This window comes from Nitrobacter winogradskyi (assembly GCF_006539545.1).
Lineage (GTDB): Bacteria > Pseudomonadota > Alphaproteobacteria > Rhizobiales > Xanthobacteraceae > Nitrobacter > Nitrobacter winogradskyi_A.
Genome location: NZ_BJNF01000041.1, coordinates 1 through 57,671, shown reverse-complemented (window position 1 = coordinate 57,671; position 57,671 = coordinate 1). Strand labels below are relative to the sequence as shown.

The window sequence follows — 57,671 nt, the reverse complement described above, 5'->3', positions numbered from 1 at the left end:
TTCAACTTGAGGCTGCGATGCTTCGCGGGGCTGCTTGACCGGCCCGGTTGTTCCTGCAATGAGGCTCCCGCGCTTGCTGTGAGAGACGGAGCGTCCGCGCGATGATGTCTCTTTCATCTTTCGCGATTAAGAGCCATTCGGCTCAGTATCCGTTTCCAACCGGCATCGCGTGGTCGCAACGCCCCGCATCGGGATCATTCATGGCGCGTGACCAGATCGATATGACGCTGCTGCAATCGCGCGACGAGCTCGTGACCTGGCTGGAAGCCGGTGTAAAGCCCGCATCCGAGTTCCGCATCGGCACCGAGCACGAGAAGACGCCGTTCACGCTTGGGGGCCACGACCCCGTACCTTACGAGGGACCGCGTGGTATCGGCGCCTTGCTCGAAGGGATGCAACTGCTTCTTGGTTGGGACCCGATCATGGAGCAGGGCAACATCATCGGCCTCCATGACGTTACCGGGGGTGGCGCGATTTCGCTCGAGCCGGGAGGCCAGTTCGAGCTGTCGGGCGCGCCGGTCGAGACGGTGCATCAGACTCAATCCGAACTTGCGGCGCATCTGGCGCAGGTCAAGGAGGTCGCGACGCCGCTCGGGATCGGATTTCTCGGCCTCGGCATGACCCCCTCCTGGTCTCTCGCGCAGATCCCGATGATGCCGAAGGGCCGCTACAGGATCATGAACGACTACATGCCGAAGGTCGGCCGCTACGGCCTCGACATGATGTTTCGGACCTGCACCGTGCAGACTAACCTGGATTTCTCGTCCGAAAGCGACATGGTCAAGAAGCTGCGGGTGTCGGTCGCGTTGCAGCCGGTTGCGACGGCGCTGTTCGCAAATTCTCCCTTCACCGAAGGCCAGCCGAACGGCTTCCTGTCGTACCGTTCGGAAATCTGGCGCGACACGGATAACGCCCGCGCCGGAATGATTCCCTGGGCGTTCGAGGACGGCATGGGTTTCGAACGCTGGGTCGATTACGCGCTCGACGTTCCCATGTATTTCGTCAAGCGCGGCGAAAATTATATCGACGTATCCGGCTCCTCGTTTCGTGATTTTTTTGACGGCAGGAACAAGGCCATCCCCGGCGAGCGGCCGACCCTTTCAGACTGGGCCAATCATCTGTCGACAATTTTTCCCGAGGTACGGCTCAAGCGGTATCTGGAGATGCGCGGCGCCGATGGCGTGCCTTGGGGGCGTCTGCCGGCGCTTTCGGCGTTCTGGGTCGGATTGCTCTATGACGACGCCAGCCTCGACGGGGCGTGGGAAATCGCGAAGCGCTGGAATGCGCAGGAACGTCAGGCGTTGCGCGATGATGTCTCGCGGTTGGGCTTCAAGGCCCGGATCAAGAATCGCTACCTGTTTGAAATCGCCAAGGAATGCCTGCTGCTGGCGCATGGGGGATTGCGCCGGCGCGGCCGTATCGACCGCCACGGCCGCGATGAGTCGCGGCATCTGGAGCCGCTTGATCAAATCCTGGATTCAGGCCGCTGTCCGGCCGAGGAGATGCTGGAGAAGTTCAACGGCGCGTGGGGTGGTTCGGTGGAACCCGCGTATAGCGAATATGCCTTCTAGAGCATCGGACCCGAAAGTGGGAGCCGGTTTCGGGATAAATCCGATGCTCGATCAATTAACTGGAGCGGCGGCGCTGATTCCATTTGACCGGCCGCCGCTCTAGGGTCTTTCACCGCTTCATGGAAACAGTGAAAGACTCTATCTTTATGTTTTGACGCGTTTTCTTCACGCGAACCGGATTCCACTTCGCTCGAAAACGCTACAGAGCCTTTCCGCTTCTGACTGAATCAGAAGCGAGGCTCGAGATTGGTATTCTGAGGCGCTTTCTTCATGCGGGCGGGTCTCCGTCCCGAGTTCAAGCCCCACGACGTGTTTCGCTCAGGAGCGCTACAGAGAAGATCCGCATCACGGCTTCGCGGCGGAACGGCTGACGATGATGCATCCGTTGCTTCGCGGGTTCGAAGCGATCGGCTCCGCCGAATCGAGGTATCATCGGGTCAGCGGGTTGTTTCGCGGCGATTGTTCATCCAACGTACATTGAGGGCGCGATTTAATGACTCCTATCCGCGCACGTCCTCGTTGGGGATGCGCTGCTTTGCGGCAGGTGATGAAAGTTCATGCACTGAAGGTAAGCCTGGTTCTGTTGGCCGTGCTGTTGTGGAGCTCCGTTCCGGCGGTGCGTCCGGCCAGTGCTCAGGTCAATTTCGACCGGCCCGGCGCCGACTATCTGCGGGTGCCGCTGCGGTCGGGCGATCCCGTCGATTGCGGCCTGGCATGTGAACGCGACCGACGCTGCCGCGCTTGGAGCTTCAGCTATCCGAATGAACGGTCGGAAACCGCGGTATGCTGGCTCAAGAACGCGTTGCCTCCGCGGATCGCAAACCGGTGCTGCGTGTCCGGTGTCCGCGGCGCGGGCGTGATCGAGCGACGGATCGGCCCGGTGGAAACCTCCACCGATCGCTCAGGCGGCGACTATCGCAACTTCGAGATCAGGAAAGACGAGAGAGCCGACGCCGATCAGGTTTGCAGGCATGCCTGCGATGCCGATAGCAAGTGCCGGGCCTGGACCTATGTGCGGTCGGGATACGCCGGCAAAGCCGCGCGATGTTTCCTGAAAAAGGAAATCAAGCCGCCGCATCGCAGACCCGGCTTCACCTCCGGTGTCGTCCGATAGCTGTCGCGAACGCTACCACGTTTTCGAATGAAGGTGAGGCGTCGCCGGCTCACACGTCCACATTGGCGCTGAGCGAGTTGTCCTGAATGAACTCGCGGCGCGGCTCGACCACGTCGCCCATCAGCTTGGTGAAGATGTCGTCGGCCTCGTCGACCTCCTTGATCTTTACTTGCAGCAGCGAACGCTCGCTGACGTCGAGCGTGGTCTCCCAGAGCTGGCCCGGGTTCATCTCGCCGAGGCCTTTGTAGCGTTGCAGCGCGACGCCCTTGCGCCCGGCGTCGGTCACCGCCTCGAACAGACTGACCGGACCATGGATCGCGGTTTCGGTATCCCTGCGTCGCAGCAGGCCGGGGCGCGGATAGGCTTCCTGCAGCCTGCCAGCATATTCATCGAGCTTGCGCGCATCGGCCGAGCCGAGCAGCGCGTCGTCGATCATGGCGACGTCCTTGACGCCGCGTACGGTGCGCTCGAAGAAAAAGCCCTGGCCCTCGACAAAGCGTCCAGCCCAGCCGCGCTCGACCTCGTCGGCCAGCGCATCCAGTCGCCTGGCGATGTAATCGGCGGCGGCGCTTGCCGTCGCCAGATTTTCGGTGATCCTCGGATTCATCACGCCGGCGATCGCCGCCTGCTCGATCACGCCGCGGTTGTAGCGGCTATGCAGATTCTGCAGCACGTTCCGGATCACGCGGGCGTCATCCACCAGCGCCAGCAGGTCGCGGCCGCCGCGGTCTTCGCCGGTGGCGAGCTTGTACACGCAGTCGTCGAGCCCGGTCTCGATCAGGTAATCTTCCAGGGCGCGCTCGTCCTTCAGATACCGCTCGGATTTGCCGCGGGTCACCTTGTAGAGCGGCGGCTGAGCGATATAGAGATGGCCGGCCTCGATCAGTGCCGGCATCTGGCGGAAGAAGAAGGTCAGGAGCAACGTGCGGATATGCGCGCCGTCGACGTCGGCGTCCGTCATCACGATGATCTTGTGATAGCGCAGCTTCGAGAGGTCGAAATCCTCGCGGCCGATTCCGGTGCCGAGCGCGGTGATCAGCGTGCCGATCTGCTCGGACGACAGCATCTTGTCGAAGCGCGCGCGCTCGACGTTCAGGATCTTGCCGCGGAGTGGCAGGACGGCCTGGAATTCACGGTTGCGGCCCTGCTTGGCGCTTCCGCCGGCCGAGTCTCCCTCGACGATGAACAGTTCTGATTTTGCCGGATCGCGTTCCTGGCAGTCGGCGAGCTTGCCGGGGAGCGAGGCGACATCGAGCGCGCCCTTGCGCCGTGTCAGTTCGCGCGCCTTCCGCGCGGCCTCGCGCGCCGCCGCGGCCTCGACCACCTTGCCGACGATGAGTTTCGCCTCGGTCGGATGCTCCTCGAACCAGGCGGCGAGCGCCTCGTTGATGACGTTCTCGACCACGGGGCGCACTTCCGACGACACCAGCTTGTCCTTGGTCTGCGACGAGAATTTCGGATCCGGCACTTTCACCGAAAGCACCGCGGTCAATCCCTCGCGGCAGTCGTCGCCGGTCAGCGCGATCCTCTCCTTCTTGGCCATGGCGTCGGCATAGCCGTTGACCTGCCGGGTCAACGCGCCGCGAAAACCGGCGAGATGGGTGCCGCCGTCGCGCTGCGGAATGTTGTTGGTGAAGCACAGGACATTCTCGTGGTAGCTGTCGTTCCACCACAGCGCGGCCTCGACGCTGATGTCGTTCATCTCGGCGCGGACCATGATCGGATCCGCCACCATCGCCTTTTTGTTGCGGTCGAGATACTTGACGAATTCGACCACGCCGCCTTCGTACATCATCTGCTCGCGCCGCTCGACGGCGTGACGCATGTCCGAGAGCAGAATGTTGACCCCGGAGTTCAGGAATGCGAGTTCGCGCAGCCGATGCTCCAGCGTGGCGAAATCATACTCGATGTTGGTGAAGGTCTCGGTCGAGGCGAGAAAGGTGACTTCGGTGCCGCGCCTGCCGTTGGCGTCGCCGACGACTTTCAACGGCGCCACCGCGTCGCCGTTGGCGAATTCGATCAGGTGCTCCTTGTCCTTGCGCCAGATGCGCAGGGTCAGCTTGCTGGAGAGCGCGTTGACGACGGAGACGCCGACGCCGTGCAGTCCGCCGGAGACCTTGTAGGAATTCTGATCGAACTTTCCGCCGGCGTGCAGCTGCGTCATGATGACTTCAGCCGCCGAGACGCCTTCGCCCTTGTGGATGTCGACGGGAATGCCGCGGCCGTCGTCGCGTACCGTGACTGAATTGTCGGCGTTGAGGATGACCTCGACGGCGGTGGCGTGTCCCGCCAGCGCCTCGTCGATGGCGTTGTCGACGACTTCATAGACCATGTGGTGGAGACCGGAGCCGTCATCGGTGTCGCCGATATACATGCCGGGCCGCTTGCGCACGGCGTCGAGGCCTTTGAGAACCCTGATCGATTCCGCGCCATATTCGACGGCCGCGGCAGATGGGGTATCGGCAATTTGCTGCCGGGCAGGTTCGTTCATGAAAGGCCTTCAGAGGGTGTCCCGGGACAACCGCGGTCGATGCGGCTGAGATGTCTATTTCTGCCACGAAAGCGGCACCACGCCTAGCGCAAAGTTGTGCTACGTAAGGTGTTGAATAAATAGGATTTTTATGGAGTTTTTCAAGGACGAAAACAGGCGATTCGCGAAGCGTCCCATATCGCGATTCGCAACCATCGGAGCCGTCGCCTCGGGACGAAAGCTGCGGGATTTTCCCGCTCGTGTCCCGCCGGGTTTCGACCCGCCTCACGAAGGAGGCGCGCGGGTGATCCGGCCCGAATCCACCTTGAAGGTTTCGCTGCCGGCACTGAGGTTGGCGAAGGCGGCCGGGTCGGCGCCGCTCATCCAGACCTGGGCGCCCAGACCGGCAAGCTCCCGGAACAACGCGCCGCGGCGGTCGGGATCGAGGTGAGCCACGACTTCGTCGAGTAGCAGCAGCGGGACGATGCCCGTCATCTCGGCCACGAGCCGGGCGTGGGCCAGCACGAGGCCGATCAGGAGCGCCTTCTGCTCGCCTGTGGAGGCCTCCTTCGCCGGCATGTTCTTCGGCGCATAGATCACTTCGAGATCGGTGAGATGCGGGCCTTCGAGCGTGCGGCCGGCGGCGGCGTCGCGAGGGCGGCTGGCGCGCAGGATTTCGCGGTAGCGATCCTCCACCACCGTGGCCGGCTCGGTCAGCAGCGCGTTCTCCATCCAGCCGTCGAGATGGATGCTTGCCGCAGGAAACGAGGAGGCCTCGCCGCGCGCCTCCAGCGCGGCCATAAGGCGCGTCACGGTCTGCGCGCGCATCGCCGCGACCGCGACCGCAAGCTCGGCGGTTTCACGCTCAACGGCCTCGCACCAGAGGTCGTCGTGGTGACGCATCTCCAGCAGGCGGTTGCGCGAGCGTAGGCTGCGCTCCAGCGCCGAGACGCGGCCGGAGTGGTCACTGTCGATCGCGAGCACCAGACGGTCGAGGAAACGCCGCCTGTCAGACGCCGGCCCGGTGAACAGGCCGTCCATCGAGGGCGTCAGCCAGACCATGCGCAGATGGTCGCCGAACGCGGCTGCCGATGCGACGGGCTCGCGGTCGATCCGGCAGCGCCGGCTGCTTGGAGCTGCTTCATTGTCCGGCGCGTCGATGCCGGTGCCGAGCGTCGCAAGGCCGAGCGCGCCTTGCATCTCGGCCGACACCGCCCAGGAGCCGTCTCCCGTGTTGTCCGCGATGTCGTCGCGTGTTGCGCGACGCAGTCCGCGTCCCGGCGACAGCAGCGAAATGGCTTCGAGGCAATTCGTCTTGCCGGCGCCGTTCGGTCCGACCAGCACGATCATGTTGCTGCGCGTCTCGAACGTCGCGGCGCGGTAGTTGCGGAAGTGGGTGAGGCTCAGGCGGCGGATGCGGGAGGGGATCATGACGCCGAGCAATATTTCCCTCTCCTGCCAGGGGAGAGAGCGAAACCGGAGACTTGGCGATCCGAGAAATTCCTCACACCCGCATCGGCATCAGGACGTAGAGCGCGCCCCTCGAATCTCTGTCGTGCACCAGCGTTGGCGATCCGGGATCGGCGAGCTTCAGCACTGCGGCTTCGCCCTCGATCTGCGCGGCGATGTCCAGGAGATAGCGTGAGTTGAATCCGATATCGAGTGCGTCGGAGGCGTATTCGACTTCAAGTTCCTCGGTGGCGCTGCCGGAATCGGGATTGGTCACGGACAGAACCAGCTTGCCCGCTGACAGCGCCAGCTTCACGGCGCGGCCACGCTCGCTGGAAATCGTCGAGACGCGATCGACCGCGGCCTCGAAATCCTTCTTGTCGACGACCAGTTCCTTGTCGTTGTTCTGCGGGATCACGCGGCCGTAGTCCGGGAAGGTGCCGTCGATCAGCTTGGAGGTCAGCACGATGTTGCCGAGAGTAAAGCGGATCTTGCCCTGCGACAGTTCGATTCCGATCTCCGCCTCGCTATCCTCGATCAACCGCTGCACCTCGCCGACCGTCTTGCGCGGAATGATGATTCCGGGCATTCCCTCAGCGCCCTTCGGCAAAGCGAGATCGAGTTGCGCAAGGCGATGACCGTCGGTCGCGACGCCGCGCAGCGTCGCGTTATTTGCGGTGCCCGCGCCGTGCAGGTAGATGCCGTTGAGATAATAGCGGGTCTCTTCGGTCGAGATCGCGAACTGGGTGCGATCGATCAGCCGCTTCAGGTCTGCCGCAGCCAACGTGAAAGCATGCGTCATCTCGCCGGCCGCAAGGTCAGGGAAATCATTCTCCGGCAGCGTCTGCAGGGTGAAGCGGGAGCGTCCGGCGCGGATGGTCAGAACCGAGCGGTCGCCGTCGCCTTCCAGCACGATCTGCGCGCCATCGGGCAGCTTGCGGATGATGTCGTAGAACATGTGCGCTGGAACCGTGGTCGAGCCGACCGTGCCGGTTTCCGCCGCCAGCGTTTCCGTCACCTCCAGATCGAGATCGGTCGCCTTCAGCGACAGTTTGGCGTTCTCGGCGCGGACCAGCACGTTTCCCAGGATCGGAATCGTGTTCCGCCGTTCGACAACGCGATGGACGTGGCCGAGCGATTTCAGCAGTTGCGCGCGTTCGACGGTGACCTTCATTGCAAATCCGTCCGATCCAAGTTCAGGTCGTGTGCTGAAAATGCCGCGAGAACTCGCGGCACCAAGACCTCGGAGTTTAAGCGAGACCTCGAAGCTCAAGGCTGATTTCGCTTAAATCCGGCGGGGCCGTAAGGTGACGCGGAAGTCCCTCCTGCGCAAGCCCCTGCGGTTCGCCCCGGCCCGGCTTTTTCCGGAAGGATTCTTCCCGAGTCTATTCCTGCAACTGGCGTTTCAGCAGTTCGACTTCGTCGGAGAGCGTCGCGTCCTTCGACACCAGCGCCTCGATCTTGCGCACGGCGTGCAGCACGGTGGTATGATCCCGGCCCCCGAACCGGCGGCCGATCTCGGGCAGGGAACGCAACGTCAGCGTTTTAGCCAGATACATCGCGACCTGCCGCGGCCGCACCACGTTGGCGGTGCGGCGCGAGGAAAGAAGGTCCGAGCGGCTTACATTGTACTGCCGCGCAACGACTCGCTGGATGTCCTCGATCTTGATGCGCCGGGGTTCCTGCGGACGGACCAGGTCACGGACCTCGCGCTCGGCCATTTCGAGCGTGACCGGCTGGGCGTTGAGCTTGCTGTGCGCCAGAAGCCGGTTGATCGCGCCTTCGAGGTCGCGCCCGTTATGCGTGATCGCTTTCGCGAGGTAATCAAGGACCGGCTCCGGCACGTCGAAACTGGCGTGATGGACTCGGGCGGCTTCAACCCGCGACCGCAGGATCCCGAGCCGAAGCTCCTCGCCGAGCGATCCCATTTCGACCACGAGCCCGCCGGCGAGCCGTGACCGCACGCGATCGTCGAGGCTTTCCAGGTCGGACGGCGGCCGGTCGGCGGCAATGACGACCTGGCGGCCGGCATCGATGAGCGCATTCAGGGTGTGGCAGAATTCAGCCTGGGTCGATTTGCCTTGCAGGAACTGCAGGTCGTCGATGACCAGAACGTCGATGCCGCGGAGCGCTTCCTTGAAAGCGAGCGCCGTCTGCGTCTTCAGCGCGGCGACGAAGCCATACATGAACTTCTCCGCCGTCAGATAGAGTACCCTGCGTTCCGTGCCTGCATTCCCCGCCCATGTGACGGCTTGCAGCAGATGCGTTTTGCCAAGGCCCACGCCGGCGTGAATGTAGAGCGGGTTGAACATCACGCTGTCGCCGCGCCGGCCTTCGGCGACCTGGCGCGCCGCCGCGTGGGCCAGCGTATTGGAGCGGCCGGTGACGAAACTTTGAAACGTCAGCCTCGGGTCGAGAGGCGAACCGCCGAGTGCGTCATGGTTGGCGGACGCCGGAGCGGTCGCAACCGTTTTCAACTCAACGCCGTCCCGGCCCTCGCTGCGTTCGGGGCGGCGCGCATCGGTCGCGGGCGCTTCCCGGACGGGCGCGGCGCAGCGCATGGCCGAGCGCACGGTGAGATCGATCCGGTGCACGTCCGGCAGTTCGGCCTGCCAGCAAGACAGCACGCGCTCTGCGTAGTGCGCCTGGATCCAGCTTTTCAGAAAGCGGGTCGGGACCGACAGGCGAACGCTCTCGCCATGCACGCTTTCAAGATCCATTCTCGCAAACCAGCTTGAATAGATGTCCTCTCCCACGGTCGATCGCAATCGACCCTTCACCCGCGACCAGCGCTCCTGTTCCGTGTCTGACATGTCTTGTGACGACTTTTCTGGTTAAAGGTTGTTGCGATGCGACTGCTCTGTTGAAGATCAAGCGTTCGCCGTGATCCCTCCGTGCGCCCGTTCAGTCATGACCCATCGTTCGGCTGAGTACCGTAAGCGATTCGGAGGACTGAAAACAAAGCGAAGACGGGGTCAGTGGCGGCTCGATGATCCGGCCGCGGATTGCATGACAGCGCGCAAGAATGTCGTCGTGTTCGAGAAAACGTCGGTGAGATAATTCCATGAATGAAATCTGGTGGTGTTCTTATTCGACATAAATCCCCTCCTCGCTGCGACGAACCGCGCCGAGATGTCCTCTCACATCAATTTCAAATTCAGTCTGCAAACCCGACGCCGAAGTCGCCGGATCGCTACGCCCGCACTCTAACTCACCAGGTCAACTTGCCCGTTCTTTTCGGGGAAGATGGGGCATGGCCGAAGCGTGTCTCTTGCTGGCAACGTTTGAGGTCAACGTTGCAGGCAAGAAATTTCGGCATGAAACATCCGTTCTCATGTTGCTATGAGTTGTCATTCGCCATCACATGGAAAGCTTCACTAACGTGAATATCGCCGCCGATATGCACGTCCACTCAAGATTATCTCATCAGAATTATCTGAAGAGCCGCGAGTGCCGCGAGCCCCTAGAGAAATACACCACGCTCCAATTCTCGCAACGGCTTTCGCGTCGCGGCTGCGTCGCGCAAATCGAATGAGAGCACGGGACATGCTCGACTTCCGGCGCGCCCAATCAGCAACGGTTTGAATCTGCGCGTGGATTCGATGTCTTTCGTGCGGTGTTACAAATTCGCCGCGCTGTCTAAAATACTTTAAGAAAGGATAAACGAGGGCGAAACGCGAGGTCGTTTTGAAAGTGCTTCCTCACGCTATGGAGATAAGTGGTTAGCTAGGCGTATTTTTTTCTGGCTGTTTTTGCGGGTAGCCTTTGCCGGCTGCGCGCTCACCGGAGTGTCCCCGCGAAATTTATGGATATATACGTACATATATATCGAAGGAGAAAGAGCGATAGGCTCGCTTCGGAAAGGAAGAAGGCTGCCGCGCGTAGCTGGATAGCTGTTGCTTCAGGTCCAAACGATCGGATCGGGGGCGTTCCGTTTTCGTATCGCGTCGTCGCGCTGTTGAACGTGGAGCGAACGGCCGTGGCGATCGATGGCGTGATGCTGTCATCAGACGGCGCGCCGTGAGCTGCTGAAGTGTCCTGTTACCATTCCAGGGCATGATCCGATCAAGTTGATCGGACCATGCTCTATTGTCTGGTTGGTTCTTCGTGCGGCGAACAGGTCATCCCCTTCGTCGCGAAGTACTCCATCTGGCGGGCGCCGGATTCGGGTCTGGCCGCGCAAAAAATAAAGGCCCGGCGTTCGGCCGGGCCTTCTGAAAATGCCGACGCAAAGCGTCCTGATCAGCTCATTTCGCGAGCTTGGCGATTCGGTGCGTCAGCCGGGAAACCTTGCGGCTCGCATTATTCTTATGAATGATGTTCTGCTGGCCGGCTCGCATCAATTCCGGCTCCGCGCGCTTCATCGCCTGGATCGCGGCGTCACGATCGCCCTTCGCGATCGCTTCCTCGACGATCCGGACCGTGCCGCGCATCAGGGTGCGCCGCGATCTGTTGACGGCGGTCCGGCGGGCAATCTTGCGTGTCGCTTTCTTGGCGGAGGTCGTATTGGCCATGGTCTCAACGAATCCTTCGGCGGTGCCCGCCACGAGATACCAGCCGGTGGCTGGTCGTTCGATTGCGCGGATGGGCCTGAATGTGTTTTCCTGTGTTCCTGAAAATGCCGTCCCCGGAGTTCACGGCCTCGCGAGGGGTCTTTTTCAAAGAACAGCGGCGGCGGGATCGTCCCGCCGCCATTGGCGGTCTTATAGAGCCCCTGTTTTCGAGCGTCAATGTCTCCCCATGGGCGGAAGCGGCGAAAAAGGGTCTTCTCGAAACCCTCGAAAGAGACGCTGGCGAGATTGAATTTCGTGGCTTCGAGGGATAAGGGGCGATCTGCGACCGTCGGGAAATAAGGAGCGGGTGAGGCCATGATCCGTGCGATTCTTCGTTTCATCGGGCTGCTGCTGCTGGCCGGCGGTTTCATTTTTCTGATCTATGACGGCGCCCGGTCAATCGCTGATCAGGCCGTGCGGCTGACCAAACTCGGCGAGTTCTGGAACGATGTTCATCAGTCGAGCCAGCACGCGGTCCGGACCCAGATCGAAGCCTTGGCTCCCTGGATGTGGGACCTCGTCAAGCTGGTTTTGAATCAGCCAGCCTTCGCGGTGCTCGGCGTCGCGGGCCTTCTTTTGATGCTGCTGTTCCGGCCGCGACCGCCGCTGATCGGCTACGCGCGGGATTGAGCGGCTGGAGCCTGAGTATCGACCCCGCGTGGATACCCTCTGTTAACCATAGCCGCTGCGGAACCGTGCGATCTCGCTTCGCGACGATAGCCGCTATCGCCACATCCAGTTCCGACCCCAGTCAGCCTTCCAGCCCACGAGGCGTCCTCTGCGGAATTGCAGGTAGAGGCGATCCTTGCGGTTGAAGAGGTTGCTGCCGCCGTACTTTAGCAGCGCCAGGAATACCTCGTTGCCGGGTGAGCCTCCCATGTAGTTCAGGGGCTCGCCAAGCGCATTCGCGGCGGTCATCGGATCCATGCCGAAAGCCAGCGGAACGTGGTTTGAGAGCGTTTCGGTAAAAGGCGGCGAGTATGCCGGCTGCGCGCGTCCGGGGGGAACCCAGGCCGCGAAAAACGCAACAAGGCATGTCAACCAAAGGCATGTCAACCAAGAGACTGATATCCGCTGTTTCATGATGCCGCCTGGCCGGTACGACGGAATGAAGATCGTCTGGAATTTCTGACGACCCAGAATAACGTCTTTGATTGCGAAAAGCGTCTGTTTGAGAGAAGCGCCGAGGGCGGATTTAACACATTCGCGCTGTTCCTCCACGTCTCCGCGAGGGTGGCCAGGTGACCATAGGCCCTCGCCCCGAGTAGCCAGCGGGCCGGATCCCGGAGAATCCCTGGCCGACGCAGCCTGTGCCGTTGACTGTCGGAGATCGGCTTACGCAAGCGTTAACACTACCTCTTAATCTTCGCGAATCTACTTATCCGTTAAAGTTCCCAAAGCGCCGAACTGACACCCATGAGGACCAATGACGCCCACAACCGGATCGCGCAAAAGGCGCCGTTTGCTTCTCGCGTCCGACCGGATCGACCGCAGCAGAGATCTGTGGGCTATTCTGCAATGTGTAGCCGACGTTGATACCACCGGACTCTCCGGGATTCCGGAGAGTCCGGCGGGTCGATTTGCGGGTATCGTCGTCGATATCAATCTGCGCTCGCTTGAAAGCGTGATGCAGGTGCGCAGCAAGCTGTGCGCCGAAGCCTATCGATCGATGCCGCGGCTGTTCGTTCTTGCTGATACGTTTCACCACGCGTCGATGCAGGCGGGGGCGCTCGACGCCACCGATACCATCTTGCGCCCGTTGGACGCGCAAGCCGTTCTGCAGCGTGTCCGCGCCGCATTTCCGGACGACGACGGCAGCACAGCGAACGCCAACGCTCTGAATCGGGGTATTGCCGCGGCGCATGCCGTACTGGTGAAGATATTCGAGAGTCTTCCGGCCGGCGTTCCGCTCTCCTTCAGCGATGTCATGGAGGCGGAGCAGGAAATTCTGACGGCGATCAAGCTCGCTTCGTTGCGTGACTGGCTGGCCACCGTCGGGCGACACCATACTCATACCTATCGTCACTGCCTGTTCGTGACCGGCTTCGCCGCCGCCTTCGCGCAGCATCTCGGAATGCGAGAGGACGACCAGCGCCGGCTTGCGCGCGCCGCCTTGCTTCATGATGTGGGGAAGGCCTTCGTTCCCGTCGCCATCCTCGATAAACCAGGCAGGCTCGACGACGAGGAGAAGGATGAAATTCGCCGGCATGCGCGACTGGGTTACGACGCCCTCGTGAGGCAGGGCGGCTTTCCGTCCGAGATGCTCGACGTTGTTCTGCACCATCATGAGATGCTCGATGGCTCGGGCTATCCGGATGGCCTGCGTGGCGATCAGATCAGTGACATCGTGCGCCTCACCACGATCGTGGACATTCATGCCGCGCTGGTCGAGAAGCGAGCCTATCGTCTTCCCTTAACGCACGCCAAATCCTTTGCGACCATGGAGGAAATGGGCGGCAAGATCGATCAGCATTTGCTGCAGGCGTTTCGTCCGGTGGCGTTGGGATGCTGAACCTGGCCCAAAGCGCATCCTTCCATTCGAAGACCATCGGACACCGGGATCAACAGGGCGTGTGGTCGCGGGAATAAGCCTCGCGCTAATTCAACCTTGCACGGAGAAAACCGTTTCAGGTCGAGCTGGCGTCAGTCGACGGTCTGGCCGCTTTAGAGACAATCTAGATCGCTATCATTGCAAGCCTTTTTAGGCTCGGCTACGCCCTAGCCCTACTTTGGCAGATTTATTCGTGCCGTTGCATTTCGCGGAGGCGATCACGCGATCAATCTCCGCCAGCGCGATCTCCGGCTTGGACCGCGCCCCGCCATGCTCGATTGGAACACCGGCACGTTTCAAACGCGCCGGATCGCTCGTCCAACTCTCGGGCAAAAACAGCCGCAGCGCTACCATGACAGGCACTTCGCCGCGGGCAAGTGTCAGCGACACCAACGTTTGACAATTGGCCGTCTTGCCAAGGGTCGATGCATACTGCGGAGCGACGCCAACCGAACGATCACCCTTCTTCGGCAGCGATGTGTCGTCGATGACCAGCACTGCGTCGTTGCCGCCGACCAGCCGATCGGCCTGAACGAGCAACTCCGCTTCCAACGGCGCCGCGTCCCAGACGCCATCGGCGATAAAATGGTGCATCTGGTCATAGTCCGTGACCATCCGCATCTGTCACCCAACAAGCTGATCGATCGGATTCACGAACAACGTCCGGAAATCGAGGTGACCGGCCTGAACTACCGGCCGAACGCTTATGACAGCGTTCGCGTCTATGTCCGCGCACGCATCGATCCCGCGACCGGAAGTAAATATCGGCTCGACTATAGCGATGCTTTCGTGGACCCCTATGACGGGCGCGTGCTCGGTGATCGGATGTGGGGCGCGGCCCGGTTCGATCGCGTTCACATCATGCCTTTCCTCTACAAGCTGCACTATTCCCTGCACATTCCGGAGAATGTCGGCATCATTCTGCTGGGCATCATCGCCTTGATGTGGATGTTCGATTGCTTCGTCGGTTTCTATCTCACGCTGCCGATGAAGGCGGCAGCTCCGAAGGTCGCGAAAGGCAAGCAGAAGAACTGGTGGGAACGCTGGAAGCCCGCCTGGCAGATCAAGTATCAGGCACGCTTCACCCGCATCAATCTCGACATTCATCGCGCGAGCGGACTGTGGTTCTGGATCGTGATCTTCATCCTGGCCATGACGAGCGTCAGCCTCAACCTCGGTGAGGAGATCGTCAGGCCCGTCGTCCGGATCTTCGCGCAGATGGACGATGCGGAGTGGCTGCCGCCGACGACACAGCCGCCGCGTTCCGATGCGCCGCCAAGGATCACTTACGCAACCGCGGTCTCGCACGCGCTTGGCGCGTTGCCGGAGGAGAGCAGGGATCTCACGGTCGCGTATCTGTCCTACGTGAAAGATCGCAACGTCTATTGGGTGGCGTTGAAGCCTCCGGGGCGGGAGAACGCCTTCCTTCGGCTCGAACACACGCAGGTCTTCGTCGATGGAGATACTGGCGATATTCGCCGCATGCGGAGCTACGAGGCTGGAAAGGCCGGAGACAAATTCATGGACTGGCAGTTTCCGCTGCATACCGGCCAAATTCTCGGGCTTCCCGGGCGGGTCCTTATTTGCCTCGCCGGTGTCTTGGTTCTGGTGCTGAGTATCACCGGTGTCATTGTCTGGTGGAGGAAGCTGCAGGCGCGGCGCGCCTAGAGTTGGGCGCATCCGCTGTCCTGCGTTTGCGGGATGATTGAGGCGACGACCGTTGGCCGCAAAAGCGGCGGCGCCGGGTGCTCTTGTGGACTGCGGGGCGTGAGGCTTGCCCGGCGCGAAATCGCCTCCCCGGCGAGACCTGCCGGTCCCAAGTTTAGAACCGATCTATATTATTGAGATTGCAACCGTTTTGCCGTCTCACTATAGGTGCCTCACCACCGCGACGATGAGACCCAAAGCGCGCCTAACGCGTATCCCAAGCGGCGTCATGTCATGACCGAAGCCATTATCCATCCCATTGGACAACTGATCGAAAGCCATTATTTCGAGTTGCGGTCGTTCGCCCGCCGCAAGCTCCGTAACGCCACGCTCGCGGAGGACGTGGTTCAGGAAGCGTGCCTGCGGGTGGCGAGCGCGCGGAACGAGGAGATCGCGAACCCTCGCGCCTTCCTCTACCGCGTGGTCAGCAATCTCGTCATTGACCACCAACGCAAGGCCCAGCGCCACGAGCTGGTTGCCGAATGGTCTGTCGATGAGGTGGAGATCATTGACGAGTCGGCGGACGCTGAACGTCAGCTGGTCGCCAGACAGCGGCTCGCATTGCTGTCCAAAGCCATCGCCGAGCTTCCGCCGCGCTGCCGCGAATGCTTCGTTCTCCGGCGCTTCGACGGCCTCGACTACGATGAAATCGCTCGGCATATGGGCATCAGCCGCAACATGGTCTCCAAGCATCTTCGGCTGGCGATCGCTCATTGCGCCCGGCGCGTGCGGGAAGGCGATTGATTTTTTTGCGATCCGGACCTCCTGTTCTTTTGAATTTCGTCGTCATACAGGCAAGAGTGCGGCTCGACCGCAACCCTCATCCTGCGAGTCGCGCGAGGATGCTGAACCCGGCCATGGAACACGGCGACAAGACATCGATCCTGGATGAAGCTGCCGAATGGTACATCAGGCGCGACGGTGGAATGCTGTCGGCGACTGAGCGGGCTGAATTCGAGCGATGGATCAGCGATCCCGTGAACCGGGCCGCCTACGCGGAAATCGATGCGACATGGCGTGAGGTGGCGGTGCTTCCACGCCCGGCCATCGCATCCGCGCACCTATCATCATCGAGGCGCTCGCTATGGCGCGGCATCCGTCAGCAGGCGCTGGCGGCGGCGGCCGCCGTCCTTGTGATTTTTGGCGCGGGATATAGCCTCGACCTGCCGATGCGCTTGCAGGCCGACGCCTATACCGGGACCGGAGAAACCAGGACGGTTACACTTTCCGATGGCTCAAGCGCCGTGCTCAACACAGCGAGCGCGATCGCGATCGATTATTCCCCCGGCGTGAGGCGCATCCGCCTGCTTCGCGGCGAGGCGTTGTTCACGGTGGCCAAGGATGCGTCGCGGCCGTTTCTCGTTGATGCCGACGCTGGCGAGGCGCGGGCGCTGGGAACGGCCTTTGCGGTGCGGCGGGAGGACGAGGGTGTTTCCGTCACCGTGCTGGAGAGCCGCGTCGGCGTGTCATACCTTGCCGGACGGTCCCCCGTGGTCGAACTGTCGCCCGGTGAGACCGTGCGTTATTCGAGCGCTGGCGTGGGGGCGGTCCGATCGGTCGATGCGGGCGCGGAAACGGCGTGGCAGCGCGGCAAGCTGATTTTCGTCGATAAGCCGCTGGGTGAGGTGATCGCCGAACTCAATCGCTATCACTCCGGTCGTATTCAGATCACTGACAGCTCAATCAGCAGTCATCCCGTGAGCGGCGTGTTCGACATGCGCAATCCCGTCGGCGTGCTCGACGCCATCGAGGGAACGCTCGGCCTGCATTCAACGCGGCTGACGAATCTCCTGATCCTCCTGCACCGCTAGAGCGTTTTCGAGCGAAGTGGATACCGGTTCGCGTAAAGAAAACGCGACCAGACAATAACTTCCAGAGCATGATCCCGACCCGAAGGGCCGCGCCAGCGCAAAGTGGGTACCGGTTTTCGGGAAAGATCATGCTCGAATGAAGAATAACGTCAGAGTCCAGGTCAGCCTTTTCTGAATTCGGACTGTGACGCGATTTTATTTTCGTCCGCGACATCCCCGTTTGGCGCCGCCCGGCGTCACACCAATGAAGACCCTGTCTGCGGAAGCCTCGAACGGCGAGCGCGGCGCGGGAGCTTGAGGGGTATATCGGGGGCGCGGGATGCGATCGAAGATCAATAATAATGGACAAGGCACGAGCTGGAAGAGGTTGGCGGCGGTCCTGAGTGCAACAACAGCGCTCTCAACACTGCTGATGCCGATTCAAGTGAACGCGCAATCCGCGTCCCAGGCGACAGCCGTGGCTTCATCCGCGCGAAGCTATGCGATTCCAGCCGGCCCGCTGGCTAACGCGCTCAATCGTTTTGCTGATATATCGCAGCTTCAGCTGCTTTACAGCGGGGAAACGACACGCGGCTTGCGTACCCGCGGACTCAACGGCACCTACACGTCGCAGCAGGCGCTGGCGCAACTTCTCGGCGGCACCGGACTCACGTTTCGATTCTCGGGCGGTTCGAACGTCACGATCGAGCGGCCGGGCGCGCCCGTGGCGGTCGGCGGAGTGCCGGCCGACGCAATCTCGCTCGATACCATCGACGTGGAGGGAGCATCGTCGAGCGATCCCGGCCGGACCGAGGGCACGGGCGTCTATACGCCGAGCGTGACAGCGACCGCCACGGGGCTTCAACTCAGCCCACGCGAAACGCCGCAGTCGGTCAGCGTCATCACGCGTCAGCACGTCGAGGATTTCAACCTGAGATCGGTCAGCGAGGTCATCGATCATACGCCGGGCCTCAGCACCGTGAATGCCGGAGGTGAACGAACCATGTTCTATGCCCGTGGTTTCATGGTTCGGAATTTCCGGTATGACGGGGTGCCGATCTCTTTTCAGAACTTTGCCGGCGCCAACGCCACCACCGAGCAGCGAACGGACATGGCGATGTACGATCGGGTGGAAGTTCTGAAGGGAGCGTCGGGCCTTTTGACAGGCGTCGGCGACCCCGGCGCGACGATCAACATGATCCGCAAGAAACCGACCCGCGCGTTTCAGGGCTACACGACGCTCAACGCTGGTTCCTGGAACGACTATCGCGGTGAACTCGACATTAGCGGTGCGCTGAACGAGAGTGGGACCGTGCGTGGCCGCTTCGTCACCGCACATCAGGATAATGAATCGTACCTCGATCATTATCACCGTAAAAGCTCGCTGTTTTACGGGATCGTCGAGGCCGATCTGACGCCGGATACGTTGTTCACTGTCGGCGCGGACTATCAGCGCAGTCTTCCGAGAGGAACGGCCCACGGCGTGATCCTCATGTTCAACCGCCTCGGCGAATTCAACGAAATGCCGCGGTCGTTCAATCCCGCGACGAACTGGAGCACCTGGGAGGCGTACACCTACAACAGCTTCGCCAAGCTCGAACACCGGTTCGACAACGAATGGAGGGTCAAGCTGCAACTCAACCATCAGATTGGCGGTTACGACGCCACGGTCGGCTGCGCCTGTGGCGGCTTTCCTGACCCGCTGAACGGCTCAGGCGTGACGATGTGGCGGAACGTGTGGACCAGCAAGGCTGAAACAACAGCGGCCAATGTTTATGCGAGCGGACCGCTCTGGCTGTTCGATCGCAAGCACGAACTTGTTCTCGGCGGCAGCACATCAAGACAAAACCGGGTGCGTGTAAATCACAACGCGGCTGACTCGAACGTCAATGTGCCCGACTATTATAACTGGACCGGCAACTTTCCCAAGCCGGGGTGGATACCGTTCCTGCCGGACGATCCCAACAAAGAGATTTTTGAAGAGAACTCATTCTACGCGATGACGCGGCTTCAGGCACATGACAGGCTGAAGGTGTTACTGGGCGCGCGCATCACAAACTATGAAGCGCGACAACGCGTCTTTGGAGTCAGCACCCATCTGAAAAAGTCGGGTCAGGTAATCCCGTATTACGGCGCCATCTTCGATATCACCGATGTTCTTTCCGCCTATGCCAGCTACACCGGAATTTTCCAGCCCCAGGCAGCACTGAATGAGCAGGGCACGACGCTCCCGCCGATCGAAGGCATAAATACGGAGGTCGGTCTCAAGGCCGCCTTTCTCGACGGACGCATCAACGCCAGCGCCGCATACTTTCAAGTCAAGCAGGACAACTACGCGGTCCCGACCGGTGGTCTCACGCCAAACGGAACACCGGCCTACCGTCCGGCGGACGGCGTGGTCACCAAGGGTTTTGAACTGGAAATTTCGGGTCAACTCTCGCCGCGGTGGCAGCTTCAGGCCGGGTTCACCCACAACATCTCGATGCTGAATAATGAGAGGGTTTCCGCGTTCACTCCGGCGAACCAGTTCACGTTCTACAGCACCTACAAGCTCGACGGCGCGCTCGATGGTTTGATGGTAGGCGGCGGTACGCGCTGGGTGGATACGACCTCGGATAAAGTCACGCACCCGATTGATGGCTCGATATGGCATACCGCGCCGAGCTATTGGGTCGTGGATGCGATGGCGAGCTACAAGTTCAACGATAAGTTGTCAGCCACGCTCAACATCAGGAACCTGCTCGATAACAAATACTATACGTTCTATGGCTGGTACAATGGCTACTCATGGGGCGCGCCGCGCAGCGTGCTGCTCAGCATGACATACAGGTTCTGACGGGCGCTCAATTACGGTTGGATTCGCGTGATCTCCATCGACCAGGGCACAGAGTGATGGACCAGCCAGCGCGCGTTCATCGGTATGCATGTTAACCCTGACTGGGCTGTCAGCCCTTTCGCCGCTCACCCGGCGCAAGTCCCATCTGGCCGGCATGCCCATTCGGCGCGCAAAAGGATGCTGAACCTGCGGTAAATCACCGCGAGACAGCTCTCACTGGCGATGAGCACGGTATATTGCCAGGGAAATCCCGGTGCCGCACCTCCTCTCTCCCCTCGGTTGTCTCTTGCAAAAACTGGTGCGCCGCCTATGAGAAGGGGCCCGGAGAGATGGCCGAGTGGCTTAAGGCGCACGCTTGGAAAGCGTGTGTGCGGGAAACCGTACCGTGGGTTCGAATCCCACTCTCTCCGCCACTTCAGTCCCTGAGTGGGGCACTGAATTTACGCCACTTCCCGCCACCAGCGTCTGTAGCAGCCGGGCTTGATCCCATGATGCGAACCTCGCCTGCGGCGACTTGAGCCGACCGGCCGGGGCTGTCAGCAGGCCGCGATAAAGTTGTGCATTCAACACGCAACGCCGCGCGGCGGAATATGTTCGCCGGCGGCGCTGGCTGATACGCACTGGGCGCTGAAATTCCCAGCGATAATGAGTTGCTCGAGCCCAGCCAAAGGTTCAAACCTACTTTCGTCCTTCTTCATCAGGCCGCAGGTCCGTCATTCTCGACGCGAGCCCGAATTGATCGCTGCGCGCGCTGCTTGCGCAACTGGCTGAGACAGCCGGGAAAGCTGTGCTGCGGTCATAGGCGGTGCCTTTCCTGATCCTAGAGCCTTTCCGCTTCTGATTGAATCAGAAGCGGGGCTCTATGATTTTGTTTTGACGCGTTTTCTTCGCGGGAACCGGATCCAATTCGCTCGAAAACGCTCTCTCAGCAGCGCAACGTCGTGCTCTTCGGCGGCACCGGCACAGGCAAAACCTACCTGGCCATCGCAATCGCCAGAAGCTGCATCCGATCCGGTGCCCGCGGTCGCTTTTACAACGTGGTCGACCTCGTCGATCGCCTCGAGATCGAGACCCGTAACGGACGTCAGGGCCGGCTTGCCGAACATCTGACCCGGATGGACTTCATCGTGCTGGACGAACTCGGATATCTACCCTTTGCCCAATCCGGCGGCCAACTTCTGTTTCCATCTCGTCAGTCGGCTCTATGAGCGCGCTTCCGTCATCGTCACAACCAATCTCGCTTTCGGAGAATGGCCCAGCGTATTCGGCGACGCCAAGATGACCACCGCGCTGCTCAATCGGTTGACCCATCACTGCGACATCGTCGAAACCGGCAACGACAGCTGGCGATTCAAAAGCCGCGACGGCGATCACGCCAGCCGCGCTCGTCCCGTCTCCGCAATCCCGGCCAGCTCCGACGAGACAAGCGCTACCCTCAAACCACGCCGCGCGAAGGGGTCAAAAGTTGGACGCCGATACGGGGTCAAAGTTCGGTGCCGATTGACAGGAATTGTTCTGCGATGGCTCTTTAGATGTGTCCCGAAGTATATTCCGATGTGCGATGCGACGGAGTTGAGGGCCAAGAGGTGTGCCACGTCGCCGTTCTAATTTCGGGAGCTCAATACTGAACGAACCTTCCGTAATTCATCGGCAAGACGCTCTAAGGACCCCGAACACGGTGGTCTCTAGAATTTGACGGACGCAAATAAACGAATGTTGCGTCCGGGCTGCAGAACCTCGTCCTTCTTGTAAGATTGATGAAAACGAATGCTGTCGTTCAGCAGGTTCTCTCCCCTCAGGCCGATCGTCAGTTCCGTCGGGAATGTCGGAGTAGGCAGTTTCGCCATATAGCTCACCTCCGCGTTGAGCAGATTGTATCCGGGGGTGGGAGTCTCGAATGCGCCCAGATTGTTCTGGGCAAACGCGTGCAGGAGATTGATGCGCGCGCTCCAGCTCGGATCGCGGTAGAACAGTCCGCCGCCGAGGCGATAGGGCGGTATCTTGGGCACGTAGCTGCCATCCGCGAATGTGGCGCGGACGATATCGTATTGCGCCTCCACGCCCCATATTCCATCCCACAGACGCGCCACGTCATGTTCGAGCTGGAATTCGCCTCCCATGAAGGTGGCGTCACGCTGCGAATAGATGATCTGATCGAAGCTTGCGCCCGGCGCGCCACACGTTGCAAAACTGTCGTTGCACATCAGCCCTGTAAAATTCTTGTAGATGAAGTTTTGGTATTTTGTGTAGTAGGCGGAGATTTCGAACCGCGTATCGCCGCGTCCGCGCTTCAATCCGATTTCCAGCGTGTCGGCCTTTTCCAGCGTCATCGTCGGGTCGCCGATTTCGAATGTTCGCGGTGTGTCGTGGGGGCCCTTGTAGAAAAGTTCGACAGGGTCCGGAGCTCGCTCGACATGCTGCGCCGTGACGCGCGCAACCATGCCATACGGCAGGTCGTACAGCAGTCCGGCGCTTGCGCTGACAGGCAGGAAGCTGCGATTGACCGCGAAGAGGCTTGGCTGGTCGGGGGGTGGAAGATACGACGATGGAAAGCTTGCACCGGTGCCGGCGATGGCGATGCGTTCCATTCGAACGGCGCCTTGCATGCGCAAGGCGGGCATAAGCTGCAGTTCCTCGAAGATGAACGCCGCGAGGTTCTCCGCGCGCGCCGGGGACAGTAATTCCTCTTGCGCACCTTTAACGGAGAGTCGGCGGCGTCCCCATTGCAAGCCCGCCGCGCCCGTCAGTTCTCCGAATGCCGTACTGAACGGCAGATGCGACACCTCCACGCGTGATTCGAGTTCTCTGTTCCGGAACGTAGAGCCGATATTGGTCGCCGCGCCCAGACCGTCGATCTCGTCGTGCTTGTAGTCGGTAAACCCGAGCCAGTAACGAAGTGTATCGATCCCGCTTTCGCCGAGCCGCCATTCGCCCCGGCTGCTCCATTTCGATTGGAGCAGATCGATATGATTTTTCTCGCGGGCAGAATCGATGCCCGGAATAAAGTATGTCGTGGCCGTGCTTTGGTAGGACACGCCGATGAAGCCATCCTTGAAAAGATGGGAGCCGCCGATACCATATCCTTGCGACGCGTAGCTTGAATTTTCCTGGATCCCGCCCGGAATGCGATAGTCCCCGGCGGTTCGTTTGAAGGTGTCGACATGGAGAGCGAAATCCCCGCCTCCGGCATCGAGAAGCAGCGCGCCATCCTTGCCGCCGCTGACGCTGTTCAAACCACCACGCGCCTCGAACGCAACTCCGTTCGGCGGAATCACTGTTGGAATGCGTCCGTTGTTTGCGCTGACCACGCCGCCGATCGCCTGTGAACCATACCGCAATGTGCCCGGACCTCGGATAACTTCGACGCTGCCGGCAACAAGCGGGTCGATGGTCACAGCGTGATCTTCTCCAAGATTGCCCATGTCATGAGAGCCGATCCCGTTCTCCTGTGTTCTCACGCGGAAGCCGCCCAGTCCGCGAATGACGGGTCGGCTGGCAACCGGTGAAAAGGTGGTGGATGAGACGCCCGGCGTTGTGCTCAGCGCGTCGCCCAGTGAGGCGGCGCCTCGGGTCAGCCCCTGCTGGGAGGTCATCACGGATACCGACGTAAACGACGATGCTGCGGCAACGGACTGAGAAGTCGCCCCTGGGTAGCCGGTCTCGTCGCTGTTCGGCGCTGTCTGTATCGGGTTCGGGGATGTGACGACCACTTCCGGAAGATCGATCGTCTGCGCCACGGCAGCGCTTGAAAAGGCCATCACGCACGTCTGCAAAAACCACCGGGAAAATCTCACGCTCACCACCTTAGATCGCGAATAGGTCGCAATAGCATTTATTATTATTATAGTTGCGAATGCCTCGCAAGAGCGAAAGATGTGATATCGCGAGAACTCCGCGGGGGGTGTGCTCCGGTCCTGCCGCTCGGGGATGCGGTGTCACACTGAGGGTTGCGGAAAATGCCAGACCTGGCTGGCCGCGAGCGGACGGGTACGACGAGGGAGGATGGCGTTACCGAGAGCCGGGTTGCGCGCTGTTCGCGACGGCTGGCTCCTGAAGATCCTGCGGAAGCGGCGATCCCGTCACCGGGTCGTCCACGAGCGCTCCCGCCTCGCTGCCGGCTGCATCAGGATCTTCCCGGAGCGGACGACGAAAGCTGCGGATCGTTGTTCTGACAGGCGTTCTACACGCGAACCGAAGTCTGTCCCCGGATCAAGCCCGTAGCCATGGCGCTCGAAAGGCTTCAACCCCGTTGAATCCGATTCAACCCCGTTAAATCAGACTTGTCGCTTATCTTTTTGTTTGAGCATGATCTTATCCGAAAACCGGTTTCCACTTTGCGCTGGCGCGGCCCTTCGGGTCGGGATCATGCTCTACAGGCCACCGATGCGTTCAAGCTCCGCGACCAGCCGCTCCAATGCATCGGCAAGCATCGGGCCGCCGCACACCGTGAGGTCTTCAGGAACGATGATCCGCCGCGATGGCGGATACATCTTTTCCAGCGCGGGGTGCAGGAGCAGCGCGCTGCCCTGGTCTTCAGCGATATTGCTGCCGTCCGATATCAGGATGAGATCGGGCCGGGCGGCGACGATGGTTTCAAGCTTGGCGAATCCGCCGTACCGAATGCCGAGGCGGGATGCCGCGTTCGTGAGCCCGGTGGCCGAGAGCAATGTGCTGGCGAGGCTGTCGGCGCCGGACACCCAGCCGCGTCGCGACAGCGCCAGCACCTGATAGCGCTTGCGCGCCGTTGCCTTCCTTGCGCGGGCGATCGCGGCGTCGAGTCGCGCGATCTGCATTTCCGCGCGATCCGGATGCCGGACGAGATCGCCCATCCGGCGAATCTGGTCCTTCACGTCATCGATCGATTTCGCGACATCGAACTCGGCCACGCGCATCCCTTGCTGCTTCAGGAGCTCCCGTGTCGCATGCTTGGTGTAAGGAGTGGCGACGACAACGTCGGGTCCGAGTATCAGCACGTCTTCGGCCTCGCCGGAGAGCCGCCGATAGTTCTTCGCCTCGTCCGCGGCGTGGGAGCGCACGGCATCGCGCGAGTAAGGGCTGAGGCCGACGATCTGTGCGGGGTCGGCGAGCGCCATCAGAAGCTGGTCTGTGCATAGATTGATCGAAGCAACGCGCGGCGGATCGGCGGCGTGCGCGAGCGTGACGATTCCGATGGCGAAGGCCAGGACGGCAGCGGCAAGATCGATGCTTCGGGCGGCGAAATCCGCGCGGATCGCGTTGCGAAAGAGATGCGGCCGCGAAAGCCGCGACATCGCGATCACGCCTCCGCCCAAGGCACCAGAACGATTTCGTGTTCATGGTCGGCGCGATAGGTTCTGATGCGAAAGACCTCGGCCATGACCGCTTCCGACAGCGCGCCGGCGGGTGGGCCCTGCGACACCAGACGTCCCTCTGACATCACCAGAACGGTATCGGCGAAACGTGCCGCGAGTCCGAGATCATGTGTCACCACGATAACCAGCGTTCCGTTGTCGGCCGTTGCCCGCAGCTTGATAAGAACCTCGATCTGATAGCGCGGATCGAGCGATGCGGTCGGTTCGTCGGCCAGAAGCACCGGCGCTTCCACCGCCAGCACCCGCGCCAGCGCGACCCGGCTGCGTTCGCCGCCCGATAATTCCGTCACGCGGCGATCGCTCAGATTGAGCACGTCGGCCATCTGCATCGCCCGCGCCACGGCGTCGGCATCATGGCCGGACAGCCTTCCGGGATCATATGCGCCATGCGGGTAACGTCCGAGCGCCACGACATCCCTGGCCGGCAGCGGCCAATGCACCTGGTGCCCCTGTGGAAGATAGGCGAAACGGCGCGCGCGTTCCCGAAGGCTGAGAGATGACAGCGCATCGCCGCAGATCTCGATCCTGCCTTCGGACGGCAGCAGTCCCGCCAGCGCCCGGAGCAACGTGGTCTTGCCGGCGCCGTTCGGCCCGACCAGCGCGACAAGGCGCCTGCCCGGCAGCGTCAGCGAAATGTCGCTCAGGACAAGCCTCTTTCCGAGATGCACGGACAGCGACGACGCGACGAGAACAGCGTCCTCGCTCATGCCACCCCTCCACCCAGAGCCCGCCGCTCGCGCACGATCAAATAGAGGAAGAATGGTACGCCGATCAACGCGGTCAGGACGCCGACCTTGATATCCGAGGTCGAAGGAATGACACGCACCGCGATATCGGCCGCGAGCAGGAGCACAGCGCCGGTCAGCGCGCTCGGCACCAGCAGCCGTGACGGGTCGTAGCCGATCAGAGGGCGCATCAGATGCGGGGCCACCAGCCCGATGAAGCCGATGGCGCCGGACACCGCGACCGCGCCGCCAATCCCCAGCGCAACGCCGAGGATCGTCCACAGCCGAAGCCGGCCGACATTGACTCCCAGGCTGAGCGCGGCCTCCTCACCGAGACTGAGCGTGCGAAACGCATGACGCTGGCTCATCAGCGTCGCGGCTCCCGCGGCGATGAACGGCAGCGCCAGCGCCACATGCCGAAAGCTGCGGTCCTCCAGCGACCCCAGCAGCCAGAATGCAATTTCCAGCGCAGCGAAAGGGTTGCTTGAAAGGTTCATGGTCAGCGACGTCGCCGCGCCGGCAAGAGCGGAGATCGCCAGCCCGGCGAGGATCAGGATCAAGAGGCTGGTATCACGCCCCGCGATCACGAGCAGCACGAACACGGAAGTAAATGCCGCCAGGATCGCCGCCACCGGCAATGCGAAGGAATGAATGTCGGCCCATCCCAGCGCGATCAGCAGCACCGCGCCGAACGCCGCCGCCTGCGGCGCGCCGAACAGCGACGGCGACGCCAGGGGATTGCGCACGAGTCCCTGCAGGGCGGCGCCTGATAAACCGAGAATTCCGCCGATGACGATCGCGAGGATCGCTCGCGGCAAACGGATCTCCAGCACGATGATCCGCTGGACGTCGCCGCCGCCACCAAACAAGGCATGGAGGATCGTTGTCGGTGACAGCGCCACGGGTCCGATCCCCAGCGACACCAGCGTCAAGGCCGCGACACCCGCACACAACGCCAGCGTCACGATCATGCGCTGGCGGCCGGCGGGGTGTGCGATCACCATGTGACGTTGAAAGCAGGGCAAGCCGCGGATCCGGTCTGCCGGGCAGCCAATTTCAGAAAGCTCATGACGCCCCCATTTTTCCTGACCGGCTATCTTTCCGACCCGCCGAGAGGTAGCCGGGCAGCTCCTGCTCGAATTCGGGGAAGTAGCGGGAAATCACGGAAATGTCGAAGCGGGCGAGGATCGACTCCTTCGGCTCCCGGTCGAGCAGGAAGCGAAAGGCGGCCTCGATGCATCGCTCCGGCGTGTGCTTGCCGGCCGTCAGTTGCTGGCTGTTGGCTTCAGACATTGTAACGCGGTGGCGGGTTTCGCCCTTTCCCTCCCGCACCACGACCTCGAAACCGAGGGGGTCGCCGTCGTCAACCCGCTGAACCTCGATCATATCCTGCTCCTGTCCCGGAGACCGCTGCTCGTCTCCGCTTCATCGTTCTGATATCGCGCCGGATCCCATCCGCCTTGAAGCCAAGATCTGAATCCAAGAGATGATGCCGAAATGATAGAACTCTCGCAAAAGGCTAAATACTAAATAGCGAGATTGACTGGTATCATTCGATAAATCAGCAGAATCCGTTTCCGCGATTTTCGTTCTCGATTTCCACTTCGGGATTGAACCTCGTTGTATCAACACAACACGAAAGGACATTCAATAAGGCGAAGGACACATCGGTCTCATGCCGCAAACCGAGCAACAGCCCGAGACGCCTTCGCCATTTGCGGCCCCGCAGGTGAGCGTTCCAAAGGGCGGCGGGGCTATTCGGGGATTGGGCGAGAAGTTTCAAACCAATCCGGTCAACGGCACGGCAGCCCTCACCATTCCCATTCCTCTGAGCAGTAGTCGCGGCGGGTTTCAACCGGCGCTCGCTTTGTCTTACAGTTCCGGCTCGGGCAACGGCCCTTTCGGGCTCGGCTGGACTCTCGGCCTTCCGTCCATTTCCAGGCGGACGGATAAGGGTGTTCCGCGCTACGTGCCTTTCGCGCGCCATGCCGAAAATGTCGCGGCAGCCGACGCGGCCGCGGATATCTTCCTGTTGTCCGGATCGGAAGATCTCGTCCCGGTCACCGCGGACGATGCGCCGTGGGCGGCCTATCGGGAGGTGAACGGTTACTTCGTGCGAGCCTTCCGGCCTCGTATCGAAGGGACGTTCTCGCGGATCGAGAGTTGGACCCGCATCGCGGACGGCGACACCCACTGGCGCACCATATCCGCGGGCAACATCCTCACCGTATATGGCGAAACGCTGGCGTCACGCGTTGCGGACCCGGAAGATACACAGCGGATTTTCGAGTGGCTCATCTGCCGCAGCTACGACGATCGCGGAAACGCCATCGCGTACGACTACGTGGCGGAAGGTGATGACGGCGTCGATATCACCCGTTCGAGCGAGCGGCTCCGGGTCCGAAGCGCGAACAGGTACCTGAAACGTATCCGGTATGGAAACCGCAGGCCGGTTCTGCTCGATGTTTCATGCGACTCGGCGCGCCGCCATCATCTTCCGCAGCCGCAGATCGATCCGCAAACCGGGTGGCTGTTCGAAGTCGTGCTCGACTATGGCGACGAAACATTCGCGCATGAACCCGAGGCCGAAGGATTTGGACGCGTTCGCTGGACGGAAGCCCGGCCGCTGCCGAGGCATTTGCGTCCCGATTCATTCTCAAGAACGCGCGCCGGTTTCGAGGTCCGCACGCATCGATTATGCCAGCGGATTCTGATGGCGCATCGCATGCCGGAGCGGCTCGGGACCGCGCGAACGCTCGTGCGCGACATTCATCTCGATTACGATGCCAGATCGCTCGGCACGCGTCTGGCGCGCGTCACGCAATCCGGATACCGGCTGCTTGACGAAGGGTTGTACCGGCGCCGATCCCTGCCCGCGCTGCTGCTGGACTATACGCCCAGTCCGCTCGACGATGCGGCACCCCAAAAGTGGAAGGTCGAGCATCTTTCACGCGACAGTCTCGAGAATCTTCCCGCGGGCGTCGCTGGCCATGGCTATCAGTGGACGGACCTTGATGGCGAGGGAATCGCGGGCGTGCTCGCCGAGGAGGCGGGCGCCTGGTACTACAAGCCCAATCGCGGGCACGGCAGGTTCGGCCCCGTTCAGGTGGTTCGCTCCAGGCCTATCGGCGAGAGCGGCCGATCGCAACTCATCGATCTCGATTCGGACGGCCGCCTGGAGCTTGCGACGCTCGCGCAGGGCACCGGCGGATACTTCGATCGTACCGAGGAGGGCGGCTGGACGCCGTTCCGGCCGTTCCGCGCCTTTCCGCTCGTCGATTTCAGCAGTCCGAACGTTCGTCTGACCGATCTGTCGGGTGATGGGCTGGCGGACATTCTGATCATGGATGATCAGGCGATCACCTGGCATCCTTCCCTTGGCGATGCCGGTTTCGGCGAAGCGGTGCGCGTGCGGGTGCCGTGGAACGAGGAGCGCGGTCCGCGCGTGCTGTTCGGGCATGCGGATCAGGCGGTGTTTCTCGCCGACATGTCGGGTGACGGGCTGGCCGACCTCGTTCGTGTTCGCAACGGCGAGGTCTGCTACTGGCCCAATCTCGGCTACGGCCGATTCGGGACCAGGGTCACGATGGAGGGCGCGCCTTGCTTCGACGAGGACGGCATCTTCGATGCGCGCCGGCTTCGCTTCGCCGATGTCGATGGCTCCGGGCCAACCGACATCATCTATGCCGGGCGCAAGGGCGTCCAGATCTTCCTCAATGAAAGCGGCAACGGACTGAGTGAGCCGCGCACGATCTCAGAGATGGTGCTGACCGAGGGTGTGTCGCTCGACGTCTTCGATCTTCTTGGCCACGGGACGGCTTGCCTTGTGTGGTCGACCGCGCTTGCGGGCATCGCATGGCGTCCGGTCGAGTTCATCGATCTTGCGCGCGGCGTCAAGCCGCATCTGCTGGCGCGCTACGACAACCAGCTCGGTGCGGAAACCCGGCTGACGTACAAGTCCTCCACCGAGTTCTATCTTGCCGATCGAGAGGCGGGGCAGCCCTGGATCACGCGCCTGCCGTTTCCCGTGCACGTCCTTGAACGGACCGAATCGATCGACCACGTCAGCCGGAATCGATTCGTGACGCGCTTCGCATACCATCATGGCCACTATGATGGCGAGGAGCGCGAGTTCCGCGGCTTCGGCATGGTCGAGCAGTGGGATACCGAACGGCTTGCGGCGTTCGACGGCGGCGGCTTGCCGACCGACAACATCGCCGCCGGCTCGCACGTGCCCCCGGTGCACACCAAGAGCTGGTTCCACACCGGTATCCAGCTCGGGGCTTCACGCGTCTCCCGTCTGTTCGAGCGCGAGTATTTTCGCGAGTCTGGATTGACGCTCGCGGCGGCTCGCGCCGAGCTTCTCGATGACACCATCGTGCCGTCAGGCTTGACGCCGGAAGAAGAGCGGGAGGCGTGCCGATCGCTGAAAGGCGCAATGTTGCGCCAGGAGGTCTATGCGGACGATGCCGAGGGGCCGCTGGCGACGCCTGCGCGAATCCGGCGAGCGCGCACGCCTTACACGGTGACGGAACAGAACTTCAGCGTCCGGATGCTTCAGCATCGCGGCCGCAATCGCAACGCGGTATTCTTCACGCACGAGCGTGAATCGATCACTCATCACTACGAACGCAATCCGAACGATCCGCGTTGTCAGCACAAGCTGACGCTGGAAGTGGACGGTTATGGAAATGTGCTCAAGCAGGTTGCGATTGCCTATGGCCGCCGGGCCTCTCCGCTGCCGACGCCATGGGATCGCGCGCGGCAAACGGCTCCGCTGTTGACCTATATCGAGACACGCTTCACCAACGCCGTCACGCTGCCCGATGCCCAGCGCAATCCGCTTCCCTTTGAGACGATCACCTTCGAGCTGACCGGCTATGCGCCGACGGCGAAGAACCGCCGGTTCCAGGCCGCGGATTTCATCGAGCCCGATCCGGTGCAGACAGGCCGTCTGCGCCATAAGCGATCAGGCCCTGATGTTGCTTATGAAGCGACCGCCACGGGAGATCAGCGGCGGCGGCCAGTTGAATGGGGCCGAACCCTTTATCGGCGCAACGATCTGGACGGGCTGCTGCCGCCCGGCGAAATTCAATCGCTCTGTCTGCCCGCTGAAAGTTACAAGCTCGCATTCACGCCGGGTCTCCTTGATCAAACGTTCCAGCGCCGCCGTGCGGGGCAGCGCCCTGAAGCTTTGCTGCCCGATCCCGCGGCCGTGCTGGGCGGACGGGATGCGTCGAGCGGAGGCTACGTCGATCTCGACGGGAACGGCCACTGGTGGGTGCCCTCCGGCCGCTCGTTCTTTCACGTGCAGGATGTCTCCGCCGCCGAGGAACTTGCGGAAGCGGCTGCTCACTTCTTCATGCCGCGTCGTTATCGCGGTCCGTTCGGCGCGGACTCGTTCGTCGATTTCGATGCCTACGATCTGCTGATCACGGAGACGCGCGATGCGCTAGGCAATCGCGTAACGGTCGATAACTATGACTACCACGTGATGCAGCCGTCCGCCGTCAGCGATGCCAACCGCAACCGGACGGAAGTCATCTTCGACACGCTCGGCATGGTTGCGGGCACCGCAGTCATGGGCAAACCGCAGCCCGCGCCGACGGAAGGCGACACGCTGGCCGGATTCGTCGCCGATCTCGATCAAGCGCAGCTCGACGGTCTGTTCGGCGACGGCGATCCACACGCGATCGCCAAGATGCTCCTCGCGGGAGCCACCACGCGCGTCGTCTATGACGTGGATCGTTTCCGACGCACGCGGGCGGCCTGTCCGGACGATCCGGCGCGATGGCAGCCGAGCTGCAGCGCGACGCTCTCTCGCGAGACGCATGTCAGCGCGCCGTTGCCCCCACAGGGCCTGAAGGTTCAGCTCACCTTCTCTTACTCCGACGGTCTCGGCCGCGAGATTCAGCGGAAGGTTCAGGCGGAGCCGGGACCACTCGACGTCAACGATCCGCACGCACCTTTCCTCGATCGGCGCTGGGTCGCCACCGGCTGGACGATCTTCAACAACAAAGGCAATCCGGTTCGCCGGTTCGAGCCGTTCTTCAGCACCACGCAGCGATACGAGTTCGGCGTGTGCGTCGGCGTAAGTCCCGTGGTTTTCTATGATCCGACCGGGCGGGTGATCGCCACATTGCATCCGAATCATACCTTTGAGAAGGTGGTGTTCGATGCCTGGAGCCAAACGACATACGATACCAACGACACCTGCGCGGCGCGCAACTCGCAAACGGGCGATCCACGTACCGATGAGGATATCGGCGGATTCGTCGCCGGGTACTTCAAGGCGCTGCAATCCTCGTCGGACCAGCCGTGGAAGACCTGGTACCAACAACGCGTCGACGGCGGGCTTGGAAAGGAAGAACGGGTCGCCGCTGAACGCGCCGCGGCGCATGCGGACACCCCGAGCACGGCGCATCTCGATGTCCTCGGACGTCCGTTCCTCACGGTGGCACGGAATCATGTGGTCTGTCCCGGTCACGATCTCGACGGCCGGGAAGAGGATTTAGCCACGCGTGTCGAGCTTGATATCGAAGGCAATCAACGCGTGGTGCGCGACGCGGTACAGCAAGACGGCGATCCGCTCGGCCGGATCATCATGCGCTACGTCTACGACATGGCCGGCAATCGCATTCACCAGTCCGGCATGGAGGCGGGCGCGCGCTGGACGATCCAGGATGTGCTCGGCAGCTCAATTCGAGCGTGGGACAGCCGCGGACACCTCGTCACGACCGCGTACGACGCGTTACGTCGCGCAACGGAGACAAGGGTGCGCGGCACAAGCGCCGAATCGGATCCCCGGACGTGCGACCGCGATATCCTGATCGAGCGCAGCGAGTACGGCGAAGGTGTTGCGAATGCTGAAGCGCTCAATCTGCGAACGCGTGTTTTCCGCCAGTTCGATGCGGCCGGCATCGTCATCAGCGCGAGGGTCGACGCGAACGAGACGCCTGTTGAATCCTTCGATTTCAAGGGGAATCCGATTCACAGCACGCGTCGCCTCGTTGCGGATTACAAGGCGATTGTCGACTGGAGCCTGAATCAGAGGCTGGATTGCGAGGTCTTTGAAAGCAGCACGCGCTACGACGCGCTCAATCGGCCGATCCAGTCGATCGCGCCTCGCAGCAACCTCGTGCGGGGAGGGCGGTCCAGGCCGTTCAACGTCATCCAGCCGGTTTTCAACGAAGCGAACTTGCTGGAGCGCATCGATGTCTGGCTTGAGCGCGCGGATGAGCCCGCTGCGTTGCTGGATCCGAGCGATGAGACGCCTTCACCGGCGGGGGTGGCGGGTATCGACTATGACGCCAAGGGCCAGCGTTTGTCCGTTCACTACAAGAACGGAGCGCGCACCTCCTATCGCTACGATCCGCTCACGTTCCGACTCGCTGAACTTCTGACCCGGAGCGAGGCCGCTGACCGGTTGCAGAACCTGCATTACACTTACGATCCAACAGGCAACATCACGCACATTCGCGACGACGCGCAGCAGGCGGTCTTCTTCAGAAACAAATGCGTCGAGCCGAGCAGCGATTACACCTACGACGCGCTTTATCGATTGATTCAGGGAACCGGCCGGGAACATCTTGGCCAGGGCGGCGCATCCGTTGCGTATGCCCCCGACGATTCCGCTCGCCTGGGCCGCGGCCTGGCGGACTCCGCCGGACACCTGGCTCCCGACGATGGCAATGCGATGGGCCGGTATATCGAGCGTTATGTGTACGACGCTGTCGGAAACTTCCTGAAGATGCAGCATCGTGGCAGCGATCAGGCGAAGCCAGGCTGGACACGATCCTATGACTACCAGGAATCGAGCCTGACGGAAGATGGAGTGGACGGCGCGCGGCTCAAGACGAGCAACCGTTTGACCCGCAGCACGCTTGAGCAGGGAAGCTGCTCCCCGCAGGCCGAGTCCTATCTGTACGATGCCCACGGCAATTTTGTCCGCATGCCTCATCTCGGTGGGGGCGCGCCCGGTCCCAACATGCACTGGGACTACAAGGATCAACTGCGTCAGATCGATCTGGGCGGCGGCGGAAAGGCGTTCTACGTCTACGATGGATCGGGCGCGCGCATCCGAAAAGTTTGGGAGAAGGCGGCGGGTCTCACGGAAGAACGCATCGACTTCGGAGGTTTCGAAATCTTTCGCAGGCACGAAGGCGCGGGCGCGGACGGCATCGGCCCGCAGACAGCGGCGCTGGAGCGCGAGACCTTGCACGTGATGGACGACAAGCAGCGCATCGCGCTGGTGGAGACGCGCACCGTCGACACCGCGCAGGATGATCCGATGCCGCGCCGGTTGATCCGATATCAATTCGGCAACCATCTCGGCTCCGCCTGCCTCGAACTGGACGACCGGGCGCGGATTATTTCCTACGAAGAATACGCGCCTTATGGCAGCTCGACCTATCAGGCGGTGCGCAGCCGGACCGATACGCCGAAGCGATATCGGTACAGCGGCAAGGAGCGCGATAACGAAAGCTCTCTGTATTACAGCGAAGCTCGGTACTACGCTGACTGGCTGGGACGATGGACGGCGTCCGACCCGAAAGGGCTCGTCGATGGGTCCAACACCTACGCCTATGTTCGCAACAACCCGCTGAGCTTCACAGACTCGACCGGCACGCAATGTGATCCGGCCACTCAATCCTGCCTCGATCCGACCCTGGCGACCCTCGACGAGCAGTCGATGACGTGCCACGCGCCGGATTCCTTGAGCGCGACGGCCGCGAGCGGGACGAGTTCGCTGCTCGGAAGTTTCATGAGCGTCGCCGGTTCGACGCCTCCGGTCCCGGCCGCCGCGCCGGTGCAAGCGGCGAATTCGGTCGATGACCTGCTGACGTTCCTGCACGCGCAGTCGGGATTCGAGACCGGCGCGGTGAGGCCGCCGACGTTCAACTCCCGCTCCGCAAGTCCGTTCGGGACGGCCGCTCATGCCCAAGCGACGGGCGTTCTCGATGAAATGAAACAGCTCGGCTTTCTGGGCGCAGAAAATATCTACTCGGAGGTACGCGTCGTGAATGGCGTCGTCACGCAGATCGGCGGCGTGCCGGGCGGACCAAGAGGCGCGCATAATCTGGACATCCTCGTGACCCGGCCGGGGACGACGCTCGCGGTGGGCGATGACATCTCCGGTGGTTTCGCCGCACAGCTTGGCGATTTGAAGTACGGCGGTGGCGTCATGGATCCGAAGTACGCGGTCCATGGATCGCCGCTTTCCACGATCAACGGCCGCACGACCTCCGGTCCGATGCCGGCGTTTCCCGAAGTGGCGGCTCCGGGAATGACGGGCGGCGCGCGCTGGCTCGCCGCAGGTGGAGGTGCGTTCAACGCTGCCGGGGGCTTCTTCATGCTGGCGAGCATCGACACCGAGACCGATCCCGGCATCGTCACCGCAGGCAAGGTGACCAGCGGCGGCGCAAGCCTGGCTGGAGGTGGAATGATGGTCGGCGGCGCCTGGCTGGGCAGAGCGGGTCTCGTCGCGGTCGGAGGCACGGCAGCCGCGGTCGGAGGAGTCATTGCCGCTCCGATCATGTTCTATGAAATGAGACCTCGGGGCTGGATAGCCATTGATCCGGATTTGAAGGAGCGAGCCATGCAGCGATACCGCAACGGAGAGAACGTCAACCCGTTCTGTGCCCAATGTCACGGTCCGGGAGGAGCGCTGGATCCGAACAATGACTGGAATGCCGGAGGAGCTCGTCGCGCGGCTTTCGAGAGGAGGCTGCAATGGAAATATCTGGGAGACTAGAGCGTTTTCAAACGAAGCGGACGCCGGTTCGCGTGAAGAAAACGCGTCAAACCAAAATCAGAGAGTCCGATTCTAGTTCCATCAGAAGCGGAAAGACTCCAGGCGACATCGGCCGCGCCGTTTCCGAACTGCGCGGGCGCGAGCGCAATCGGCTGCGGAGCGCGCCGGCAGAATGAAACGGTAGACTCTTATTCACTTATTCACTCCGGCGGCCGGATCGCGTTCATGCGGCGATCGGCATGAACTGATTGCACAAAAAGACGCAGGCAAAGGAATTCCGGTCATGCCACAAGTTATTCTCGTCCGCCTCGTGCCGCTGAATCCGACCAGCGGCGCCGATTTCAGCGGCTATCTGGCCAATCTCTCCATTCGCGCATTCGATCTGTCCTTCGACAATACGGTCGACGGCACGCTCATCGGGCAGGCGCAGGGCGCGTGGGCGCCGAACACCGGCATCAACGCATCCGGTCCCGCGTTCACGCCGGCGACGCAGAGGATCGTGCAGCACTTCTCCGTGTACCCGGTGCAGGTAATGCCGTTGCCCGCGCCGCCCGAGCCGGACGTGCGCCTTGAGGCGGTCGCCACCGCGATCATCGAGCTCAATTTGCCGGCGGCGGAGTTCAACACCAGCGACCTGCGCCTCGAGATCAGGCAAGGCACGCAGATCGTTGCCTACGAACGGATCGACTTCAATGTGAAGACCGAACCGAATGTGCCGATCTCAAGCAATCCCGCAACCCATATCGGCGTCGATCCGCCCGCGCTGGTGGTGTCATTGCCCGATCCGTCGGTCGCGCTTGATCCCAATGCGGCATTCGTCGACTTGCCCACGGACGGAACGCCGCCGAGGTTTGCTTCGCTTCGTACCGCGGTCGACAAGGTGCTGGCGCAGGATCCCGCCGGCGGCGCCACGCTTGCCAACCGAAGCCCGCTCACCGCCGCGCAGGCGCGGCAGGTCGCGCGCGAGATCATCTGGAATCGCCAGATCGCCCCGCCGCCGGATCGTCCGAACGATCGGCGGCTGGAGGACATGTACACGCGTCCGCAGACGGACACGTCCTGGAGCAACGACGATCGCAACAGGGCGGATATGGATCGCATGCAGTATGAGGCGAGCCTTCTGGGCTATTACGCGCTTCAGAACGCGAATTCGGATCGGCTCGCGCAATACGTCTTCGCGCTATCGGCGGCGGTGTGGGCCGAACAGCAGAGCGCGGCGCCGCAACGCGTGAGCCTGCGTTTCCCGGTCGAAACCGGAACCTCGCCTGTGCCGGGCTCGACGTTCAGGCAGGCCGATGTCGTCATCGAGGACAGCGGCGGCCTGACGCTCAGTTTCCAGGTGCCGGCTGAATACTTCTACGCACTCTCGGCGACGCTCGCGGCGAACGTCACCGCCGATCAGCGCTACCGCATGGCGACCGACGATGACGAACCGCGCATCGTCGCGGGGATCAAGGCGGCGATCGATGCCAACATTATCCCCGTCGCCGCGATTCCGCCCGAGAACGCGGCGCGGCGTCTTGTTGCGATCGGACGTGGACGCGTGCAGCGGCCTCCGCTGTGTCCGCTCAACGCGGACGTCAACGCGCTTGTGACCGCGTGGCTTGCGGAGGTCGCCCCCTCGATCGATCCATTCTGGCAGCAGAATCCGTTCCCGGCCGCGCTCGCGCCGGGTCATCTCGATCTCGTGCTCGCCGTGGTCACACAGCAGACCGTCGTAACAGTGAACTCGACGGCGTTGATCGCGGCCATCGAGTCCATTCCGGTCGCCAATACGGGGCAGTTGAAAGCGCTCACGGTTCAGCAGTGGATGGCCTTCTTCCTGCCCGCGAATGCGGGATTGCTGCCCGACTTCACCAATCCCGGCACGCCCGAGGAGCGCGTGCAGGCGTTCGTTCGGCAGGTGCGCAAATACTTCGAGGTGCTGTCCATCGCGCCGTCGCCTTTGCCCGGCGCCGGGGTGCACGCGCTATCCATCCCGATCGCCGGCAACGAACCGTTCGGAGCCTTTTTCGCGGCGGCTCCCGGTTTTGCGTTTCCCGTTGCGGATTGGGGCGCGCCGCCTATCGTGAACGCCTTGCAGGCGGTGTTCCCCGGTGACGCAAATGCACAGGCCTGGCTGCTCAACGCACTTCAGACCATCGACGAGTTGTTGCGCGCGACCGGCGGCGTCGGGCCGGCGTCGCTGCAGTTCTCGCTGCTCGAAGCGCTCTATGCGCGCGGGTTTACTTCACGCGCGGCGATTCAGGCGCTGTCGCCGGCGGAATTCGAATACGCATTGACGGGAACGGTGGCTTATCCGTACGCCGCCGCCATTCAGGCGGCCGCCGGCGGCTCGGTCGCGGGTGCTCCCCCTGCGTCGCCCGGTCCCTTCACGCCGATCAATCCCGATGGATCGCTCGTCAACTGCATCCCGCCCTCGCACCTGTCTCCGCTGGGTCCGGTGAAATATCTGCAGGATCTGTTGGCCGCCGGCCATGGCTCCACCTGCGACCGCCCGGCTGCGACCGGCGAGACACTTGACACATTGATCGCGTCGCGTCGCGGGCCGCTTGGCGATCTTCACGCCACGGCCGCTAATCTCTGCACCACGCTGCCCTTGATCGACATCGTCAACGAGAATCTCGAGGCGCTGGTCGACGGTGGTGCGGCGGGTGTCGTGTATGACACGAACGGAGCCACGCTTGGAGGGCACACGCTCAAAGCGCCCGATGAGACGGAGACCGGGAGTGACGGTCACGCACCGAACGTGCTGTTCGCCGCGCTGCCGGAACACGCCACGCCCGCGACGCCGGTCAAACGACCGGGCGCCTACGCGACGCTTGAGGCCGACTTCTCATCGCCGTTGCTGCCGTACTCGCAGCCGCTCGATATTTCACGTTCCTATCTCTGTGCGATGGGGACGTCACGGTTCGATACGATGCGGACCTTCCGCGAGCAGATCACTGAATTCGCCATCGATGCCAATGAGGAAGCAGCCGACTTTCAAAAGCATCTGTGGCGCTATCCAGTGCGCATCGAACTGGCGCTCGAATATCTTGGCCTCTCGCCGGCTGAGCACCAGACGCTCTATCTGAACCCGATCAGCGCGACCGAACTGCACAAGATGTACGGATTCCCGACCGACATGATCGATCGTGTCGACTGGCAATCGATCGTCGTGCGGGTGCCGGAGTTTCTGAAACGGACTGGACTTCAGTATTGCGAGTTTCTCGAACTTTGGGAGTCGAAGTTCGTCGAGTTCGAGCGCCGGATTCCCGATCAGTTCAATGCGGCCGGCGCGCCGGTCGGTGTGCCGCCGCAGGATTCGGGCTTTCCGAAGTGCGAACCATGCTGCCCTGAAGATCTTGTCATCCGGTTTACGAACCCCGAGTCGAGCGAGGACGCGCTTCGCCGGCTGATGGTGTTCATCCGCCTTTGGCGATCGCTCAAGTGCCTGCGCGGCGCCGGCTATAGTTTTGCTGATCTTCGCGATATCTGTCTCGTGCTGAGTTTATTCCAGGGCGCCAACGTCAATCCCGAATTTATCCGGCAGCTCGCATCGTTTCAGATCCTGCGTGACGACTGGCAGCTCGATCTCGGCACCGATCCGTCCGCGCCGAACGCGACCGGCGCGACACGCACACGGCTGCTTGGCCTATGGAGCGCCGGGCCGTCGTCGTCGTTCGATTGGGCCGTCGAACATCTTCTCGGCCGCATCGAGGATCGCGCCGAGCGCGAGCACGCTCCCGGCCGCCGTCCGGGCAGCCATCGCCGCCGCCGTCCGCCGGAGTTCATGAAGATTCTGCGCCAGAATCTGGACTCGCTGGCTGTGCTGAGCGGCTTTGATCCGGCCACAGCGCGATGGGACGCGCAACCGGCCAGCACCCTGCGCTTCACGGAGATTCTGGCGAAGATTTATGGCTCGTCGTTCACGACGGGTGAACTGCTGTATATCTTCTCGGTTGATCAGCATCTCGGCGGCGATGACCCGTTCTTTCAGCAGGAAGAGAATGAAGCTCTCGACCAGCCCTTCGATTTTCCGGAAGAAGGACATCCCTTCGATCTGTGGAAGCTGCGCGAGAAGCTGCTGCGCGTTCGGACGAAGGACGAGGATTGCGCGGCGCTGACCTGGACGGCGCTTTCCACGGCGATGCGCACGGAGTTCGGCTACGACCCATCAGTCGGCACGGATCCATTGCAGAAGCTGGGCGAGCACTTTTTTCCCGAGGCGCTGGCGCAATCGGGTATCGCCGCCGGGCCGCAGGCGCGCCAATACCGCACGGCGCTTCCGGACACGGTCGCGAGCATGTGGAATTTCCCGCATCCCGGACCTTTCCAGTATGACACACCCGCGGAAGAGCTCGTCATGGAGCTGCCTCTGCGCAATGAGGATGTACTCTTCAAGCTTAACGCGATCGAGCAGTTGACGGCCAACGAGCGCGCCGCGGTTCAGCAGCTCTGCTTCGCGCCGCGTGCGGAGCTGGCGCGATTCTCGTTTCTGTTTCCGAGTCTTGTCGAGGCGGAGGCGGCGCTCATCGAGGAACCGGACGAACGGAAGCGGTGGACGTATTTCCGGCGTGCGTTCACGACGTTCTCGCACCGCGCGCGCGTGGTTGCCGAACACCTCGCTTGCCATGTCGGCCATGCTTCGGACGAGGGGCAGGTCGAGGTCGATCTCGCCCTGCTGATTCTGCGCCGCCTGCTGGGCGATGAAAATTTCGCGCTCGGCGCGTGGGAGCGTGACGACGGCGAGCTTCCGGCAGGCTTCACCTGGGCGCAGCCGACCGGCGGTGCATTCGCCGCTCTGATCCGGCTCGCGGGCACAGGGCTGTTCGGCGAAGTCCGAAACGCGAGCGGCGAGGCGTGGCCTCAGGTGACCGGCGCAATGGACGTTTTCGGGCCGGCCAGCAATCACTGGAATGCGCCGATCCCGACCATCATTCCGAAACTTGATTTCGCATTACCGGCGGCGGAGCATGAGTTCGCGCTGATCCGGAACGGAATCGCTATTCGTGAAGCGGATGGACTGCCGCTCGCCGGCGCGGAAGGATTTACCGCGCGCTGGTCCGGCGTTCTCATCGTCGAAAAGTCAGGTACTTACACGTTCCTTGCCGGGGCGCCGACGCCGGATTGTGAACGTCCTGATTTCGAGAAGTGCAATCACAACAAGTGGAGGGTCAATCTGCGGCGCGGGCAGAAGACGTTCCGTTTGCTCAACTATCGGTGGGCGGATGAACAGGCTCCCGACCGCATATCCGGTCCGCTGCATCTGAAGCGTGGCGCTTACTTCATCGACATTGATTTTGAGCAGACGCCGCCGAAGCTCGACGAGAAGAACGAACTGGTGCGTGCCCGTACCGGCTTCACCGTGAAATACCAGGGTCCCGATACGCAGGACTGCATCGTCGCGCTTCCCGTGGAGCGCCTGTACCGTGATGTCGTGACCGGCCCTTTGACGAGTACAATCGCTGTCGTCCCGTCGTCGGTGGAGTATCTCGCGCAACAGTACACGAGCAGCCTGCGCGACATTCGCCGCACCTATGAGCGCGCGTTCAAGGCGCTGCTGTTCTGTCACCGGTTGCGGTTGTCGGCAGGTCTGCTCGCGCGCGCGAACGTTTCGGAGATCGAATACATGCTGTCCTCGCCGGCGCTGTTCGCCGGCTTCGCTTATGTGACGGGTGCGCCGTTCACATCCCATCGCGCATCGCTGGACTTCAATTACCTTCCGGTCGGCGATGTCTATGCCGGCGACCCGGAACGCGATCCTCCAGTGTCGTTCGACCAGCGCGCCACACCGTCCGTGCGCCGCAGGCAGGCATTGTTCGACTGGTTCGAGCGGTTGTATGACTACGCGCAGATGCGGGACGCCGTTCGCAGGAGCAGCGAGCGATCGGCGTGGCTTTGCTTCGTCGAGGCGTCGAACCAGCAGCCGGTCGATCCGATTCCGTTGTTGATGGATCTTGGCGTCGACATGAATAATGCGCCGCTGATCCTGAATTTCCATGAAGGCGTCACCGTCGATTGGACCAGCCTATGCGACGATCGCTGGACGATCCGCTGCTGGCGCGCCTCGCTCTGGGTGCGGAATCTATTGCGGGCGTTCGTGCCTCGCGATCTGTCGTTCGCGCAGCCCCATGTCTGGGCGGCGAGCACCGCGGCCGCGATGGCGGCCGGCAACGCCAACCTGACGAAGTTCTATCGCGACGGAATGATAGAGCGCGCTCCGAGGCGCTATGCTGATCTGGAGCGTCTCAACAATCTGCTGCGCGGTCGGGCGCGGGCGGCCTTGCTGGCCTGGCTCACGGGAATGAATCGCGTGTCCCTGCCGTTCGCAGGCGGCGGCTTTGCGACCTCGGCCCGCCACATCGGCGCGCTGCTCCTGCTCGATGTCGAGGCGGGAGTCTGCGAGAAGGCGAGCCGTATCGAGGAAGCGATCACCGCCGTGCAGTCGTTCGTTGAACGCGCGCGACTGTCGCAGGAACCGACGTTCACGGTCACGCCGACCTTCGCTACGGCCTGGGACAGGATGTTCGCGACCTACCGGATCTGGCAGGCGTGCCGTCGGCGCGTATTATACAGAGAGAATAGCATCGAGTGGAGCGAGCGCGAGCACGCGATCCGGACGGAAGCATTCCGTTTCCTCGAATCCGAACTGAGGCGGGGAACGCTCACGGCGGCCCAGCCCGGCGGCATGGAGTACTGGCCGGCGCCGTACTGGCCCGCGGATCCGGCGCTCACGTCCTTGCAGCATCGGGAGCCGTCCCATCTCAGGCAGGTGACGCAATCCGAGAATCTCGGATTGATGGGCCGGCCCGAACGACATGCAAGGCCGAGCTGGCTCGCGCCGTCGCAGACGCAGTTTCGAAGGGACGGTGGTACGCCCAACCCTGACAATCCGGACGGGCCCGTCATCGGGATCGTCGCCGGCGCGCCGGGCGCCGCGAACGGCGACAGGGAAGGAAACGGGGACGGGACCATCGACCCGAACGGGTCGGCTTCGCCGCAGCCGCCGCTCTGGTTGCAGGCGGCGGTGCGACTGGGCACCCGCTTCCTGCGGATCGCCGCCGCCGGTGAGCCGCCGGCCACGGCCATGTTCATGCCGGCAGCCCCCTCGGCGTCGCCGTGCTGCTGCGACTGCGGGCGCGCGCATCCACCGGTGATGGATGAGTATTATTTTTGGCTGGTGAACTCTGAATACTACGATCCGGCCGTCCTCAACGCCGCCGACAGGACCCTATATCAGGACGCCGACTGGGGAGTCGCGCCCGGCGACATGACGTCGGATTGGCATCGTCCCGCGCAATTGCCGAAGCTCCTCGCCTGGCCGACCAAGCCGATGGTGAAGCTCGCATGGGTTCGCGTGCACAACGGCGAATTCCAGACGCCGCGTTACTCGGATGACGGCGCGCATGTGATCCTTGGCGCAGGCGAGCCGCAGCTTGAGTTCGACGGTCGCGAAGGAGACTCGCTGCGATTCCGGGTTACCCATGCCGATGGGCTTCCGCCCGGCGTGACGGACCCGTCGCCCTGGGGTTTTCGATACGATATCGCGCTCGACAGCGCCGTCGTATTGCCCGAAGTGATCGCGACGCCGGCTCCCGCGGGCCCGTTCCCGCCCTCGCTGTCAGCGTATCCGTTCTTCGTTTATTTCCCGGCGGGCGCGCCGCTCGAGCCCTCGATCTATTCGACTGCGATGACGATCGCGGCCACGCTGCGTACTCACTGCCGCTATGAGGCGGCGCTGAAGTGGTATGAGCTTTACTTCGCCCCCGGCGACAAGGATCTGAGCTGGTCGGCATGTCGCCGGCCGCCGCGCAACGGAGGAAACGATCCCACGGGCGGCATAAACAGGGGCACCGGTACAGCAGTTCCAGGTGCAGCGTCTGGTTCAGGACGGGATCAGTCCGATCTCGACGGAAGCCCGAGCGCCAGTCCGGGCCGGAATGTTGCATCCACCGCGTCCGCGGTCCGCGGTACGGTACGAACGGAACAGGATCCGTGTTGCGATACCGTGGTCAGGACGGATCTCGCGGCCCGGCAGCGCAGCGTCGTGCTGTCGTATATCGAGACGCTGCTTCAGCACGCGCAATCCGCGATGTGCAAGAACTCGCCCGAGGGCTATGCGGTGGCGAAGCTGCGCCTCGAGACGCTGTCGCGGTTCCTCGGCGAGCGGCCGCGCACGATCTTCGGCCGGGATGACGGGCAGGGTTCGGTGAAAGTGTCGGCTTTCGTGCCGCGACTTCCGCCGCTCAACCCTCGCCTCATGGAGATCTACGACAACGTCGCCGATCAACTCGACGCACTCCACCAATGCCTTGCCAAGGCCAGATTGAAGAACGGTGTCCTGCATCTGGACACGGCGTATGGGGGTGACGATCCCGGAAGACGCGGATGGAAGACCGCTGCCGCGAGTTGTCTGGACGACGGTTGCTGTTGTCCGCCAAGCCCCTATCGCTTCCAGTTCCTGCTTCAGCGTGCGATGGAGACGGCGGGAGAGGTGCGTATGTTCGGCGCTGAACTGCTTGCGGCGTTCGAAAAGGGAGACGCCGAGTTTCTCGCGGCGATGCGGGCGAGACACGAGCGGCAGCTCCAGAACCTGACCGAAGACATCCGTCGCATGGAGTTTCGCGAAGCGGACTGGCAGGTTCAGGCGCTGCAAAAGTCGAAACAGTCCGCGCAGGCGAAGCGGCAATACTACGCCGATCTCATTGCGAATGGTCTCATTCCGAAGGAGCAGGGTTATCAGAACCTGACGGGCGTTTCGATGACCACGCGCGCGGCCGGCAACAGTGTCGAAGCCGTGGGTCAGGTCATGAATCTCATTCCTGACAACACGACCGGCGTCGCGGGCGTCGCGTCCACGCCGGTGTCGGTGTTCAAGATGCCGATCGGCACCAAGCTCGCCCATGCGTTCGCAGCCGGGGCGCGCATCCTTTACACGGCCGCCGACATCACCGGCACTCAGGGCGGTCTGGCGCTGACCGAGTCGGGATGGGACCGTCGTGAGGCCGACTGGGTGTTTCAGGTCACCGTGCTCGATATCGAAATCCAGCAGATCGAACGGCAGATCCTGGCCGCCGAGCGCAAGCGCGATGCAGCGTTGCGCCAGTTGAACAACCTGGCGCAGCAGAAGCAGCAGGCCGCCGAGGGTCAGGACCTGCTGCGCGACAAGTTCACCAATCACGCGCTCTATCTCTTCCTTCAGCAGGAGGTCGCGGCGCTGCATCGGCAGATGTTCGATGTTGCGTGGTGCTGGGCGCAGCAGGCGCAGCGGGCGTTCCAGCTGGAGCGCGAGCTGACGACGCAGAACTACCTGCCGCTGAACGTCTGGGATGGGTTGCATGAAGGCCTTTTGGCCGGCGAGCGTCTGTCCACGGCGCTCCGCGCGATGGAGAAGGCGTATTTCGATCAGAACCGGCGCGAGCAGGAGCTGGTCACGCGTCTGTCGCTGCGCCTCGATTTCCCCCTTGCGTTCCTCCAGCTCAAGACGACGGGCGTTTGCGAAATCGAGATTCCGGAGTGGCGTCTCGACCGCGAATATCCCGGGCACTATCTGCGCCGGATCAAGGCGGTCGGTCTGACGATCCCTTGCGTTGCCGGTCCGTATACGGGGGTTCATTGCAAGCTGACGCTGCTGAGCAGCGCAACCCGCATCGAACCGACATTGCTCGACGTAGAGGAATGCTGCCCCGGCCAGTGTACATGTGGGTGTTGCGGGCATCAGCGCTATGAAGCCATCAAGGATGATCCTCGCATTGTGAAGCGGTACGGCGCCACTGAAGCGATCGCAACCTCCACGGGTCAGAACGACTCCGGATTGTTCGAACTCAACTTCCGTGACGAACGCTACCTGCCGTTCGAGTATGCGGGCGCGGTGAGCAGGTGGCGGATCGAACTGCCGATCGAGACCAACGCTTTCGACATCGACACGCTCAGCGACCTGATCTTCCAGTTGAGCTACACCGCGCGCGAAGGCGGATCGCCGCTGAAAGAAGCGAGCTGGGCGGCGGCATCCTGCATGTTGCCGGGCGCGGGACTGCGCTTCTTTGACTGGCGACAGGACTTTTCGGACGCGTGGCAGCGGTTCAAGGCGCTGGGACCGGTAATCGAGGAGCCGGGTTGCTCGCGCGCGCTCGCATTGCGCATGAGCCGCGGCATGTTTCCGTACTTGCCGGGTCAGCGGCCGGTTCGCATGAGACGGGTCGAGCTCTGGTTCGAGACGCGGCCATGTGAAGGCATACGAAATCACGAGATCGAGTTTGTGCCGGAGCATCAGGACGGCAAAAAGGAGAAGTGCTGCGACCGCTTCTTCTTCACCTGCGTGGCGAGCGAAGACTGGCCCTGCCTGTTCCACGGCGTGATCGAGTATCCGTTCCCGTTCCTGCGCGACGATGATCCGGTCACGATCGGCCATTTCCTGTTTCCCCAGGATGTCGGCGTCGTCTACCGCGCCTATCTGGTGTGCTCGTTCGAGGCTGGTCCACCCGAGCGATGCCTGCCGAGGCAGCCCGCCTGCGACGGCGACTGTGCGGTGCTGTGTTGAGAATCGGAGATGGATGACCTGTTCGCGTGAGGAAAACGCGTCAGAACGACAATCGTAAGCTTCGCTTCTGATTCAATCAGGAACGATAAAGTGGAGGGAGGGCCCATGGCCAGGAAACCCACGCGTGATGAAGACAGAAAGCCCGCTCCAAAGCCTGCTCCGAAGCGGGGAGCGAGCGCGGTGAAGCTCATCGAGTTGAGGCTCGGCTTTTTTCTCAACCCGGACCAGATCGTCAGCGTGCGGGTCTTGCCGCAGCAAGAGGACGCGACCTACGCGCTGATGCAACTGTCGAATGGCGACAAGCTTGATCTCACACGCGAGGAGTTCATGGCGGTCACCGGCAACGATCCGCGCCCCCCCGCGCGGTTCCGCCAGAAGTCGTCCCGGTCATGAACAACCGGAGTCGCGGCGGGCACGATACTGTCGAGGCCCATCAGCTTAGAACCAATCCAGACAACTGATATTGCGAGGGAATTGTTCATTCGATAAAGCCGGGCCATGATCGCGCATAACCCGCGCGATCGAGGGAACAAGGCTCGGCCCGTGACGTTCGATGTCCATGATCTTTTCCGGCGGCACAGCAAGGAACTGACCCGTTTCCTGCGCCGGCGCGTGCCGTCCGCGGACGTGGCCGCGGATCTGACCCAGGAGGCGTTTCTCGCGCTCTGGGCGGCGCGCTCCCGCACATCCATCGCCGATGGTCATGCCTATCTGTTTCGCACGGCGACCAATCTGGCGATCAACCATAATCGCCGCCAGCGCATCCTGTCTTTTGTCGATGACCCGGACACCGCGCTTGCGACGCTCGCGGACGAAACTCCGTCGGCCGAGCAGGTTCTGTTATCCCGTCAGGAATTGATGATCGTTTACGCGACGCTGAAGGAATTCCCGCCGGCCCATCGCGCGGTTTTCATTCTGTCACGCATCGACGGCAGGACGTTCGCCGAGATTGGCCGGATGCTCGACATCCAGCCCAGGACGGCGTTTGGCCATATGGTGCGCATCCTCGCCCGGATGAAACTGCGGCTCGACGAGGCGCGGCGTTAATTTGCCGCGAAAATTCGTCTCTCCCGATTGTCATATAAGAGAACGAGCAGGCATAGCCTCCGGCTGTCTGCGCCGTTCGGGAGATGTGTTCGCATGGAACGAGGGGCAGATAGTCAGATGACCGACGATCCCGATCATGTCCGGATTGTCGAGGAGGCGGCCGTCTGGTTCGCCACGATGCACGACGGCAAGCCTTCCGGTGACGACAGGAAGGCGTTGAAGGTGTGGCTCGCGGCCGATCCGCGCCACGTCAGGGCCTATGCGGATATCGACAGGCTGTGGACGGGCGCGATCGAGCTTCCGGGCATGAAGGACCGCCACCGCGCCGCGCGGAAGGCAATAACGCGCCGCAGGTTCGGCGAGGCGGTCGTCATCGGCGCTGTAGGCCTCGGTGCGTGGCGATACCTCGCGAGCCATCCGTTTGCCGACTACCGGACCGGAACCGGCGAACGGCGCAGCGTGAATCTCGCCGACGGGTCGACCGTCGATCTTGCGGCCGAAACCAAGCTTTCAGTGGCTTTCACGCGCGAGCGGCGGGGCCTTACGCTCCATGAAGGCGAGGCCTTTTTCACGGTTGCGAAAGACGCGGGGCGGCCGTTCGTCGTCGAGGCCGGTGAGGGGCGCACGACCGCGCTCGGCACGGCGTTCGGCGTTGATTATCGGGATGACAGCGCGACCGTGATCGTGACGGACAGCACCGTCGATGTCGCGCTTGGCGAGGAGTCCGCCCGGGTTTCCGCCGGCTCGCTGGTCACCTATGACAGCCGCCATATCGGAGAACTCCGGCAGTCGGAAACCGGCACCGAACTCGCGTGGCGGGAGGGACGGCTGGTCTTCACGCAGGCGCCTCTCGGACAAGCCGTGCAGGCGCTCAACCGCTGGCGCTCGGGGCGCATTGTCGTCATGAGCGACGCGCTCGCGCAGCGCCCCATCACGCTCATCGTCAACCTCAATCGCACCGAGACGATCGTGGCGCAACTCGCCGAGGCGGTGCCGATCCGAATTGTGGCCGCCACGCCATACCTGACGCTGTTGTTTCCGGCCGGCTGATTTTTTTGCATCACGCCGCAAAATTCCGGAGCCCCGATTGTCTGACTCTGTAACCGCGCTCCGGCGTCTCTGCCGGGGCTTGTGTATGGGGGCTTTAAGGGTATGAGAAGCGGGGCGGAGAAAAGGCTGGTCACGGAAGCATGGGCTGACGCCTCGAACGGGTGCGCGTTTTTTCTGCTTCTATCGACGGTCCTGACGACAGGCATGGTCGGCGTCGCGAATGCCCAGATGCCGGGATCGAACACGCGTGTCACGGCCCAGGCCGCGCCCGGTGCAAGCTATAACTTCTCCATCCCACCCCAGCCGCTCGCCGGTGCGATCTCGGCTTTCTCCCGTGTCACTGGCATAGATGTCGTCGGCGACGGCGGCATCGGGCGCGGCGTCGGGTCGCCCGGCGTATCCGGCAATCTCACGCCCCATCAGGCGCTGACCCGTCTTCTGGCGGGAACGGGTCTCAGCTATCGCTTTACCAATGCCTCGACCGTCGCGATCCAGCGGCCGAACGCGGATGGCGGTACCGGCGCGGCTCCCGCCGGGGCGATCGCGCTCGATACCATCGACATTCAGGGCGAGACCGCGTGGGGTCCGGCGAACGGCTTTGTCGCCAGCCGCAGCGCCACCGCCACCAAGACCGATACGCCGATCATCGAGGTGCCGCAGTCGATTTCGGTGGTGACGCAGGACCAGATGCAAACGCGGCAGGTCCAGTCGGTAAACGAAACGCTGAATTATACGCCGGGCGTTTTTGCCGGAAGCAGCGGGAATCAGTTCAATTCTGTCGGTGCCCAGATCCGCGGCTTCAATACCACCCCGTGGGGTGGGGCCATGTTCCTGAACCGGCTGCGCTCCATCAGCAACAGCGACCTCGAGCCCTATGCGCTGGAGCGTGTCGAGGTGATGCGCGGGCCTGCTTCGGTTCTCTACGGACAGAACGAACCGAGCGGCGTGATCGGCCTCGTTACCAAGCGTCCGACCGAACAGCCCTTTCACGAAGTCCGGCTTCAGGGCGGCAGTTTCGGCCAGAGGGGCGGCGGTTTCGACTTCGGCGGCCCGGTGACGGAGGACAGATCGGTGCTCTATCGCTTCACCGGCCTGATGCGCGAAGGCGGCAACGGCATCGACTTTTCAAACGACCGGCGCGCATTCCTGTCCGGCGCCGTGACGTGGCGTCCAACGGATGCGACTGAAGTCAACGCTTTCGCCATGCACCAAAGAGACGACAGCAAATGGAACTACGGCCTCCCCGCGCGGGGAACGGCGCTCCCCAATCCGAACGGACGAATTCCGATTACGCGCTTCATCGGCGAGCCGGCCTTTGATTATAACAACACGGAGATGACCGTCATCGGGTACAATCTACAACATCGCGCCACCGACAACCTCGTCTTCAGGCAGAACCTTCAGTACTCACATGAGATCTGGGACTATCGCAACGTCACGCCGGGAAGCCTGCAGGCCGATTTGCGTACGCTCAATCGTACCGCCTCCAGAGACCGCTATAGCTGGGACACGTTCGCGGTCGACAATCACGCCGAGTTGAAAGCGACCACCGGCGTACTGCGCCACACCGTGCTGTTCGGAGTTGACTATCGAATGCGCAAAGGTACTGAGCAAGGCACATGGAGCGGTGTCGTCGGTCCGATCGATGTCTATGCCCCCGTCTACGGCTCGCCTGTTTTCCTGCCGGCCGACAATTTCGGAAATCGGCAAACCCAGAATTTCACCGGCGTCTACATTCAGGATCAGATCAAGCTCGAGAGATGGATCCTGACTCTCGGCGGACGCCACGACTGGGCGGATACCAGGACAGTCGATACTTTCAATCTCGGTGTTGGCGGAGTGACCCCGACCACCACTCAGAACGATCGGGCCTTCACCAAGCGGGCCGGTCTTGGCTACGAATTCGACAGCGGAGTGGTCCCCTACGTTAGCTACTCCGAGTCCTTCATGCCCCTATCCGGAACGACATTTGACGGAACACCATACAAGCCGACAACCGGCATACAGTATGAGGCCGGCGTCAAGTTCCAGCCGAAAGACACGAACTTGCGGATGACGGCCGCAGTTTACGACCTGCGGCGTCAGAATGTCACAACGCCTGATCTGGACCATCCTGGAAAGTCCATCCAGATCGGCGAAGTCACCTCGCGCGGCTTCGAGTTCGAGGCGGTCGCCAGCCTGACCAGCAATCTCAACCTGACCGCGGCCTATGCCTATAACGATGCGCGAGTCACCAGGAGCAACGGCGCCGACCTCGGCAAACGACTGCTTCGAACGCCGCCGCATCTCGCCTCGCTGTGGGCCGACTACACCATTCGCGAGGGCGCGCTGAACGGCCTCGGCTTCGGCGGCGGCATACGTTATGTCTCGGCCAGCGCCGGCGACAGTCTCAACACGTTTTATGCACCGGCCTATACGGTGGTGGATGCGATGATCCGCTACGACATCGACAACTGGCGCTTCTCCGTCAACGCTACCAACCTGTTCGACACGCAGTATGTCGCGGCGTGTGCTAACGTCAATCAATGTAACGTCGGGCGCGTGCGCACCGTGCTCGGCAGGGTGAGCTATCGCTGGTAGCTCGCCGTCATTGCCGGGCTTGATCCGGCAATCCATCCTTCTTCCAAAAGATGGACCCACGGGTCTCGGGCGCGGGAAACGGCGCTTCGCGCTTAAGCCCGCGGGTGACACTGGCGGGAGTCGTCATGGCCGGGCTTGTCCCGGCCATCCACGTCTTTCTTCACTGAAATTCCAAAGACGTGGATACCCGGCACAATGGGCCAGTGCTCGGGCCGGCGAAGCCGGACCCGAGTGCCGGGCATGACGGGCTGCTACGGATTGCTGATTCCGTCTAAAACAAACATGCTCTTGGAGCGTTTTCGAGTGAACAGGTCATCCGCTTCGCGTGAAAACGATAAGCCTGGTGACAAAGCTGCCACGAAACTTCCAGCGCAGGTGCTCAACAATCGCTCGGGGAACCAGCGGCCGCTCGCCGCGGTTCCCTCATGTCCGTATTCTCGCCGCGATTACCGTGCACCACGCTCCCATCGTGGGGACACCTGCACATTGCCGCATCACATTCACAAGCCGCCACTCGCCTGCCGCCGCGCCGTGTTGCGCTCGCTCGCGGGCGCGGCCTGCACACTGACTCTCGGCGCATCCGTCGGCGGCTGCACCAGCGCTGCTCTCTCGTCCGGCGGTGCGACCTTCGATGCCGCAGAACTCACCGCCAATCCGACGCTTCTGGTCGCCACCACACGCAAGCCCGTGAACGGCGCGCGCGCCAAGCCCTGGTATGGGTCCGAGCGCGCCGCGCGGCTGAACATCGCCCGCGCCAGGCTCACGCCGCCAGGCGAGGGACGATTCTCGCTCAGCGCCGTCGGGCTCGGCGATTGGCGTCTGGACGCGATCGAGCCGACCAGCCAGATTGGCGACCTCTATGCCGAGCCGGGCGGAACCCGTGACGTGCTGATCTACGTTCACGGCTTCAACCAGACGTTTGAAAGCGCGGCGCTCGACGCCGCCCGGATTTCCGAAGGCATTCGCTTTCGCGGCGAGACCATGGTGTTCTCCTGGCCCTCGAAGGCGAGCCTGCTCGACTACGGCTATGACCGGGAGAGCGCGATGTGGTCGCGCGACGCGCTTGATCAAGTCGTGACCGGTTTGATGGCGAGTCCTATCACCGGCCGCATTCACATCGTCGCGCATTCGGTCGGCACAATGCTGACGATGGAGGCGCTGCGTCAGATATGCGCGCGGCAGCCGGCGGCCGGCGACCGCATCGGGGCGGTCATTTTCGCCTCCCCCGACATCGATCTCGATGTCTTCACCTCCTCGGTCGAGCGCGTCGGTCCGCTCGCCAGGAAGATCACGGTCGTCACCGCGACCAACGATCGCGCATTGGCTCTCTCGGGCTTCCTGGCCGGCGGCGTCAAGCGCGTCGGCGCTGCCGAAAAAGCCAGACTTGAGCAACTTGGGCTGCGCGTCATCGACGCCTCGGCACAGGGATGGGGCATTATCAACCACGACCTGTTCCTGTCCAACGCGAAGGTCCGTCAGGTGATCCGACGCTCCATCGACGGACAACCGATCGACGGGGCCTGAGAGCATTTTCGCTTCTGGTGGGATCAGAAGCGGAGAGACCTCGGGCATGTCGATGTCGATGCGATTGTCATCGTCACATTGCGCCGGCGCTTGCCAACGATCGTCGATCGCGTCTCTCGTGCGTGGCTGAGACAACGAACAGCCGAACAGCAGTCTCAAGAACCATTTTCAAAGCTCGCGAGTCTGGCGGATGAGAGCCGGCGAGGAGAGCGGTTAAGTCAAGAGCTTTACGTTGAAGCGCTCGCGCTAGCGACCAGTTCATCATTCATCCGATCTATAAGTCGACGAGTTGACACTTTGCATGCGCAATGCGCAGGGGTGCCCCGAAGCGAGCGAGGGAAGTCAATCAGGCGATGTATAGTAAGATATACATTCCCTTTGACGGAAGAAAACTCGCTGGAAGGCTGGCGGCTTGCGTCATGGATCGTTGTCCGTTCGGATGATCGATGCATGGGGAAGGGAAGTCAGGAAGAAAAGAAAATGATGACAGATGCCGATAAGGTAGAGTTCGGGAATCGCCTTGCAAAACTTGTCGCCGGTAAGCATTGGACCGATGTGGAGTTTGCTCGCGAAGCATCGAAGCGGTTTCGCGGTCCCCATGATTTCCGCCGCTGCGATATTTCGCTCTATATGCGCGGAATCCGGTTTCCGGATCCTTCACGCCTGAAGGCGATCTGTGAAACGCTCGGCGTCGAAGAGAAGGCGCTGAAGGCCGAAGCTCACGTCGGTGCCAAGCACTAGAGCATGATCCCGAAAAGTGGAAAACCGGTTTTCGGAGAAGATCATGCTCAAACAGAAAGATAAGCGACGAGTCTGATTCAACGCAGTTGAAACAGACTCTAGAGAGCGTTCGCTTCTGATTGAATCAGAAGCGAAGCTTGAGTGTTGTTCTGAGACGTTTTCTTTCCGCGAACCGCGCCCATCCCGGATCAACCCGGAGGACATGCTTCGCTCGATCTCGCTATAGCCTGAATCACAACCCCGCTTCGGCGGGGTTTTTTCTTTGAGCATGATCCAAGTTGAATCGGACCAAGCTCTGGAAGCTGGAGCATGATCCCGACCCGAAGGGCCGCGCCAGCGCAAAGTGGAAACCGGCTTTCGGAAAAGATCATGCTCAAACATTCTTTAGCGACTGGTCGCAGTTCTTACGGCGAGCCAGAATCCACTTTGCCGGAAATGCTCCAGGTGCTGTTCGCAGGAAGTTCGAGTCGGGGTTTGAAACGCCGGCTCATGCTCATTGGATGTACGGCCTTCGGATCGCACGCGCGGAATTTGCGGGGCGCTTTCCCACCTCTCGTCGCGAGCGAGATTCCGGCTCGCCGCGGCACGGCTGAACTGTGCTAAAGATCACCGGTTGCTGGGAATGGGGTGGGGCGGCTCCAACACCGCAGGAGAGCGGGATAGAGCGGAATGAGGAGAGATGGGAGCGGCTTTCGCCCGCATCCCGCGGCTCAAAATCTTGAAATCGATCATGTTTTTGGAGCCGATTCGATCGAGAACGTGATCTAAGGGGTGCCATCGGCGAGGCCATGGACTGCGGCCGCCGAGCGGAGACATGGATGAACGAGGCGGAGAACAACAGCCGATCACCTCGCAGGGGGCTTTTCGTCAAGTACGTCATGTCGCTCGTCGGCCTGGTGGTGTTCGTCCTTGCCGTCAACGGCGCGCTCGAGATCTGGATCAGCTACAATCAGACCAAAACCGCGCTTGTTCTGGCGATGTCGGAAAAGGCCGATGCGGCGGCGCACCGCATCTCGCAGGCGATGGTGGATCTGGAGCGTCAGGTCAGCTGGGTCACGCGCGCCAGCGTCGTCACGGTCGAGCAACGACGCGCCGATTACGCCGAGTTGCTGAACCAGGTCCCGGCCGTCGATCGTATCTTTCAGCTCGACGGATCGGGCCGCGAGCAACTCCGTCTGTCTCGTCGCTCCGTCCTGGTCGGCAGCGGGGCTGATTTCTCCCGCGACGTAAGGTTCACCCGGACCATAGCGCAGGGCATGACATACGCGCCGGTGTTCTTCCGCGATCGACAGCCCTTCATGTCGATCGCCGTCGCTCATGCGGGACGGGACGCGGGCGCATCGGTGGCGGAAATCGATCTTCGCTTTTTGTCCGGATATGTCGACGATGCGCAGGGCGGCAAGGCGGGCTCCGCCTACGTCGTGGATGCGAACGGCATCCTGCTCGCCTCTTCCGACAAAATGATACATCCCGGCGAGAATCTCTCTTCACGGCCGCAACTCGCGTCCCTGCTGAATGCCGGACACGCGTCGTCGGCATCAGGAACGAACAATCAAGGTCAGGCGGTGCTGACTGCATCGAGCCCGGTCTCCACGCTTCGCTGGTTCGTGGTGCTTGAACAACCCGCAAGTCTCGCGCTCGCGCCGATCCGCGATCTCCTGATACGCATCGGAATTCTTGTCGCGTTCGGTCTTGTGGTCGCGATCATCGCCGGCATGCTGCTGGCGCGCCGGATGCTGGTCCCGATCCAGGCGCTCAGCAGCGGCGCGCGGCGCCTCGGCGCGGGCGACTTCGGGCATCGCATCGACATCAAGACCGGCGACGAGCTTGAGCAGCTCGCGGAGCGGTTCAACAGCATGGCCGGGCAGCTTCAGGAGACCTATTCGGACCTCGAGCTCAAGGTCAGGGAACGCACGCGCGATCTGGCGCAGTCCGTGAATGAACTCAAGGTGCTCGAGGAAGTCGGCCGCGCCGTCGTGTCGTCGCTGGACCTCGAGTCGGTGCTTTCGACCGTCGCCGCCCGCGCCCTGGAGATCACGAAAGCGGACGCCGTGCTGATCTACGGTTTCGATGCCGATAGCCGGCGTTTCGATCTTGTCGAGGCCAGCGGCATCGAAAAATCGACGGCCGGCGACCACCTCGTCATCGGCCCGGATGACAGCTTGCTGGGCGTGGCCGCGGCGAACAGCCAGCCGATCGCGATTGAGGATCTTGCATCCGCCGAGGCGAATCCGCTCAATGATGTCGCCGCCTCGGCCGGCTTCCGTTCTGTTCTGGTGGTCCCGCTCGTGGACCAGCAGGGCGTCCTTGGTTCGCTCGTCATGCTGCGACGGGGTGCGGGGGCGTTCTCGCCGAACCTGGTCGGGCTGATGCAGACGTTCGCCCATCAGGCGGCATTGGCGATGCGTAATGCAAGGCTGTTTCATGAGGTCGATCGAAAGGGTAAGGAGCTCGCCATTGCGCACGGCGTCGTCCAGCAACAGGCAGACAAGCTCCAGGAGCAGACCTATCGGCTGCTCAACTGGAACAGGTCGCTGGAGGAGCGGGTCGAGGCGCAACTCGGCGAGATCGAGCGGATCCGGAGGCTGGAGCGCTTCCTCGCGCCGCAGGTCGCGCAGATCGTCGCTTCGTCTGACGGACAGAATTCGCTGCTCGACAGCCATCGCGGCGAAGTGACGGTGGTGTTCTGCGATCTGCGCGGTTTCACGGCCTTCACCGAAAGCTCCGAGCCCGAAGAGGCGATGAATGTGCTTCGGGAATATCACGCGGCGCTCGGTGAACTGATCTTCAAGTACGAAGGCACGCTGGACCGCTACGCGGGCGACGGCGTGATGGTTCTGTTCAACGCTCCGGTCCCGGTTCCGGATCACACCCCACGCGCCATCAAGATGGCGGTCGAAATGCGCGATGCCGTCGACTTGCTGTCGCAGAAATGGCGAAGTCGCGGTCACAGTCTCGGCTTCAGCGTCGGGATCGCCGTCGGCTACGCCACGCTGGGCCAGGTCGGATTCGAGCGCCGGCTTGAATATGCGGCGATCGGCAGCGTGACCAATCTCGCCTCGCGCCTTTGCGATGAAGCCAAGGCGGGCCAGATCGTGGTCAATCAGCGCGCCTATGGCATGGTCGAACACCTCGTCGAGGCGGCTGAACTGGCGCCGATGGTCCTGAAAGGCTTTCACCATCCGATTGTGGCGGTCGAGATTCATCGCTGGCGCGATCACGCCGCGGGCGGGTCTGTCCGCCCCGCCGAGGACGGATCTGTCCGCTCCGCCGCGGGCCGGACGGCATGAACCATCCTTGCTTTGATCCTTGTGAGGCCTTCGATCGTGCCGGTTGTTGAAACGCGATCCTGGCTTGACTATAGCGTTCTCAAGCGAAGCGGATCGCGTTCTCGCCGCGATCTTTCCGGATAAAGAGTCTTGTCAATGTCCACGAAATTGCTGGGACGGCGCCACATTGCAACGCGGGGTCTCGCGCTGGCCGCTGTATGGGTGACAACCCTCACCGCTCCTGCGGGAGTGTCGGCGGACGAACAGGATATCCCGAACGCCGCCGCGGTCAGCGTCCTGAAAGCCACCAGGTTCTGCTTCTCGGCGAGCGCCCAGGTCACGGGGATACTGATCCCGAGGAACGAGACGGCGGTACGGCCGGAGCGGCCGGGCTTGAAGGTCGCCGAGATCCTGGCGGAGCCGGGACAGAGCGTGACCGCCGGGCAGGCGCTCGCCCGCCTGACGCGCCCCGAAGGCGGAACGACCCAGGTTTCGTCCCCGGTGGCCGGGTTGGTCAGCCGTTCGTCCGCCGAGATCGGAGCGGTGGCGTCGGGCAAGGGCGAGGCGCTGTTCAATATCGTCACCGGCAACGAATTTGATCTGGTTGGGCAGGTGCCGAGCGGTGACCTGGCGAAGCTCGCGGTCGGTCAGGCCGCTAAAGTCATGGCCGTCGGGCCAGTGAAATGGACGGCAAGGTCCGGTTGATCGCGCCGACGGTCGAACCGAACAGCCAGCTCGGGCAGGTCTTCATCTCCGTCGATCCCAGCAAGCACCTGTTGGTCAATGCGTTTGGCCGGGCCATCATCAAGACCGGCGAAAGCTGCGGCATTGCGGTGCCGCTGACGGCGATCCTGTATGGGAGCGCGGGCGCGGTGGTTCAGGTGGTCCGGCGCCAGCGGATTGAAACGCGGCACGTCGAGGTCGGATTGCTGTCAGGAGGACAGGTTGAGATCCGGGAAGGGCTGTCGGAAGGCGACGTTGTGGTCGCGCGTGCCGGCGCCTTGCTGCGCGAGGGCGATCCGGTCAGGCCGATCGCCGTGGAAGCGAGCGCGGCCCGTTAGAGC

General features: G+C 62.3%; 29 protein-coding genes, 1 tRNA gene and 3 pseudogenes. 21 read left to right on the top strand and 12 right to left on the bottom strand.

What is annotated here, in order from left to right; genetic code table 11:
- Nucleotides 1–200 precede the first annotated feature (200 nt).
- On the top strand, nt 201–1,571 hold the full coding sequence (locus tag NWI01_RS08505) for a glutamate--cysteine ligase (protein WP_141383439.1): 1,371 nt from the start codon (nt 201–203) through the stop codon (nt 1,569–1,571).
- 547 nt (nt 1,572–2,118) lie between these two features.
- Nucleotides 2,119–2,685, top strand: a complete 567-nt coding sequence (locus NWI01_RS08495) for a PAN domain-containing protein (RefSeq protein ID WP_181410416.1) — start codon at nt 2,119–2,121, stop codon at nt 2,683–2,685.
- A gap of 49 nt (nt 2,686–2,734) precedes the next feature.
- On the opposite strand, the gene gyrB is transcribed toward NWI01_RS08495, so the two are convergent.
- From gyrB to rpsT, 5 genes are all read right to left on the bottom strand, one after another.
- Nucleotides 2,735–5,176, bottom strand: coding sequence for a DNA topoisomerase (ATP-hydrolyzing) subunit B (gene gyrB, locus NWI01_RS08490; RefSeq protein WP_141383436.1), 2,442 nt, complete (start codon nt 5,174–5,176; stop codon nt 2,735–2,737).
- Nucleotides 5,177–5,440: 264 nt separating this feature from the next.
- Nucleotides 5,441–6,586, bottom strand: a complete 1,146-nt coding sequence (gene recF, locus NWI01_RS08485) for a DNA replication/repair protein RecF (protein ID WP_141383445.1) — start codon at nt 6,584–6,586, stop codon at nt 5,441–5,443.
- Nucleotides 6,587–6,659: 73 nt separating this feature from the next.
- Nucleotides 6,660–7,778 carry a DNA polymerase III subunit beta gene (gene dnaN, locus NWI01_RS08480; protein WP_141383435.1) on the bottom strand — a complete coding sequence of 373 codons (1,119 nt, stop codon included), beginning with the start codon at nt 7,776–7,778 and terminating at the stop codon, nt 6,660–6,662.
- 211 nt (nt 7,779–7,989) lie between these two features.
- Entirely contained in the window at nt 7,990–9,417 is a 1,428-nt protein-coding gene (gene dnaA / locus NWI01_RS08475; protein WP_141383434.1) for a chromosomal replication initiator protein DnaA, read from the bottom strand.
- A 1,434-nt stretch (nt 9,418–10,851) separates the two neighbouring features.
- Complete coding sequence (gene rpsT / locus NWI01_RS08470; protein ID WP_141383433.1) at nt 10,852–11,118, bottom strand: 30S ribosomal protein S20; 267 nt, start codon at nt 11,116–11,118, stop codon at nt 10,852–10,854.
- 354 nt (nt 11,119–11,472) lie between these two features.
- Here rpsT and NWI01_RS08465 point away from each other — a divergent pair, with 354 nt between their 5' ends.
- The gene (locus tag NWI01_RS08465) at nt 11,473–11,787 is read left to right on the top strand and encodes a hypothetical protein (protein ID WP_141383432.1); all 315 of its coding nucleotides are present in this window, start codon (nt 11,473–11,475) and stop codon (nt 11,785–11,787) included.
- Nucleotides 11,788–11,880: 93 nt separating this feature from the next.
- Here the strand turns inward: NWI01_RS08465 and NWI01_RS20275 are convergent, their stop codons facing one another.
- On the bottom strand, nt 11,881–12,075 hold the full coding sequence (locus tag NWI01_RS20275) for a hypothetical protein (protein ID WP_375782174.1): 195 nt from the start codon (nt 12,073–12,075) through the stop codon (nt 11,881–11,883).
- 7 nt (nt 12,076–12,082) lie between these two features.
- Between NWI01_RS20275 and NWI01_RS20270 the strand changes: the two genes are divergently transcribed.
- Both NWI01_RS20270 and NWI01_RS08455 read left to right on the top strand, forming a co-directional pair.
- Nucleotides 12,083–12,289, top strand: a complete 207-nt coding sequence (locus NWI01_RS20270; RefSeq protein WP_375782173.1) for a hypothetical protein — start codon at nt 12,083–12,085, stop codon at nt 12,287–12,289.
- Between the two features lie 294 nt (nt 12,290–12,583).
- The gene (locus NWI01_RS08455) at nt 12,584–13,669 is read left to right on the top strand and encodes an HD-GYP domain-containing protein (RefSeq protein ID WP_141383431.1); all 1,086 of its coding nucleotides are present in this window, start codon (nt 12,584–12,586) and stop codon (nt 13,667–13,669) included.
- A gap of 249 nt (nt 13,670–13,918) precedes the next feature.
- Here the strand turns inward: NWI01_RS08455 and NWI01_RS08450 are convergent.
- Nucleotides 13,919–14,314, bottom strand: a pseudogene (locus tag NWI01_RS08450) (IS701 family transposase); the annotation flags it as partial.
- On the opposite strand from NWI01_RS08450, the gene NWI01_RS08445 reads away from it, so the two are divergent.
- From NWI01_RS08445 to NWI01_RS08420, 6 genes and pseudogenes are all read left to right on the top strand, one after another.
- On the top strand, nt 14,294–15,376 hold the full coding sequence (locus NWI01_RS08445) for a PepSY-associated TM helix domain-containing protein (protein ID WP_141383430.1): 1,083 nt from the start codon (nt 14,294–14,296) through the stop codon (nt 15,374–15,376). The pseudogene NWI01_RS08450 and the gene NWI01_RS08445 overlap by 21 nt on opposite strands.
- Nucleotides 15,377–15,649: 273 nt before the next feature.
- Nucleotides 15,650–16,159 carry an RNA polymerase sigma factor gene (locus NWI01_RS08440; protein WP_141383429.1) on the top strand — a complete coding sequence of 170 codons (510 nt, stop codon included), beginning with the start codon at nt 15,650–15,652 and terminating at the stop codon, nt 16,157–16,159.
- Between the two features lie 113 nt (nt 16,160–16,272).
- Nucleotides 16,273–17,226 (top strand): FecR family protein, encoded by a 954-nt coding sequence (locus NWI01_RS08435; protein WP_181410415.1) that lies wholly within the window; start codon nt 16,273–16,275, stop codon nt 17,224–17,226.
- 457 nt (nt 17,227–17,683) lie between these two features.
- A complete protein-coding gene (locus NWI01_RS08430) occupies nt 17,684–20,041 on the top strand; it encodes a TonB-dependent siderophore receptor (protein ID WP_244613696.1) in 2,358 nt (785 codons plus the stop codon).
- Nucleotides 20,042–20,364: 323 nt separating this feature from the next.
- A tRNA-Ser gene (locus NWI01_RS08425) sits at nt 20,365–20,454 on the top strand.
- Between the two features lie 507 nt (nt 20,455–20,961).
- Nucleotides 20,962–21,545, top strand: a pseudogene (locus NWI01_RS08420) (ATP-binding protein); the annotation flags it as partial.
- A gap of 181 nt (nt 21,546–21,726) precedes the next feature.
- Here NWI01_RS08420 and NWI01_RS08415 read toward each other — a convergent pair.
- From NWI01_RS08415 to NWI01_RS08390, 5 genes are all read right to left on the bottom strand, one after another.
- Complete coding sequence (locus NWI01_RS08415) at nt 21,727–23,799, bottom strand: TonB-dependent receptor (RefSeq protein WP_244613697.1); 2,073 nt, start codon at nt 23,797–23,799, stop codon at nt 21,727–21,729.
- A 612-nt stretch (nt 23,800–24,411) separates the two neighbouring features.
- Entirely contained in the window at nt 24,412–25,311 is a 900-nt protein-coding gene (locus NWI01_RS08405) for an ABC transporter substrate-binding protein (protein WP_141383425.1), read from the bottom strand.
- Nucleotides 25,312–25,316: 5 nt separating this feature from the next.
- Nucleotides 25,317–26,099, bottom strand: a complete 783-nt coding sequence (locus tag NWI01_RS08400; protein WP_141383424.1) for an ABC transporter ATP-binding protein — start codon at nt 26,097–26,099, stop codon at nt 25,317–25,319.
- Nucleotides 26,096–27,121 carry a FecCD family ABC transporter permease gene (locus tag NWI01_RS08395; protein ID WP_141383443.1) on the bottom strand — a complete coding sequence of 342 codons (1,026 nt, stop codon included), beginning with the start codon at nt 27,119–27,121 and terminating at the stop codon, nt 26,096–26,098. The genes NWI01_RS08400 and NWI01_RS08395 overlap by 4 nt, the downstream gene beginning before the upstream one ends.
- Nucleotides 27,122–27,182: 61 nt before the next feature.
- A complete protein-coding gene (locus NWI01_RS08390; RefSeq protein ID WP_141383423.1) occupies nt 27,183–27,503 on the bottom strand; it encodes a hypothetical protein in 321 nt (106 codons plus the stop codon).
- A 289-nt stretch (nt 27,504–27,792) separates the two neighbouring features.
- On the opposite strand from NWI01_RS08390, the gene NWI01_RS08385 reads away from it, so the two are divergent.
- The 10 genes and pseudogenes from NWI01_RS08385 to NWI01_RS08335 all read left to right on the top strand — a co-directional run bounded on the left by NWI01_RS08385 (nt 27,793) and on the right by NWI01_RS08335 (nt 57,668).
- Nucleotides 27,793–35,871 (top strand): SpvB/TcaC N-terminal domain-containing protein, encoded by an 8,079-nt coding sequence (locus NWI01_RS08385; RefSeq protein ID WP_210242955.1) that lies wholly within the window; start codon nt 27,793–27,795, stop codon nt 35,869–35,871.
- 283 nt (nt 35,872–36,154) lie between these two features.
- Entirely contained in the window at nt 36,155–46,396 is a 10,242-nt protein-coding gene (locus tag NWI01_RS08380) for a Tc toxin subunit A-related protein (protein WP_141383422.1), read from the top strand.
- Nucleotides 46,397–46,501: 105 nt separating this feature from the next.
- Nucleotides 46,502–46,789: a hypothetical protein gene (locus NWI01_RS08375; protein ID WP_141383421.1), complete on the top strand. Its 288-nt coding sequence runs from the start codon at nt 46,502–46,504 to the stop codon at nt 46,787–46,789.
- Between the two features lie 150 nt (nt 46,790–46,939).
- Nucleotides 46,940–47,443 (top strand): RNA polymerase sigma factor, encoded by a 504-nt coding sequence (locus NWI01_RS08370; RefSeq protein ID WP_041345712.1) that lies wholly within the window; start codon nt 46,940–46,942, stop codon nt 47,441–47,443.
- A 117-nt stretch (nt 47,444–47,560) separates the two neighbouring features.
- On the top strand, nt 47,561–48,493 hold the full coding sequence (locus NWI01_RS08365) for a FecR family protein (RefSeq protein ID WP_244613695.1): 933 nt from the start codon (nt 47,561–47,563) through the stop codon (nt 48,491–48,493).
- Nucleotides 48,494–48,595: 102 nt separating this feature from the next.
- The gene (locus tag NWI01_RS08360) at nt 48,596–51,073 is read left to right on the top strand and encodes a TonB-dependent siderophore receptor (RefSeq protein ID WP_141383418.1); all 2,478 of its coding nucleotides are present in this window, start codon (nt 48,596–48,598) and stop codon (nt 51,071–51,073) included.
- Between the two features lie 486 nt (nt 51,074–51,559).
- Nucleotides 51,560–52,597 carry an alpha/beta hydrolase gene (locus tag NWI01_RS08355; protein ID WP_141383417.1) on the top strand — a complete coding sequence of 346 codons (1,038 nt, stop codon included), beginning with the start codon at nt 51,560–51,562 and terminating at the stop codon, nt 52,595–52,597.
- Between the two features lie 450 nt (nt 52,598–53,047).
- The gene (locus tag NWI01_RS08350; protein ID WP_244613694.1) at nt 53,048–53,338 is read left to right on the top strand and encodes a hypothetical protein; all 291 of its coding nucleotides are present in this window, start codon (nt 53,048–53,050) and stop codon (nt 53,336–53,338) included.
- A gap of 818 nt (nt 53,339–54,156) precedes the next feature.
- Entirely contained in the window at nt 54,157–56,628 is a 2,472-nt protein-coding gene (locus NWI01_RS08340; protein ID WP_141383415.1) for an adenylate/guanylate cyclase domain-containing protein, read from the top strand.
- 135 nt (nt 56,629–56,763) lie between these two features.
- A pseudogene (locus tag NWI01_RS08335) lies at nt 56,764–57,668 on the top strand (efflux RND transporter periplasmic adaptor subunit).
- Nucleotides 57,669–57,671: the final 3 nt, after the last annotated feature.

Coding starts and splice junctions, on each gene's coding strand:
- NWI01_RS08505 (WP_141383439.1), top strand. CDS start 201: ATGGCGCGTGACCAGATCGATATGACGCTGCTGCAATCGCGCGACGAG.
- NWI01_RS08495 (WP_181410416.1), top strand. CDS start 2,119: ATGAAAGTTCATGCACTGAAGGTAAGCCTGGTTCTGTTGGCCGTGCTG.
- gyrB (WP_141383436.1), bottom strand. CDS start 5,176: ATGAACGAACCTGCCCGGCAGCAAATTGCCGATACCCCATCTGCCGCG.
- recF (WP_141383445.1), bottom strand. CDS start 6,586: ATGATCCCCTCCCGCATCCGCCGCCTGAGCCTCACCCACTTCCGCAAC.
- dnaN (WP_141383435.1), bottom strand. CDS start 7,778: ATGAAGGTCACCGTCGAACGCGCGCAACTGCTGAAATCGCTCGGCCAC.
- dnaA (WP_141383434.1), bottom strand. CDS start 9,417: ATGTCAGACACGGAACAGGAGCGCTGGTCGCGGGTGAAGGGTCGATTG.
- rpsT (WP_141383433.1), bottom strand. CDS start 11,118: ATGGCCAATACGACCTCCGCCAAGAAAGCGACACGCAAGATTGCCCGC.
- NWI01_RS08465 (WP_141383432.1), top strand. CDS start 11,473: ATGATCCGTGCGATTCTTCGTTTCATCGGGCTGCTGCTGCTGGCCGGC.
- NWI01_RS20275 (WP_375782174.1), bottom strand. CDS start 12,075: ATGACCGCCGCGAATGCGCTTGGCGAGCCCCTGAACTACATGGGAGGC.
- NWI01_RS20270 (WP_375782173.1), top strand. CDS start 12,083: ATGCCGAAAGCCAGCGGAACGTGGTTTGAGAGCGTTTCGGTAAAAGGC.
- NWI01_RS08455 (WP_141383431.1), top strand. CDS start 12,584: ATGACGCCCACAACCGGATCGCGCAAAAGGCGCCGTTTGCTTCTCGCG.
- NWI01_RS08445 (WP_141383430.1), top strand. CDS start 14,294: ATGGTGCATCTGGTCATAGTCCGTGACCATCCGCATCTGTCACCCAAC.
- NWI01_RS08440 (WP_141383429.1), top strand. CDS start 15,650: ATGACCGAAGCCATTATCCATCCCATTGGACAACTGATCGAAAGCCAT.
- NWI01_RS08435 (WP_181410415.1), top strand. CDS start 16,273: ATGGAACACGGCGACAAGACATCGATCCTGGATGAAGCTGCCGAATGG.
- NWI01_RS08415 (WP_244613697.1), bottom strand. CDS start 23,799: ATGGCCTTTTCAAGCGCTGCCGTGGCGCAGACGATCGATCTTCCGGAA.
- NWI01_RS08405 (WP_141383425.1), bottom strand. CDS start 25,311: ATGTCGCGGCTTTCGCGGCCGCATCTCTTTCGCAACGCGATCCGCGCG.
- NWI01_RS08400 (WP_141383424.1), bottom strand. CDS start 26,099: ATGAGCGAGGACGCTGTTCTCGTCGCGTCGTCGCTGTCCGTGCATCTC.
- NWI01_RS08395 (WP_141383443.1), bottom strand. CDS start 27,121: ATGGTGATCGCACACCCCGCCGGCCGCCAGCGCATGATCGTGACGCTG.
- NWI01_RS08390 (WP_141383423.1), bottom strand. CDS start 27,503: ATGATCGAGGTTCAGCGGGTTGACGACGGCGACCCCCTCGGTTTCGAG.
- NWI01_RS08385 (WP_210242955.1), top strand. CDS start 27,793: ATGCCGCAAACCGAGCAACAGCCCGAGACGCCTTCGCCATTTGCGGCC.
- NWI01_RS08380 (WP_141383422.1), top strand. CDS start 36,155: ATGCCACAAGTTATTCTCGTCCGCCTCGTGCCGCTGAATCCGACCAGC.
- NWI01_RS08375 (WP_141383421.1), top strand. CDS start 46,502: ATGGCCAGGAAACCCACGCGTGATGAAGACAGAAAGCCCGCTCCAAAG.
- NWI01_RS08365 (WP_244613695.1), top strand. CDS start 47,561: ATGACCGACGATCCCGATCATGTCCGGATTGTCGAGGAGGCGGCCGTC.
- NWI01_RS08360 (WP_141383418.1), top strand. CDS start 48,596: ATGAGAAGCGGGGCGGAGAAAAGGCTGGTCACGGAAGCATGGGCTGAC.
- NWI01_RS08350 (WP_244613694.1), top strand. CDS start 53,048: ATGGGGAAGGGAAGTCAGGAAGAAAAGAAAATGATGACAGATGCCGAT.
- NWI01_RS08340 (WP_141383415.1), top strand. CDS start 54,157: ATGAACGAGGCGGAGAACAACAGCCGATCACCTCGCAGGGGGCTTTTC.